The sequence below is a fragment of the Pseudomonas gebzensis genome, assembly GCF_034427815.1.
GTDB lineage: Bacteria > Pseudomonadota > Gammaproteobacteria > Pseudomonadales > Pseudomonadaceae > Aquipseudomonas.
In genome coordinates this window covers 114110-170848 of record NZ_JAXQNS010000005.1, presented here as the reverse complement: position 1 = coordinate 170848, position 56739 = coordinate 114110, and the positions used below count along the sequence as shown (strand labels likewise).

Here is a 56739-nt window from a genome sequence, read left to right as displayed (position 1 = left end):
CCCTGTTGCAAACACGCACGAGCAAGCGCACCGCGCATCGATCGGGTGCTGCACTGGCCCGACTGATCGAAAGCCTGCAGCGCTCGGCGACTTCCCCGGAGACTCCCGCCATGTGGCAAAGCTATCTAAACGGCATCCTGGTCGCCCTCGGCCTGATCATGGCCATTGGTGCGCAAAACGCGTTTGTCCTGGCGCAAAGTCTGCGCCGCGAGCATCACCTGCCGGTGGCAGCGTTGTGCATCGTCTGCGATGTGATCCTGGTCGCCGCCGGGGTATTCGGCCTGGCCACCGTGCTGATGAGCAGCCCGACCCTGTTGGCGGTGGCGCGCTGGGGCGGTGCGGTGTTTCTGCTGTGGTACGGCATCAAGGCACTGCGCAGCGCCTGTTCTTCGCAGAGCCTGGAGCGCCAGCAGGGCCAAGGCGCACGCTCCCGGCGGGCGGTATTGCTCAGCGCGTTGGCGGTGACCTTGCTCAACCCGCACGTGTACCTCGACACGGTGCTGTTGATCGGCTCGCTCGGCGCGCAGCAGAGCATGCCTGGCGCTTATGTGGCGGGCGCGGCCAGTGCCTCGCTGTTGTGGTTTTCGACCTTGGCGCTGGGCGCCGCCTGGCTGGCACCCTGGTTGGCACGGCCGACCACCTGGCGGCTGCTGGATCTGATGGTGGCGGTGATGATGTTCGCGGTGGCGGCGCAACTGATCTTCAATTGACAGCCACTGGTCGTGCCTGGGCCACGGCCCAGGAACCTCTAATCCCTATACTTGTTGCGTGGTTATGCGTCAGGGCCGGTGCTATGATCGGCCGCTTGCGTCGCAAAGGGTAAAGACCCGCCGACGCGATAAGGCCGCCCGTGATCGGCCTTGCGTACACCGCAAACCAGACCCGAATGAGGAGAATCAACCATGGCTTTTGAATTGCCGCCGCTGCCTTACGCCTACGATGCCCTGCAGCCGCACATCTCCAAGGAAACCCTGGAGTTTCACCACGACAAACACCACAACACCTATGTCGTGAACCTGAACGGCCTGATCCCGGGCACCGAATACGAGAACAAGTCCCTCGAAGAGATCGTCAAGACCTCCTCGGGCGGCGTGTTCAACAACGCTGCGCAAATCTGGAACCACTCCTTCTACTGGAACTGCCTGGCGCCAAACGCCGGTGGCGAACCGACCGGCGCCCTGGCTGACGCCATCAACGCAGCCTTCGGCTCCTTCGCTGAGTTCAAGGATGCATTCACCAAGACCAGCGTCGGCACCTTCGGCTCCGGCTGGGGCTGGCTGGTCAAGAAAGCCGACGGTTCCCTGGCCCTGGCCAGCACCATCGGTGCAGGCTGCCCGCTGACCTCCGGCGACACCCCGCTGCTGACCTGCGACGTTTGGGAACACGCCTACTACATCGACTACCGCAACGTGCGTCCGAAGTACGTCGAAGCGTTCTGGAACCTGGTCAACTGGGACTTCGTTGCCCAGCAGTTCGAAGGCAACACCTTCAAGGCCTGATCATTCAGCCCGCCTTGCACGAAGAACCCGGCCAACGCCGGGTTTTTTTTATCCATTCGATGGGGTGCCTGCCTTGCCGAGTGAATAGACAGCGCTACCATGATAGGTCTGAAACGTGCCGGAACAGATTCAAGTCGCACGGAAGCGGAACCGATACAGTACTAGACGATTCGCGTTCGACACGGTCGTAGCGGGTATGGCATCTAGCCAATAGTGCGATACCCAGGTTGCTGGCAGAATGCCGCCAGGCGCATGGACTAAGGAAACCCCATTGAAGCTGGAATTTCGGCATAGCTTGACGATCAAGCTGCTCAGGGTCGTGTTGCTCTCGGCACTGGCCGTCGGCGTTGTCCTCAGCTGTGCGCAGATCGTCTACGACGCCTACAAGACGCGCCAGGCCGTCAGCAACGACGCGCAACGCATCCTCGACATGTTCCGTGACCCTTCCACCCAGGCCGTGTACAGCCTGGACCGGGAAATGGGCATGCAGGTCATGGAAGGGCTGTTCCAGGACGAATCCGTGCGCATGGCCTCCATCGGCCACCCCAATGAAACCCTGCTGGCCGAGAAGAACCGCCCCTTGCAGGACATGTCGATGCGCTGGCTGACCGACCTGATCCTCGGTCAGGAACGCACCTTCAGCACATCGCTGGTGGGCCGTGGTCCCTACAGCGAATACTACGGCGACCTGAACATCACCCTCGACACCGCCGACTACGGCGAGACCTTTCTGATCAATGCGGTGATCATCTTCATTGCCGGCGTGCTGCGCGCCCTGGCCATGGGCCTGGTGCTGTACCTGGTCTATCACTGGCTGCTGACCAAGCCGCTGTCGAAGATCATCGAGCACCTCACGCAGATCAACCCTGACCGCCCCAGCCAGCACCAGATCCCGCCGCTCAAGGGCCATGAAAAGAACGAGCTGGGCATCTGGGTCGACACCGCCAACCAGCTGCTGGCCTCCATCGAGCGCAACACCCACCTGCGCCATGAAGCCGAAAACAGCCTGCAGCGCATGGCCCAGTACGACTTTCTCACCGGCCTGCCCAACCGCCAGCAACTGCAGCAGCAACTGGACAAGATCCTTGTCGACGGCAGCCGTCTGCAACACCGCGTAGCCGTGCTGTGTGTGGGCCTGGACGACTTCAAGAGCATCAACGAGCAGTTCAGCTATCAGGTCGGTGACCAGTTGCTGCTGGCCCTGGCCGATCGGTTGCGCGCCCACAGCGGTCGCCTGGGCGCTTTGGCCCGGCTCGGCGGTGACCAGTTCGCCCTGGTCCAGGCCAACATCGAACAGCCTTACGAGGCCGCCGAGCTGGCCCAGTCGATCCTCGATGACCTGGAACTGCCGTTTGACCTCGATCACCAGCAGATCCGCCTGCGCGCCACCGTGGGCATCACCCTGTTCCCCGAGGATGGCGACAGCACCGAGAAGCTGTTGCAAAAAGCCGAGCAGACCATGACCCTGGCCAAGGCCCGCTCACGCAACCGCTACCAGTTCTACATCGCCAGCGTCGACAGCGAGATGCGCCGGCGCCGCGAGCTGGACAAGGACCTGCGTGACGCCCTGCCCCGCCAGCAACTGTTTCTGGTGTATCAGCCGCAGATCAGCTACGTCGACCACCAGGTGGTCGGGGTCGAGGCGCTGCTGCGCTGGCAGCACCCGGAACTCGGGCTGGTGCCGCCCGACCAGTTCATCCCTCTGGCCGAACAGAACGGCTCGATCATCGGCATCGGCGAATGGGTGCTCGACCAGGCCTGCCGGCAGTTGCGCGAATGGCACGACCAGGGCTTCGCCGAGCTGCGCATGGCGGTCAACCTGTCGACCGTGCAGTTGCACCACAACGAATTGCCGCGCGTGGTCAACAACCTGCTGCAGCGTTATCGCCTGCCGCCGCGCAGCCTGGAACTGGAGGTGACGGAAACCGGCCTGATGGAAGACATCAGCACCGCCGCCCAGCACCTGCTGAGCCTGCGCCGCTCCGGGGCGCTGATTGCCATCGATGATTTCGGCACCGGTTATTCCTCGCTCAGCTATCTCAAGTCGTTGCCGCTGGACAAGATCAAGATCGACAAGAGCTTCGTCCAGGACCTGTTCGACGATGACGACGACGCCACCATCGTTCGCGCCATCATCCAGTTGGGCAAGAGCCTGGGCATGCAGGTGATCGCCGAAGGGGTGGAGACCGCCGAGCAGGAGGCTTACATCATTGCCCAGGGCTGCCACGAGGGTCAGGGCTATCACTACAGCAAGCCCCTGCCCGCGCGCGAGCTCACGGCATTTCTGCGGCAGATGCGCCGTAGCCAGGTGTCGCTGCCTTAGCCGCAGCTGGCCATTACTGGCAATTACATGCCAACCCTTTACAGAGAATGCAAATCTTTCGCATGATGTTGCGTTTTCGCGTGCCCCTGGCACACCTGTCCAACCCACGACGCAGGAAAACCAATAATGATTCGTATGCCTCTGGCCTCCGCCAGTCTGTTGGCCATTGCCATTGCCCTGGCCGGTTGCGGTGAAAGCAAGGACGACAAGGCCGCCGCGCCGCAAGCCCAGGCACCTGCCGCCGCTGCTGCGCCAGCCAGCACCCCCGCCGCTGCGCCAGGCGCCGTCGATGAAGCCGCAGCCCAGGCCGTGGTCAAGCACTACGCCGACATGGTCCACGCCGTGTACAGCGACTCGCTGACCACCGCCAAAACCCTGCAAGGCGCCATCGACGCCTTCCTCGCCACGCCCAACGACGAAACCCTGAAAGCTGCGCGCCAGGCATGGGTTGCATCGCGTGTGCCGTACCTGCAGAGCGAAGCCTTCCGCTTCGGCAACACCATCATCGATGACTGGGAAGGCCAGGTGAACGCATGGCCGCTGGACGAAGGCCTGATCGACTACGTCGACAAAGACTACGAGCACGCCCTGGGCAACCCGGCCGCCAGCGCCAACATCATCGCCAACCCGCAAATCCAGGTCGGCGAAGACAAGATCGATGTCAAGGACATCACCCCTGAAAAACTGGCCAGCCTGAACGAGCTGGGCGGTTCCGAAGCCAACGTCGCCACCGGTTACCACGCCATTGAATTCCTGCTCTGGGGCCAGGACCTCAACGGCACCGGCCCAGGCGCGGGCAACCGTCCGGCATCGGACTACCTGGAAGGCGAAGGCGCCACTGGCGGGCACAACGACCGTCGCCGCGCGTACTTGAAAGCCGTCACCGACCTGCTGGTCAGCGACCTCGACGAAATGGTCGGCAACTGGGCGCCGGGGGTCAAAGACAACTACCGCGCCACGCTCGAAGCCGAGCCGGCCACCGACGGCCTGCGCAAGATGCTGTTCGGCATGGGCAGCCTGTCGTTGGGCGAACTCGCCGGCGAGCGCATGAAGGTGTCCCTGGAAGCCAACTCGCCAGAAGACGAACATGACTGCTTCAGCGACAACACCCACTGGTCGCACTTCTACGATGCCAAAGGCATCCGCAACGTGTACCTGGGCGAGTACACCCGCACCGACGGCAGCAAGATGACCGGCCCGAGCCTGTCCTCGCTGGTGGCCAAGGCAGACGCCGCCACCGACGACACGTTGAAGGCTGACCTGGCAGCCACCGAAGCGAAGATCCAGGTGATCGTCGACCACGCCGAGAAAGGCGAGCACTACGACCAACTGATCGCCGCCGACAACACCGCAGGCAACCAGATCGTGCGCGATGCCATCGCCGCCCTGGTCAAGCAGACCGGTGCCATCGAGCAGGCCGCTGGCAAGCTGGGCATCACCAACCTGAACCCCGATACCGCTGATCACGAATTCTGATTCGTATCCGCTACGGCTTCGGCGAAAGGCGACCTTCGGGTCGCCTTTTTCGTCGGCGCGCCTGGACGCCGTTGCGAGCTACCTAACACCAGTTTCATCCGCCAATTGCAAATTGCTCTTATTCAAATTTCATCACCCTGCTAAGCTTGCCCGCCGGTTTTCAGCTTGAACCCAGGATCGTGATGCCCCTGCTCCGCCTCTCCCCACTGCTGCTCGCTACCGCGTTGGCCGCCTGTGACGACGCCCCGCGTTTCACTCAGGCAGAGCCCGGCGAAGCGCTGTCCGGTGGAAAGACCACGGTGCAGCGCACCGACCGCAGTGCGTTCTCGCTGCCCTCGGCGAACCTGTCCAACGAGCGCAAGCTGGATTTTGCCGTAGGCAACAGCTTCTTCCGCAACCCGTGGGTGATCGCGCCCTCGACCACCACCGCGCGCGATGGCCTGGGGCCGCTTTTCAATACCAATGGCTGCGTCAACTGCCACATCCGTGATGGCCGTGGCCACCCGCCAGAACCCGATGCGAACAACGCAGTTTCCATGCTGGTGCGCTTGTCGATCCCCGATCAGCCGCCGTTCATGCAGGAAATCGAGCGACTGGGCGTAGTGCCTGAGCCGGTCTATGGCACGCAGTTGCAAGACATGGCAATTCCGGGCGTACGCCCTGAGGGCAAGGTGCGGGTGACCTACGGCACGCAGCGCGTCAGCTTTGAGGATGGCCATCAGGTCGAGCTACGCCGCCCCCACTTGCAGATCACCCAGCTCGGCTACGGGCCGATGCACCCCGACACACGCTTTTCTGCGCGCATCGCCCCGCCGATGATCGGCCTGGGCCTGCTCGAAGCGATCCCTGAGGCCGACATTCTGGCCAATGCCGACCCCGATGACCGCAATGGCGATGGCATCCGTGGCAGGCCCAACCAGGTGTGGGACCAGGCGCGACAGAAAACCGTGCTTGGCCGCTTCGGCTGGAAGGCCGGCCAGCCCAACGTCAACCAGCAGAACGTGCACGCCTTTGCCGGTGACATGGGCCTGACCAGCACCCTGCAACCGGTGGACGACTGCACCGCCGCGCAGACCGACTGCCGCACTGCGCCCAACGGCGATGGCGCCGACGGCGAGAAGGAAGTCAGCGACAACATTTTGCGGCTGGTCACTTTTTACGCCCGCAACCTGGCAGTGCCGGCGCGGCGCAACGTGAATGCGCCGCAGGTGCTGGCCGGCAAGAATCTGTTCTTCCAAGCGGGCTGCCAAGGCTGCCATACGCCGCAGTTCACCACCCGTGCCGACGCCGACGAACCTGAGCTGGCCGGTCAGGTGATCCGTCCTTACAGCGACCTGCTGTTGCATGACATGGGCCCGGGCCTGGCCGACAACCGCAGCGAATTCGCCGCCGGTGGCCAGGATTGGCGCACCCCGCCGCTGTGGGGCATCGGCCTGACCAAGACGGTCAGCGGCCACACTCAGTTTCTTCACGACGGGCGCGCCCGCAACCTGCTCGAAGCCGTGCTCTGGCATGGCGGCGAGGCAGACGCTGCGCGCCGTCACGTCCTGAGCTTCAATGCCGAGCAGCGCGAAGCGCTGCTGGCGTTCCTCAACTCACTCTGAAAACGCGCAAGGAGCCGGGCATGTTCCGACCCAAACTGTTGTTCACCAGCCTCGCCGCACTCGCCCTCGGCGCCTGCGCGCCGCAGGACCCGCAAGCCGTCACCTCGGCCGCGATCGCCAAGCAGGTGATCCTGCCGACCTACAGCCGCTGGGTCGAGGCCGACCGCCAGCTCGCCGCCAGTGCCCTGGCCTTCTGCGACGGCAAGGAATCACTCGACAAAGCCCGCGCCGACTTCCTCAGCGCTCAGAAAGCCTGGGCTGAGCTGCAGCCGTTGCTGGTCGGCCCGCTGGCCGAAGGCAACCGTCCGTGGCAGGTGCAGTTCTGGCCCGACAAGAAAAACCTGGTCGGTCGTCAGGTCGAGCAACTGGTCAACGGTGACAAACCCGTCGACGCCCAGAGCCTGGCCAAGGCCAGCGTCGTGGTGCGCGGCCTGTCGGCCTACGAGTACATTCTCTTCGACAGCAAGCCGGACATCGCCACCGCCGAACAGAAGGCGCGCTATTGCCCGCTGCTGGTGGCCATCGGCGAGCACCAGAAGGCCCTGGCTGAAGACATCCTCAAGGGCTGGAACAGCACCGACGGCATGCTCTCGCAGATGACCAAGTTCCCCAACCAGCGCTACGCCGATTCCCACGAGGCCATCGCCGACTTGCTGCGCGCGCAGGTCACCGCCCTGGACACCCTGAAGAAGAAGCTCGGCGCGCCGATGGGCCGCCAGAGCAAGGGTTATGTGCAGCCGATGCAGGCCGAAGCCTGGCGCAGTCACGCTTCGATGAAGAGCCTGGAGGCCAGCCTCAAGGCTGCCCAGGCCGTCTGGCAGGGTGTCGACAACAAGGGCCTGCGCGGCCTGCTCGGCAAAGACCAGGACGCGCTGGCGAAGAAGATCGACGAGGCTTACGCCACGTCCCTGAAATTGCTCGAAGCCAACCAGAAGAACCTGGACGAGCTGCTGGCTGACGACGCCGGCAAACAGACCCTCAACCAGATCTACGACAGCCTCAACGTGGTCCACCGCCTGCACGAAGGCGAGCTGGCCAAGGCGCTGAACATCCAGCTCGGCTTCAATGCCAACGACGGTGACTGATCATGCTGCGACGCCAGGCTCTGAAACTCGGTAGCGCCCTGCTGGGTGCCTTGTCGGTGGGCGGCTGGAGCCTGTCGCGCAACCGCGGCAGTCAACCGCTGCTGCTTTCGGCGCGTGACGATGGCGACGGCAAGCATTACGCCGTGGCCTATCGCCTGGATGGCAGTCAGGTCTTCGCCACGCCGGTCGGGCAGCGTTGCCACGCCATCCTCAATCACCCGACCCAGCCGCTGGCGCTGTTCGTGGCGCGACGGCCGGGTACGGAAAGCTATCTGCTCGACCTGCGCGATGGGCGCCTGCTACAGACCCTCACCGCGCAGCCCAACCGTCACTTCTATGGCCATGCGGTGCTGCACAAGGACGGCGAATGGCTGTATGCCACCGAGAACGACACCACCGACCCGGGTCGTGGCGTGCTCGGCGTCTACCGCTTCGACGGCGACCGGTTGGTGCACACCGGCGAGATCCCGACCCATGGCATCGGCCCGCACGAGCTGGCCTGGATGCCCGACGGCGAAACCCTGGTGGTCGCCAACGGCGGCATCCGCACCGAAGCCGAAAGCCGGGTCGAGATGAACCTCGATGCCATGCAGCCGAGCCTGGTGCTGATGCAGCGCGACGGCACCTTGCTCAGTCAGGAAACCCTCAGCCAGTCGATGAACAGCGTGCGCCACCTGGCCATCGGCCGTGACGGCACCATCGTCGCCTGCCAGCAGTTCATGGGCGGCAGCGAGGAAACCGCCCAGCTGCTCGCCATCAAGCGTCCGGGCCAGCCGTTCGAGGCCTTCCCGGTGCCCGAGCAGCAGTTGCAGAACATGGCCCAGTACACCGCCAGCGTGGCCATCCACGATGAATTGCGCCTGGTGGCGCTGACCGCGCCGCGGGCCAACCGGCTGTTCATCTGGGACCTGGACACCGCCGCCGTGCGTCTCGATGCCCCCATGCCGGACTGCGCGGGTGTGGCCGCGGTGAAAGACGGTTTCGTGGTGACCTCCGGGCAGGGCCGCTGCCGGCTGTACGACTGCCGCAAGCCGACCTTGGTCGGCCAACCGCTGGAACTGCCGTCGGGGTTCTGGGACAACCACCTGCATGTGATGTGAGGGTGCGGCCCTGGGGCGCTGCGGCCGACCCAACGAGTGTGAGGTGTTCTGTCGGCCCTATGAAACATCCACAACCGTGTTTTTGGGTCTTTGTGCCTGGATTCCTTTGATTCATGCAGCGGATGGATGGGCAGTCAGTCAGCTTTTCGCCTTTACGGCGACGTCCTTTTGCGGCGGCTGCCCGCCCGGGGCAAAAGGACGCAAAAACGCTGGCTCCCGCAGCCGGCCCTTCGCTGCGCTACGGGTGCCCTGCGTTCCGGGGCTCTACGGGGCTTCGCGGTCTACGGTTTGCTGCGCAAACCTACACCTCGCGACTTCGGCTGCGCCTCAGCGGCGCTGCGCGCCGGCCCCTTCGAGCCGCTGCACTTCGGCCGGCTGAAGTCGCGATCTTGGGTGCCTGGGCTGGCCAGTCATGAAGAGCCAGAGCTCCGAGCCCGAGCAACGGCAGCGGTACGGCAACGGCAACGGCAACGGCACGACTCTGACTGGACGTTCATGATCAGTCCGCATGCTGCAGATGGATGCGGTAAAGGGGGGACTTCGGTCACGACGGCCGGCTGAGCCGGCCCACTACAGGCAGCCCGATCCCTATGCCAAGACTTGCCTCTGCGCGATCGTCGGTCGCTCCCTCCCTGCGCCGCGAAATCCACCCGCACGACGTGCCCCTGTCGCCACACGCCCCGCCTTGGTTATACTTCTCGGCTTTCCCGAATTAATGCCTAAGGGTCCCGCCGCGCATGGATAAGACCTACCAGCCGCACGCCATCGAAACTTCCTGGTACACCACCTGGGAGTCCGAGAACTACTTCGCCCCGCAAGGTGCAGGTGAGTCCTACACCATCATGATCCCGCCGCCGAACGTGACCGGCAGCCTGCACATGGGTCACGGTTTCAACAACGCGATCATGGACGCGCTGATCCGCTTCCGTCGCATGCAGGGCCGCGACACGCTGTGGCAGCCCGGCACCGACCACGCCGGTATCGCGACCCAGATGCTGGTCGAGCGGCAGATCGAGGCCAAGGGCCAAAGCCGCCATGACCTGGGCCGCGAAGCGTTCCTCGACAAGATCTGGGAATGGAAGGCCGAATCGGGCGGCAACATCAGCCGGCAGATTCGTCGCCTGGGCTCGTCGGTCGACTGGACCCGCGAACGCTTCACCATGGACGACGGCTTGTCCGAGTCGGTCAAGGAAGCGTTCGTGCGCCTGCATGAAGACGGCCTGATCTACCGCGGCAAGCGCCTGGTCAACTGGGACACCAAGCTGCACACCGCCATCTCCGACCTCGAAGTGGAAAACCACGACGAAAAAGGCCACCTGTGGAACCTGCGCTATCCGCTGGCCGACGGTGCCACCACGGCCGATGGCAACGATTATCTGGTGGTCGCCACCACGCGCCCGGAAACCCTGCTGGGCGACGCCGCCGTGGCCGTCAACCCGAACGATGAACGCTACCAAGCGCTGATCGGCAAGTTCGTCAAGCTGCCCCTGGTCGGCCGCCTGATCCCGATCGTCGCCGATGACTACTGCGATCCCGAGTTCGGCACCGGCTGCGTGAAGATCACCCCTGCCCACGACTTCAACGACTATGAAGTCGGCAAGCGCCACGATCTGCCGCTGTTCAACATCTTCGACAAGAATGCCAGCGTGCTCGCCGCCGCCCAGGCCTTCAACCTCGACGGCAGCCTGAACGAGCAGGTCGACACGGCCCTGCCGGCCGCCTACGCCGGTCTCGACCGCTTCGCCGCGCGCAAGCAGATCGTCGCCGACCTCGACGCCCAAGGCCTGCTGGTCAGCGTCGACGACCACGCCCTGAAGGTGCCCAAGGGCGACCGTTCCGGGACCATCATCGAGCCGTGGCTGACCGATCAGTGGTACGTGTCCACCAAGCCATTGGCCGAACCTGCCATTGCCGCCGTGGAAGATGGCCGCATCGAGTTCGTGCCCAAGCAGTACGAAAACATGTACTTCTCCTGGATGCGCGACATCCAGGACTGGTGCATCAGCCGCCAGCTATGGTGGGGCCACCGCATCCCGGCCTGGTACGACGATTCGGGCCGCGTCTACGTAGGGCGCAACGAAGCCGAAGTACGCGCCAAACACAACCTTGGCGCCGATGTGAACCTGCGCCAGGACGACGACGTGCTCGACACCTGGTTCAGCTCGGGGCTGTGGACCTTCTCCACCCTCGGCTGGCCGGAGCAGACCGAATTCCTGAAAAAATTCCACTCCACCGACGTACTGGTCACCGGCTTCGACATCATCTTCTTCTGGGTCGCCCGGATGATCATGCTGACCATGCACCTGGTGAAAAACCAGGACGGCACCCCGCAGATCCCGTTCAAGACCGTGTATGTGCATGGCCTGGTCCGCGATGGCCAGGGCCAGAAGATGTCCAAGTCCAAGGGCAACGTGCTCGACCCCCTGGACATCGTCGACGGCATCACCCTCGACGCGCTGCTGGAAAAACGCACCAGCGGCCTGATGCAGCCCAAGCTTGCCGAGAAGATCGCCAAGCAGACCAAGGCCGAGTTCCCGGAAGGCATCGCCAGCTACGGCACCGACGCCCTGCGCTTCACCTTCTGCTCGCTGGCCTCGACCGGTCGCGACATCAAGTTCGACATGGGCCGCGTCGAGGGCTACCGCAACTTCTGCAACAAGATCTGGAACGCCGCCCGCTACGTGCTGGACAAGGGCGAAGACTGCGGCCAGAACGGCGAGGCCTACGAGCTGTCGCTGGCCGACCGCTGGATCATCTCGCAGTTGCAGCGCACCGAAGCCGAAGTGACCCGTCAGCTCGAACAGTTCCGCTTCGACCTGGCCAGCCAGGCGCTCTACGAGTTCATCTGGAACCAGTATTGCGACTGGTACCTGGAGCTGTCCAAGCCAGTGCTGTGGGACGAAAACGCCTCGCTCGAACGCGCCCGTGGCACCCGCCGCACGCTGGTGCGCGTGCTGGAAGTGGCGCTGCGCCTGGCGCACCCGTTCATGCCCTTCATCACCGAGGAAATCTGGCAGCGCCTCGCCCCGCTGGCCGGCGTCGACGGCAAGACCATCATGCTGCAGCCGTGGCCGGTGGCGGTCGAGGCGCGCATCGACAGCGCCGCCGAAGGCGACATCGAGTGGCTCAAGGAACTGATGGTCGGCCTGCGCAACATCCGCGCCGAGATGAACATCGGCCCAGGCAAACCACTGCCGCTGTTCCTCAAGAACGCCAACGCCGACGACCAGCGCCGCCTGCAGGAAAACGAAGCGCTGCTGAAGAAACTGGCCAAGGTCGAAACCTTCACCGTGCTGGGCGAGGCCGATGAGGCGCCGCTGTCGGCCACCGCGTTGGTGGGTGACCTGCAAGTGCTGGTCCCGATGGCTGGGCTGATCGACAAGGACGCCGAGCTCGCGCGCCTGAACAAGGAAATCCAGCGTCTGCAAGGTGAGGTGCAACGTGTTGGCGGCAAGTTGTCCAATGCCGCCTTCGTCGACAAGGCTCCACCGGCCGTGATCGACAAAGAGCGCGCCAAGCTGGCCGAGGCCGAACAGGCCCTGGCCAACTTCACCGCGCAGCACGCGCGCATCGCTGCGCTGTAACGCTGGCTGACGCCCTAGGCGCTGACGTGCGAGCAGCGCCTATCGCAAGCGGGGCAAGCCTGCTGCCGTGTCTTACGAGGCGCGACAGCGGGCTTGCCCCGCGCTGTTTTCACAGGACCGACCATGACCGAAAAACCCACGCTGCACCCGCGCAACCGCCATCAGGGCCGCTACGACTTTGCGGCGCTGATCAAGGCCCACCCAGACCTCGCCCGCTTCACCCTGACCAACCCCCACGGCAAGCCAAGCATCGACTTCGCCAATCCCGAAGCGGTGCGGGTGTTCAACCGCGCATTGCTCAAGGCCCAGTACGGCATCCAGCACTGGGACATCCCGCCGCAATACCTGTGCCCGCCGATTCCGGGCCGCGCCGACTACCTTCATGTGGCCGCCGACCTGCTGGGTGAAGACGCAGACGGCGACATCCCCCGTGGCCCGCAGGTGCGTGTCCTGGACATCGGCGTGGGCGCCAACTGCATCTACCCGTTGCTGGGCCACAGTGACTACCGCTGGCGCTTCGTCGGCTCGGACATCGACCCCGTGGCCCTGGCCTCGGCCAAGGCCATCGTGCAGGCCAATGGGCTCGGCAAAGCCATCAGCCTGCGCCAGCAGGGCACTGCCTCAGCCATCCTCGGCGGGCTGTTGCAGCCGGACGAGCGCTTCGACCTGACGCTGTGCAACCCGCCCTTCCACAGCTCCCGTGAAGAGGCCACGCGTGGCAGCGCACGCAAGTGGAAAAACCTGGGCAAGCAAGACCCCAAACGCACCTTGCCGGTGCTCAACTTTGGTGGGCAGAACAACGAACTGTGGTGCACAGGCGGCGAGATTCGCTTCGTCACCCAGCTGATCGGCGAGAGCGCTGGGTGCGCGCAGCAGGTGCTGTGGTTCACTACCCTGGTGTCCAAGGCGAGCAACCTGCCGGGCATCGAGGCGGCGCTGAAGAACGCCGGCGTGGCGGCGCAGCGCGTGGTAGAAATGGGCCAGGGGCAAAAGCGCAGCCGCATGGTGGCCTGGAGCTTCCACGGCCTGCCCGCGCGCCAGGCCTGGCAGGCAGCGCATAAAACGCGGGCATGAAAAAGCCGCGCCTGGCGAGCCGGGCGCGGCTTTCACGGCATCGACAATTACTTGTTGATGGCGTCGGTCAGAACCTTGGCAGGTACGAACTTGATGACTTTCTTGGCAGCGATTTCGAGCGGCGCGCCGGTCGAAGGGTTGCGGCCAGTACGGGCAGGACGATCGGAGACTTTCAGTTTGCCGATGCCTGGCAGGGTGATTTCGCCGCCGTTTTCCAGCTGGTCGGCAACGATCTGGCCCAGTTGGTCCAGAGCGTTACGAGCGGTGGTTTTCGGCGCATCGACAGCTTCAGCGATATCGGCAATCAGTTGGTCTTTGGTCAAAGCCATGGTGATGTTCCTTCCCTAATCAAAACAGTAGTTGAGCAGCGTGCCAGGTCGTCATCGGGCCTGCCGAATACAGGCTGGCGGGCCGCAGCAATCGGGTATGTAGATACACGAAAAAGCGATTGGTTCGACACGACACAAGCGGGCTGCCAGCAATGCGCCAGCCAGCAGGGGCGCAAGACCGGGCAAAATTACCACAGGCGGGGAACGAATTCCCCTGCAGACTGCGGCTTTGCCCAGGTTTTTCAGGGGTTTGAGGAAAAATCTGCGGCTTTTTGCGCAAAAAATGACCAGGCGCCATTTCTGCCAGCTTACGGCCACTGCGGCGCACCCCTGCTGGGGTAAACTCTGCACCTTTGTCGCGTGGGCCACGGCCCGCCCAACCACACCGAGATTTCCATGCCAATCCGCCACTGCATCGTTCACCTGATCGACAAGAAGCCCGATGGCACGCCCGCCGTGCTGCATGCCCGAGAAGCCGAGCTGAGCGCTTCGCAGGCCATCGAACATCTGCTGGGCGACCTCAACGACAGCTACAACGCCAAGCAAGGCAAGGCGTGGGGCCTGTTCCACGGCGAGTCCGGCGCCTACCCTTTCAGCGGCTGGCTCAAGCGCTACCTGGACGAGGAACAGAGCTTCACCGCCTTCAGCCGCACGGCCGTCGAGCACCTGCAAAAACTCATGGAAGAGTCCAACCTCTCCACCGGTGGCCACGTGCTGTTTGCCCACTACCAGCAAGGCATGACCGACTACCTGGCCATCGCCCTGCTGCACCACAGCGAAGGTGTGGCGGTGGATGCCGAGCTTGAGGTCACCCCCTCGCGCCACCTCGACCTCAGCCAGTTGCACCTGGCCGCACGCATCAACCTTTCCGAGTGGCAGAACAACCCCAACTCGAAACAGTACATCTCGTTCATCAAGGGCAAGAACGGCAAGAAGGTCTCGGACTACTTCCGCGACTTCATCGGCTGCCAGGAAGGCGTCGACGGCCCGGGCGAAACGCGCACCCTGCTCAAGGCCTTCAGCGACTTCGTGGAAAGCGAAGACATGGCCGAGGAAGTGGCGCGCGAGAAAACCCAGACCCTGGTCGACTACGCCACCACCCAGACCAAACAGGGCGAGCCGGTGACGCTCGATGAGCTGTCGAGCCTGATCGACGAAGATCGGCCGCGAGCGTTCTTCGAGCACATCCGCAACAAGGACTACGGCCTGTCGCCGGAGATTCCTGCCGACAAACGCACCCTTAACCAGTTCCGCCGCTTCACCGGGCGCGCCGAAGGCTTGTCGATCAGCTTCGAGGCGCACCTTTTGGGTTCGAAAGTGGAATACGACGAAGAGGCCGGCACGCTGGTGATCAAGGGCCTGCCGACCCAGCTGATCGACCAGCTCAAACGTCGCAAGGACTGAGCGCAACGCCCTGGTAACGGGTGACCAGGGCTTCCTTGGCCGACTTGCGCAGCTTCTTCACCAGCCGTTCCTGGCGCAGCGCTTCGGGTTTGTCGGGCCACTGCTCGACATACACCAGCGCTTGCGCGGGGCTGGTCTTGAAATAGCGTGCACCCTGCCCCTTCTGATGGCGGATGAAGCGCCGCTGTGGGTCATTGCTGATGCCGCAATACAGCGAGCCGTTGGCCGCGCGCACCAGGTACACGTACCAGGGCTTTGGCGCGGTGGCTGCCGACGTGGCGGTTGGCTCAGCCACGGCCATGCTGGAAGGCCCGCAGCCCGGCGAACGCCTGCCGGCGAACCTTGCGTTGCAGTTGTGGCGTCCAGCCCAGCAGCACACCCGGCGCCCCGAGTGCCTGCCGCGACCAGCGCCAGAAGTCGAAGCTGTCGTCGTGCTGGCAGATCAGCCCGTCGCGAAACAAGAAGCGCGCCTGGCAGTCATTGACCACCGTGCGGCCCGTGGCGCCGAACAGGTAGCTCGCCACCCAGTGCGCGTGCCCGCCGCGGACATCGCAGCCAACCTGATCAAAACGCACCTGCAATTGCTCGGCGCGTGACAACAGCATCCGCCACATGTCCGCAGCGTCCTGACCGCGCAGGGTGCCGAACACCGGATCGCTGAACACGACGTCGTCGCTGTAGCAGGCGACCATGGCCTGGGCATCGCGTCGCTGGAACGCTTGGTAGAAACGCTCGATCAGCGCGTGATGGGCATCGTTCATGGGCAAGTCCTTCCCGGGGTAAGCCCCGCACGATAATCGCTCTGCGGGCGCGACGCCATGCTCATCTGCAGGGCCGTGATGACCCGGGCACAGGCCTCACACCCGTTCGCTCACAGCCTGCACATGCAGCGCCCGCCCGGCCTTGAGGCCGAAGCCGATCGCGCCGACGCCAAGCGCTGCGAAAATCCAGCCCACCGCCGCCCAGCCCTGGGTCAGGTCATGCACCAGGCCCACTGCGAACGGCCCCATGGAGGCCAGCGTGTAACCCACACCCTGGGCCATGCTGGACAGGTTCGAGGCCACGTGGGAATCCTTCGAACGCAGCACGATCAAGGTCAGCGCCAGGGCGAAGGTGCCGCCCTGCCCCAGGCCCAGCAGCACGGCCCAGCCCCACAGCCCGGAGAGCGGTGCGTACAGGCAGCCGAACAGCCCCGCCAGGGTGGTCAGCATCACCACCACGATGGCCAGGCGCTGGTCCTTGCCACGGGTCGCCAGCCACGGCGCGCTGAGTGCGCTGATCAACTGCACGATGACCGAACCCGACAGCACCAGACCCGCTTCGGTCGGGCTCAGCCCGCGACCGATCAGGATCGAGGGCAGCCAGCCGAACACGATGTAGGCGAGCGATGATTGCAGGCCCATGTACAGCGTCACCTGCCAGGCCAGCGGATCACGCCACAGCCCGCGCACCCGATAGGCCACCTTGTGCAGGCCATGGCCCTGGCGTGCCTGCGGCGCCCAGAACAGCATGGCCAGCAGGGCCGGCACGATCCACACCCCCAGGCCAATTGCCCAGCTGTCACCGAAGTAATGACTCACCGGGACGCTGGCACCCGCCGCCAGCGCCGCGCCCAGGCACAGGGCCATGGTGTAGACGCCCATCAGCGTGCCGGCGTGCTTGGGGAAGTCGCGCTTGACGATACCCGGCAGCAGCACACCGATGATGCCGATGCTGGCCCCGGCCAGCAGACTGCCGAGGAACAGCCCTGCCACGCCCAGCACGCTGCGCAGCAGGATACCGATGGCCAGGGTCAGGAGGATGCCGAGAATCACCCGCTCGGCCCCGAAACGCCGGGCCAAGCGCGGCGCCAGCGGGGCGAACAGGCCCAGGCAGAGCACCGGCAAGGTGGTCAGCAGGCCAGCCGATGAGGCACTCAGCCCCAGCTGTACGCTGACTTCGCCAAGCAGCGGCGAGAGGCTCGACAACGCTGGGCGCAGGTTCAGCGCCACCAGCACCAGGCCAAGCAACAGCAGCCAGGCACGCTGGGTCGGCGGTGGCACCAGTTGCACCTGATCGTCGTCTGCTTCGGCATCGATCAGCAGGTCATCGAGCTCGCCGTCGCGGCGAGGGTTGGGGTAGGTCATTGGGTCAGCCATGGTGGTGTCCGATCAGGATTCGATGAGGGCGCGGGTCAAGCGTTTGGCCAGCGCGGGGTCGTGCTGCGCCAGCGCCTCGACGATCTGCCCATGCAGGTCGAAGGTGGCCTGGCAGCCCGGCGCGTGCTGCATGTTCTGCTCGACTGCGGCGCGCACCATGCCGGAGAAGTAGCGGTACAGCTCGCTCAGTGCAGGATTGTGCGCGGCGTCGACCAGGCGCTGGTGGAACACCATGTCGGCTTCCAGGTAGGCCTGCAGGTCACCGTGAAAATGCTCGCCGCTCTGTACCAGCGCCGCGCGTAGCTGAACCAGGTCGGCCTCGGTGCAACGCTGCGCGGCCAGGCCGATGGCCTCGGCTTCGAGGATGTGCCGCGCTTCGCGGGCGTGCTCCAGTGAACAGCGCGACAACGCCAGAACCGCCTGCAACGGATCCTGGACAGTGCGCAGGTAACTGCCATCGCCCTGGCGAATCTCGACCAGCCCACTGAAGGCCAGTACGCGCATGGCTTCGCGCACGGTGTTGCGGCTGATGCCCAGTTCCAGCGCCAGCTCAGGTTCGGTGGGCAGCCGTTGGCCGATGGCCCAGGCGCCCTGCGCGATGCGCTCGCGCAACTGTTCTACCGCTTGGTACACCAAGGAGCGTTTGACGATTAAAGACATTGGGTCAACCAATCATCCGATGAATTTAGGTGGCCGGCAGAATAAGGCACTGCGCCTGACGGCGCAATACTCCGTTACATGGGATTGGGTCGAAAAGAGCTGCCGGGTGAAGCTGGCCGTCCACCCGGCAACACGGTCACGCCAGCGCGTCGAGCAGCGCCTGATTCATCTCGGGTGTGCCAATGGTGATGCGCAGGAACTGAGCAATCCGCGCCTGCTTGAAGTGCCGTACGATCACGCCCTGCTCGCGCAGACGCGCCGCCAGCTCGGAGGCGTCGTGCTGGGGATGGCGGGCGAAGATGAAGTTGGCCGCTGAGGGCAGCACCTCGAAGCCCTTGGCCTGCAACTGCGCGGTGAGCTGCTCGCGGCTGTCGATGACCTTTTGCCGGGTAGCATCGAAGTACGCACGGTCATCGAACGCGGCACTGGCACCGGCGATGGCGGCGCGGTCCAGCGGGTAGGAGTTGAAGCTGTTCTTGATCCGCTCGAGCGCTTCGATCAGGTCTGGATGGCCCACCGCCAAGCCGACACGCAGCCCCGCGAGCGAGCGCGACTTGGACAGGGTCTGGGTCACCAGCAAGTTGTCGAAGCGTGACACCAGGCTGATGGCGCTGTCGCCGCCGAAATCGATATAGGCCTCATCCACCACCACCAGTGAATCCGGGTGGGCGGTGAGCAACTGCTCGATGGCCTCGAGCGGCAGCAGGCAGCCCGTCGGCGCGTTCGGGTTGGGGAAGATGATGCCGCTGTTCGGACGGGCATAGTCGGCGATGCGAATCTGGAACTGCTCATCGAGCGGCACCTGCTCGTACTCAATGCCGTAGAGCCCGCAATAGACCGGATAGAAGCTGTAGCTGATGTCTGGGAACAGCAGCGGCGCATCGTGTTGCAGCAGGCCGTGGAAGATGTGCGCGAGCACCTCGTCCGAGCCGTTGCCGACAAAGACCTGGCCGGTGCTGACGCCGTAGTGGTCAGCCACCGCCTGCTTGAGCCGGTCACTGTTCGGATCGGGATAAAGGCGCAGATTGTCGTTCAGCTCGGCGGCCATGGCGGCCAGCGCCTTGGGCGAGGGGCCGTAGGGGTTCTCGTTGGTGTTGAGCTTGACCAGGCGAGCCAACTTGGGCTGCTCACCCGGCACGTAGGGCACCAGGTCCTTGACGAACGGGCTCCAGAATCGACTCATGTTCAGTTCCCCTGGTCTTGGTCGAGGATGCGGTATTCGGCGCTGCGGGCATGGGCGGTCAGCGATTCGCCGCGGGCCAGCACCGAGGCGGTCTGGCCGAGCTCAGAGGCGCCCTGCTCGGAGCAGAAGATGATCGAGGAACGCTTCTGGAAGTCATACACCCCCAGTGGCGAGGAGAAGCGCGCAGTGCCTGAGGTCGGCAATACGTGGTTCGGCCCGGCACAGTAGTCGCCCAGCGCTTCGCTGGTGTGGCGGCCCATGAAGATCGCGCCGGCGTGGCGGATCTGCGGCAGCCAGGCCTGCGGGTCAGCCACCGACAGCTCAAGGTGCTCTGGGGCAATCCGGTTGGCGACTTCGATGGCCTGCTGCATGTCCCGCACCTGAATCAGCGCGCCACGGCCATTGATGGACTTTTCGATGATCCCGGCACGTTCCATGGTCGGCAGGAGCTTGTTGATGCTGGCCGCAACGCGGTCGAGGAATTCGGCGTCGGGGCTGACCAGAATGGCCTGGGCGTCTTCGTCGTGCTCGGCCTGCGAGAACAGGTCCATGGCGATCCAGTCCGGGTCGGTCTGGCCATCGCAGACCACGAGGATTTCCGACGGGCCGGCGATCATGTCGATGCCCACCTGACCGAAGACGTGACGCTTGGCGGTGGCCACGTAGATGTTGCCCGGGCCGACGACCTTGTCGACTTTCGGCACGCTCTCGGTGCCGTAGGCCAATGCTGCCACGGCCTGAGCGCCACCGATGGTGAACACGCGGTCGACCCCGGCGATGCAGGCTGCCGCCAGCACCAGCTCGTTCACTTCACCCCGAGGCGTCGGCACCACCATGACCACCTCGGTCACGCCCGCCACCTTGGCCGGAATCGCGTTCATCAGTACGGACGACGGGTACGAGGCCTTACCGCCCGGCACGTACAGGCCCGCGCGGTCCAGCGGCGTGACCTTCTGCCCCAGCACGGTGCCATCAGCCTCGGTGTACTGCCAGGAATCCTGCTTCTGCCGCTCGTGGTAGACACGCACGCGCTCCGCGGCTTTCTCAAGGGCCGTGCGCTGGGCCGGGGAAATGCGGGTCAGGGCCAGCTCCAGGCGGGCACGATCGATGATCAGGTCGGCCATGCTGCTGGCCTCGACGCCGTCGAAGCGCTGGGTGTACTCGACCAGCGCTGCGTCGCCGCGCTCACGCACACCCTTGATGATGTCCAGAACGCGCTGATTGACCGCGTCATCGGAGACACTTTCCCAGCTCAGCAGATGGTCCAGATGGCGAGCGAACTCGGCATCGGCAGCGTTGAGACGGGCAATTGCAGTAGACACGGTCATGACGTGGACCTCGAATGGGTGACGGAGAGTCAGGCGCCTGAAACTGCCGTCCCTTCACGCGGGCGCCTGACTGAAAGGGCAATGACGCGCAGGGACGGGCGCGACCTGAAACGTCGCGCGTCGATCAGCTGCGGTGTCGTGTCTCGACCGCCTGGCGCAGGGCGTCGATCAGGTGCTGGATGCGGGCGTGCTGCATTTTCATGGAAGCCTTGTTGACGACAAGACGCGAGCTGATCGTGGCGATCAGCTCCTGCGGCTCCAGGCCGTTGGCGCGCAGCGTGTTGCCGGTGTCGACCACATCGATGATCTTGTCGGCAAGGTTGATCAGCGGGGCCAGTTCCATCGAGCCGTACAGCTTGATGATGTCGACCTGGCGGCCCTGCTCGGCGTAGTAGCGCTTGGCAACGTTGACGAACTTGGTGGCCACGCGCAGGCGGCCCTTGGGCTCGGCGGCGCCCACGGCGCCGGCGGTCATCAGCTTGCACTGGGCGATCTGCAGGTCGAGCGGCTCGTACAGGCCCTGGCCGCCGTACTCCATCAGCACGTCCTTGCCGGCAACGCCCAGGTCGGCGGCCCCATGCTCGACGTACGTCGGCACGTCGGTGGCCCGCACGATGAGCAGGCGCACATCGTCCTGGGTGGTGGGGATGATCAGCTTGCGACTCTTGTCCGGGTTCTCGGTCGGCACGATGCCGGCCTCTGCCAGCAATGGCAGGGTGTCGTCGAGGATACGGCCCTTGGATAGCGCGATGGTCAACATGGGAAACGTCGTTCCTTAAGCGGCTGCTGCCGGCCGGGCCTTGAAGCCCGACCGTCTTCGATTCGGCTGGCGCGTCCCTGCGCCGTCACAGACTAGCCCGGCACGCGACGAATCTTCGCGCCCAGCATCTGCAGTTTTTCCTCGATGCATTCGTAACCACGGTCGATGTGGTAGATGCGGTCGATCAGCGTATCGCCCTCGGCGACCAGCGCCGACAGCACCAGACTGGCCGAGGCGCGCAGGTCGGTGGCCATCACCGGTGCGCCCTTGAGGGTCTTGGTGCCCGTGACGATGGCGGTGTTGCCCTCGACCTGGATCTGCGCGCCCATGCGGTGCATTTCATACACGTGCATGAAGCGGTTCTCGAAGATCGTTTCGATCACCGCGCCCGTGCCTTCGGCAATGGCGTTGAGGGAAATGAACTGGGCCTGCATGTCGGTCGGGAACGCCGGGTATGGCGCCGTACGCAGGTTGACGGCCTTGGGCCGCTTGCCGTGCATGTCCAGAGCGATCCAGTCGTCACCGGTGGTGATCTCGGCGCCGGCTTCCTTGAGCTTTTCCAGCACCGCCTCAAGAATCGTCGGATCGGTGTCCTTGAGCTTGACGCGGCCACCGGTCACGGCAGCGGCGACCAGGTAGGTGCCGGTCTCGATGCGGTCAGGCATGACCCGGTAGTGCGCCGAGTGCAGACGCTCGACGCCATCGATGGTGATGGTATCGGTGCCTGCGCCTTGCACCTTGGCGCCCATGGCGTTGAGGAAGTTGGCCAGGTCGACCACTTCCGGCTCGCGCGCCGCGTTCTGCAACACGCTGCGACCACGGGCCAGTGCGGCGGCCATCATGATGTTCTCGGTGCCGGTCACGCTCACGGTGTCGAAGAAGAACTGCGCGCCGCGCAGGCCGCCTTCGGGCGCTTCGGCCTTGATGTAACCGCCTTCGACCTCGATCTTCGCGCCCATGGCTTCCAGGCCGCGAATGTGCAGGTCTACCGGGCGCGAGCCGATGGCGCAGCCGCCTGGCAGGGCCACTTCAGCCTTGCCGAAGCGGGCAACCATAGGGCCGAGCACCAGGATCGAGGCGCGCATGGTCTTGACCAGCTCGTAGGGGGCGACGAGGGTCTTGATGGTGCGTGGGTCGATTTCGACCGAGAGCTTCTCGTCGATCACAGGCTCGATGCCCATGCGCCCGAACAGCTCGATCATGGTGGTGATGTCGTGCAGGTGTGGCAGGTTGCCGACCGTGACAGGGCCGTCGGCCAGCAAGGTTGCAGCCAGGATCGGCAGGGCAGCGTTCTTCGCCCCGGAGATGCGGATCTCGCCATTGATGCGAGCGCCGCCAGTGATAATCAGTTTGTCCATTGGTGTCTCGCCGCCAAGTTGGCTCAGGTGCGCTCAGCCCAGGCTGCGCTGCTGAAAAATTTCATGGTGACCGCGTGGATGCTGCCGTCAGCGATCCAGGGGTTCAGGTGTGCGTAGATCGCTTGCTGACGCTTGACCGGGCTCTGGCCGGCCAGCTCGTCGCTGATCACGTTCAGCTGGAAATTGCAGCCCTGGCCCTCGACTTCCACCAGGGTTCCGGGCAATTTCTCTTCAAGGAAGCTCTTAACTTCTACAGCCTGCATGCTCAACCTCAATCGGCGCCCAGTGCGCGGGGGTCGGCCATCATACAAAAAAGCCCCTCGCCTGCGAAGCCCAACGAGGGTAACGCTGACCAGGGGCCTTTCCCGCATCGCTCATCAATCGCCGCTGAGCACCTCGCCCAGGTCGTAGACCTCGGCGATTTCACGCAGCTCCTGCGGCAGACCGCGCAGTTCCCAGAACTTGCCCGCAGCCTCGGCATCACGCATGAAGCTCAACAGCAACGCCAGGCCGACGCTGCTGGAATGGGTCACGCCGGAGCAATCGAGCATCATGCGCGACTCACCGCTGGCAGCAATCAACGCCTTGCCTTCGGCACGCAAGGCGGCGCCGCTGGTGTAGTCGAGCACGCCGGTCAAGCGCAGTACGCCCGGCTCGCTCATGCTGACGGCTGCCAGGCTCATTTGACGGCCTTTTCCGGCGAGCTATCAGCGGTCTGCTTGGCCTTGGCCACTTCCCCGGCCCAACCGTCGATGGTCTTGTCCAGGTTGTTGCCGTTGCGCTGCATGGCATCGGCGAACTGGTCACGGAACAGCTTGCCGATATTGATGCCATTGACGATGACGTTGCGCACCTTCCACTCCCCGGCCACCTTGCTCATGGTGTACTGAACCGGATACACCGCACCGTTGTTGCCGGACACCTTCATGCCGACGGTGGCCCGGTCATCGCCTTCGTTGCGTGCCGGATCGAGGATGATGCCCTGATTGTTGTACTCAAGCAGCGCGTTGCCATAGAACTGCATCAGGCTGCGCTTGAAGTTTTCCTGAAAGCGCTGCATCTGCGCGGGGCTGGCCTGGCGCGAATACTTGACGGTCATGATGCTGCGGGAAACACCGTCGGCATCCACAACAGGGCCGAGGATGCTGTTCAACGAGTCATAAAACGCCTGAGGGTCGGACTTGTAGCGAGCCTTGTTGACTTTCAGGTCCGAGAGCAGGGCGTCAGTGGTGCTTTTGATCACCTCATGGGCCGACTGCCCAGGGGCGGCCGACGCCAGCATCGGCAGACAGGCCAGCATGACCAGCAGGCCACGTCGCAGGATTGAAATCATGGAAACTCCTTAGTTCGCCGAGGGGGCTTCTTTCGCGTCTTTACCAACCGAATTGAGCAGGAACTTGCCAATCAGATCTTCCAACACCAGAGACGACTGGGTGTCGTGGATGGTTCCGCCATCTTTGAGCACCTGATCTTCGCCACCGACGCTGATGCCGATGTATTTCTCGCCGAGCAGGCCGGCGGTCAGGATCGAGGCCGTGGAGTCGGTCGGCAGGTTGTCGACGCTTTGCTGCAGCTGCAGGGTGACGCGACCGGTGAAGCTGTCGCGGTCCAGGTCAATGGCAGTGACCTTGCCAATGGTGACGCCGGCCATGGTGACCTTGGCCCGGACAGTCAAGCCGGCAATGTTGTCGAAGTAGGCGTAAACCTTGTAGGTGTCGCTCGCGGGGCTCGCGGACAGGCCGCTGACGCGCAGGGCGAGGAGCAACAGCGCCAGAATCCCGGCCAGCAGGAACAGGCCGACACCGATTTCCAGGGTGCGGTTTTGCATCAGAAGTCTCCAAACATCAGGGCGGTCAGGATGAAGTCCAGACCCAGAACTGCCAGCGAGGCATACACTACGGTCTTGGTCGTGGCACGGCTGATCCCCTCGGACGTGGGCTCACAGTCATACCCTTGGAACACGGCGATCCAGGTGACGACAAAGGCGAACACCAGGCTCTTGATCACGCCATTGAGCACATCGTCGGTGAACGACACGCTGTTCTGCATGTTGGCCCAGAACGAACCCTCATAAACGCCCAGCCAGTCGACGGCGACCCACGAGCCACCCCAGATCCCGACCACACTGAAGATCAGCGCCAGCAATGGCAGGGAAATGAAACCGGCCCACAGACGCGGCGCGACAATGTACTTGAGCGGGTCGACGCCAATCATTTCCAGGCTCGACAACTGCTCGGTGGATTTCATGTTGCCGATCTCGGCAGTCAGCGCCGAACCCGCACGACCGGCGAACAGCAGCGCGGTGACCACCGGGCCAAGCTCGCGCAGCAGGGTCAGGGCGATCATCTGGCCCACGGCCTGCTCGGAACCGTACTTGGTGAGGATGCTGTAGCCCTGAAGCGACAGGACCATACCGATGAACACGCCCGACACCGCGATGATCGCCAGCGACATCACGCCAACCGAGTACAGCTGCTTGACCAGCAGCTGGAAGCCACCGAGCCCGCCGCGTCCGACCAGGGCATTGCCGAGAAACAGGCACGAGCGTCCCAACACAGCGACGATATCAATGGCCGCACGCCCGAACAGGCGAATGCGTTCAAGTTTGGAAGTGGTGCGCATCAACGCGTCCCCAGCAGATCGGCGCGGTAATCGGGCGCAGGAAAATGAAAAGGTACCGGGCCGTCAGGATCGCCCTTCATGAATTGGCGAATGCGCGGGTTGTCCGAGCCCATCAGCTCGTCGGGCGTGCCCTGGCCAAGCACCTGGCCATCACCGACCACATAGATGTAGTCGGCGATACTGGCGGTTTCTGCCAGATCGTGGGACACCACGATACTGGTAATGCCCAGCGCATCGTTGAGCAGGCGAATCAGGCGCACCAACACGCCCATGGCGATCGGATCCTGGCCCACGAAGGGCTCGTCGTACATGAGGATCTGCGGGTCCAGCGCAATGGCACGGGCCAGCGCCACACGACGCTTCATGCCACCAGAAAGTTCGTCAGGGCGCAGATTGATGGCACCGCGCAGGCCAACGGCCTGCAACTTCATCAGCACGATGTCGCGGATCATCTCTTCAGGCAGCTCGGTGTGCACCCGCAGCGGGAAGGCCACGTTTTCGAAGACGTCCAGATCAGTGAACAGCGCCCCGCTCTGGAACAGCACGCCCATCTGCTTGCGCGCATCGAACAGGTCGGCACGTGACAGGCTCGGCAGGTTCTGCCCGGCCACCCACACCTCGCCCGCAGACGGTCGCAGCTGCGCGCCCATCAGGCGCAACAAAGTGGTCTTGCCGCACCCCGAAGGCCCCATGATGCCGGTTACCTTGCCCTTGGGGATGCGAATGTCGACATTGCTGAAAATACTGCGCGAACCGCGCTGGAAGGACAGGCCCTTCAACTCGACCGCGTAGGCGCTATCCCCACTCATCTAGACTCCTTGCGATACAACCCAGTGTCATGGACGCGCGTCTTCATCAGGAAGACACACGCGTCACGGGAGGGTCAGTCAGCCGCGGACTATACCACCGCGCGCAAGCCCGTCCCAAGGCCATCACGTGAGTCATTCAGGCCATCGACAGCGAGAGAAAGTTTCAGTCTGACGATCAAAGGTGAGGGTTTTGTGCATTGCAGCTATAATCGCCGCCTTTCCGGCAAAGCCATGCGTTCGACCATGAACCAATCCAGTGAGCTGATTCAATCTGCACAGCGTACCTTGCGCCTCGAGCTTGAGGCTGTGCAGGGCCTGCAGGCCCGCATCGACGACCACTTCGTGCGTGCCTGCGAAATCATTCTGGCCAGCAAAGGCCGCGTCATCGTGCTGGGCATGGGCAAGTCAGGGCATATCGGCAGCAAGATTGCCGCCACCCTGGCCAGCACCGGCACACCGGCGTTCTTCGTGCATCCGGCCGAAGCCAGCCATGGCGACATGGGCATGATTACCCGCGAGGACGTCATCCTCGCGCTGTCGAACTCGGGCACAACGGCCGAAATCCTGACCCTGTTGCCGCTGATCAAGCGCCTGGGCACGCCGTTGGTGAGCCTCACCGGCAACCCGCAGTCCACCCTTGCGCAGGCGGCAGAGGCGAATCTGGACGCATGGGTCGAGCATGAGGCGTGCCCGCTCAACCTGGCGCCCACCTCCTCCACCACCGCAGCGCTGGTGCTGGGCGACGCCCTGGCCATCGCCCTGCTCGAAGCCCGCGGCTTTACCGCCCAGGATTTCGCCTTCTCCCACCCCGGTGGCGCACTGGGCCGGCGCCTGCTGTTGATGGTCAAGGACGTGATGCACACCGACGGCCAACTGCCCGTGGTGCCACGCGGCACGTTGCTCAAGGACGCCTTGTTCGAGATGTCGCGCAAGGGCCTGGGCCTGACCGTGGTCATCGAGCCCGACGGCACCCTGGCCGGCGTGTTCACCGATGGCGACCTGCGCCGCGCCCTGGATCGCAACATCGATGTGCACAGCGCACTGATCGATGAAGTGATGACGGTACACGGCAAGACGGTACGGCCGAACATGCTCGCCGCCGAAGCCCTCAAGATCATGGAAGACCACAAGATCAGCGCATTGGTGGTGGTAGACGAGCACGATCGTCCTGCCGGCGCGCTGAATATGCATAACCTGCTGCGCGCTGGAGTCATGTGATGAATCAGGATCTGCTGCAACGCGGCAAGGCCGTCAAACTGGCCGTGTTCGATGTCGATGGTGTGCTGACCGACGGCCGCCTGTACTTCCTGCCTGACGGCGGGGAATTCAAGACCTTCAATACACTCGACGGGCAAGGCATCAAGATGCTCAAGGCCAGCGGCGTGATCACCGCTATCATCACCGGGCGCTCAAGCCCGGTGGTCGAGCGACGCGCACACAACCTGGGCATCGACCACCTGTTTCAGGGGCGTGAAGACAAGCTCGTGGTGCTCGACGGGCTGCTACACGAACTGAACCTGCGCTATGAACAGGTTGCCTACCTGGGAGACGACCTGCCCGACCTGCCGGTCATTCGCCGGGTCGGCCTGGGCATGGCGGTGGCCAATGCCGCACCGTTCGTTCGCCAGCATGCCGATGGTGTCACCCTGGCACGCGGGGGCGAAGGCGCCGCACGGGAGTTCTGCGAATTGATCATGCAGGCCCAGGACACCTTGGACACTGCCCTCGCCCACTATTTATAGAGCCGCACATGTTTAGCAAAAAAGCCAAGAACATCGTTCTGCTCAGCGTGATCGCCGCCTTGCTGGTCGCGGTAGGCTACTGGAACGTCAGCCCGGAGCGCTTTCTCGAGGGCGCGCCTGTGACGCAGGTCGATGAGAACGCCATCGACTACTATGCGATCAACGCCCACAGCGTGCAGTTTCTCCCTGACGGCCAGCGCCAGTACGAAATGACCGCTGACAAGATCGAACACATCAAAGCCAGCGAAATGACGCTGGTCACCCAGCCAGACCTGCAGATGTACCGTGGCACCGCATTTCCGTGGCATGTGCAAAGCGAGCGCGCCGAGGTCAACCCCGACGGCACCGAGGTCGAGCTGATCGACTCGGTGAGAATCGCCCGCACCGATGAAAAGAACCGCAACACGCTGATTACTTCCAGCCGCATGACAGTGTTCCCGCAGAAGCAATATGCGCAGACCGAGCAAGCCGTTAGAATCGACGGCGCCGGTGGGACCACTACGGGCAAAGGCATGAAAGCGTATTTGAAAGACGGCAGGATGGACCTGCTGTCCAACGTAAGAGGACAGTATGAGGCTCGTTAAAACCCTTCCCTTTTTGCTCAGCTTGGGCGTAGCACTGGGTAGCGCGAGCGCTTGGGCCCTGCCAAACGACCGTGACCAGCCAATCCGCATTCAGGCCGACAACGCTCACCTGGACGACAAACAAGGCGTGGCGACCTACACCGGCGATGTCGTCATCACGCAAGGCTCGATGATGATCAAGGGCAACACCGTGACCATGACCCGCGCGGCGTCCGGTGACATCGACGTCGTCACTTCGGTGGGCAACCTGGCGTATTTCGAGCAGCAACAGAGCGCCGCCAAGCCCGACAAGATGAAGGGCTGGGCCGTGACCATCCAGTACCAGGCGCAGAAAGACCTGATCGTGCTCACTGACCGTGCCAAGGTCGAGAACGAAGGCAACACCACCGAAGGCGAGAAGATCGTCTACAACACCAAGTCGCAGGTCGCCACGGCAGGTCGCGGCGGCAAGGTGACCGCGCCGCGTCAGCGCATCGACATGGTGATCCAGCCGAAGAAGAAGGCCGAGTAGATGGCAACCCTAAAAGCTCAGCACCTGGCCAAAAGCTACAAGAGCCGGCAGGTCGTGCGTGATGTCAGCCTGTCGATCGACAGCGGACAGATCGTCGGCCTGCTGGGCCCGAACGGCGCCGGCAAAACCACCTGCTTCTACATGATTGTCGGCCTGGTCCAGGCCGACCAGGGCCGTGTGCTGATCGACGATCTGGACGTCAGCCACCAGCCCATGCACGGCCGCGCCCAGGCGGGTATCGGCTACTTGCCTCAGGAAGCCTCGATCTTTCGCAAGCTGTCGGTGGCCGACAACATCATGGCCATCCTCGAGACCCGCAAGGAGCTCGACAGCGAAGGCCGGCGCCAGGCACTGGAAAGCCTGCTGCAGGAATTCCACATCAGCCACATCCGCGACAACCTGGGCATGAGCCTGTCGGGCGGGGAGCGCCGCCGGGTCGAAATCGCCCGCGCGCTGGCGACCGCGCCGAAGTTCATCCTGCTCGATGAACCCTTCGCGGGTGTCGACCCGATCTCGGTCGGCGACATCAAGCAGATCATCCATCACCTCAAGGCCAAGGGGATCGGCGTACTCATCACCGACCACAACGTGCGTGAGACGCTCGACATCTGCGAAACGGCCTACATCGTCAACGACGGCCAGTTGATTGCCGAAGGCGACTCGGCCACCATCCTGGCCAACGACCTGGTGAAAGAGGTCTACCTGGGGCACGAGTTCCGACTCTGACCCCGGCGGCGGTGCCACGAGTGATGCCTCGATGGCGAGGCAGCGCTTTATTTGCTGCACCGCCCTAGGCAAACGCTCCAGTTTCAGGCATATAACTTGCTTAAAATTGGCGCCGAGGCGCCCTCGTGTAGTGGATGGCGCGTGTGCGCCGGCGAACAAGGTAATCAGCCCCAGCCATGAAACCATCGCTCGTCCTAAAAATGGGCCAGCAACTGACGATGACCCCGCAGTTGCAACAGGCCATTCGTCTGCTCCAGCTCTCCACCCTGGACCTCCAGCAGGAAATCCAGGAGGCCCTGGAATCCAACCCGATGCTCGAGCGCCAGGAAGAAGGCGAGGACTTCGACAACAACGATCCGATGGCCGACAACGCCGAGAACACGCCGGCCGCCGAGCCCCAGGACACCTCCTTCCAGGAAACTGCCGCCACGGTCGAGAACCTCGAAGAGGGTGACTGGGGCGAGCGCATTCCCAATGAATTGCCCGTCGACACCGCCTGGGAAGATATCTACCAGACCAGCGCCAGCAGCCTGCCCAGCAACGATGACGACGAGTGGGACTTCACCACCCGCACGTCCGCCGGGGAAAGCCTGCAGAGCCATCTGCTCTGGCAGCTGAACCTGGTGCCGATGTCGGACGTCGATCGCATGATCGCGGTGACCCTCATCGACAGCATCAACCCCCAGGGCTACCTGGAGGATTCCCTCGAAGAGATCTGCGCAGGCTTCGATCCCGAGCTCGACATCGAGTTGGACGAAGTGCACGCCGTACTGCACCGCATTCAGCAGTTCGAGCCGGCCGGGGTTGGCGCGGCAAGCCTGGGTGAGTGCTTGCTGCTGCAGTTGCGCCAGTTGCCTGCCAGTACTCCGTGGATGGCTGAGGCGCAGCGCCTGGTCAGCGACTTCATCGACCTGCTCGGCGGGCGTGACTACAGCCAGTTGATGCGGCGCATGAAGCTCAAGGAAGATGAGCTGCGCCAGGTGATCGAACTGGTCCAGACGCTCAACCCGCGGCCGGGCTCACAGATCGAATCCAGCGAACCGGAATATGTGGTTCCGGACGTCATCGTGCGCAAGGACAACGAACGCTGGCTGGTGGAGCTGAACCAGGAAGCCGTACCGCGCCTGCGCGTCAACGCCCAGTACGCAGGCTTCGTGCGCCGCGCCGATACCAGCGCCGACAACACGTTCATGCGCAATCAGTTGCAAGAAGCGCGCTGGTTCATCAAGAGCCTGCAGAGCCGCAACGAGACCCTGATGAAGGTCGCCACCCAGATCGTCGAACACCAGCGCGGTTTCCTCGACTTGGGTGACGAGGCCATGAAGCCCTTGGTGCTTCACGACATCGCCGAAGCAGTCGGCATGCACGAGTCGACCATTTCGCGGGTGACCACACAGAAATACATGCATACCCCGCGCGGTATCTACGAGCTCAAGTACTTCTTTTCCAGCCACGTCAGCACGGCCGAAGGGGGGGAATGCTCGTCCACGGCAATCCGCGCCATCATCAAGAAACTGGTGGCGGCGGAAAATCAGAAAAAGCCATTGAGTGACAGCAAGATCGCTGGTTTACTGGAGGCACAAGGCATCCAGGTAGCACGTCGTACGGTCGCCAAGTATCGCGAGTCGTTGGGCATTGCTCCCTCCAGCGAACGCAAGCGGCTCATGTAGCCCCTGGGTGTGCCACAGCGTTTCAGTGGCAGGTGCAAAACCTGCTTCTTTATGCACGGCAATAAGGAGAAGCTGTATGCAAGTCAACATCAGTGGACACCATGTAGAAGTCACCCCACCCCTGCGCGCTTATGTGGACGATAAACTCAAACGTCTGGAAGGTCATTTCGACAAGATCACCAACGTGCAGGTCATCATGAAAGTCGAGAAGCTGCAGCAGAAAGTCGAAGCGACCCTGCAGATTCCTGGTGGTGAAGTGGTTGCCAACGCAGAACACGAAGACATGTATGCAGCGATCGACGCCTTGGCCGACAAGCTTGATCGCCAACTGAAAAAACACAAGGAAAAACAGCAAAGCCTGCTGCAAGGCGCAGCGGCCCGCTGACCCCCCTCATCCATGATCCGACTCGAAACCATTCTGACCCCCGGCCGCTCGCTTGTGAGCGTGCCGGGCGGCAGCAAGAAGCGCGCCCTTGAAAAAGTCGCTACCCTCATCGCCGATCAGGTGCCAGAACTGGAGATGCAAGACATCTTCGAAAAGCTGGTCGCCCGTGAGAAATTAGGCTCAACCGGTTTCGGTAACGGTATTGCCATCCCCCATTGCCGACTGCCCGGCTGCACCGCGCCGGTCAGCGCCTTGCTGCACCTCGATTCACCGATCGATTACGACGCCATCGACGGCGCGCCCGTAGACCTGTTGTTCGTGTTGCTGGTCCCGGAAGCGGCTACCGACGCCCACCTCGAACTCCTGCGCCAGATCGCCAGCATGCTCGACCGCAAGGACGTGCGCGAACGCCTGCGCAAGGCGGCCGACAGCAAGGCCCTGTACCAGGTTGTCCTGGACGTTCAGAACGAGTCCTGACCATGCGCCTGATAATCGTCAGCGGTCGCTCCGGCTCCGGCAAGAGCACCGCCCTGGATGTGCTTGAAGACCACGGTTACTACTGCATCGACAACCTGCCCGCCGGCCTGCTGCCGCAGCTGGCAGAGAATGTGCTGCTCAATACCGAATTGCAGCAGCCCAGGGTTGCGGTCTCCATCGATGCGCGCAACTTGCCCGGCCATCTGCCTCGCTTCCCCGAGCTGCTGGAGGATGCGCGGTCCAAGCATATCCAGTGCGATGTGCTGTACCTGGACGCAGACGAAGACATCCTGCTCAAGCGTTTCTCGGAAACCCGTCGTCGCCATCCGTTGACCAATGCCAATCGCTCGCTGGCCGAAGCGATTCGCGTCGAGAGCGAACTGCTCAACCCGATCATCGACCTGGCTGACCTGAAGATCGACACCAGCAACCTCAACCTGTACCAGCTGCGCGACACCCTCAAGCTGCGCCTGCTCAACCAGCCAGAGCCCGGCACCGCATTTCTGGTCGAGTCGTTCGGCTTCAAGCGCGGGATGCCAGTTGATGCCGACTTGGTGTTTGACGTGCGTTGCCTGCCCAACCCTTACTGGAAATGCGAACTGCGCGAGCATTCCGGGCTCGAGCAGCCGGTCATTGACTACTTGGCAGCGCAGCCGGATGTCGAGGAAATGTTCCAGGACATCTCCAGCTACCTGCTCAAATGGCTGCCCCGCTTTGCCGCGAGCAACCGTGCGTATGTCACCATCGCGATCGGTTGTACCGGCGGCCACCACCGTTCGGTGTACATCACCGAGCGCCTGGGCGTGCTGCTGCAGCAATCCCTGAAAAACGTCCAGGTTCGCCACCGCGACCTCTAGCCCACAGGATCCACCCGCCAATGCCCGCCCGTGAAATCACCATCGTCAACAAGCTGGGCCTGCACGCCCGCGCAGCTGCCAAGTTCGTGGGTGTGGCCGGGCGTTTTCCCTGTCAGGTCAAGGTTGGCCGTGCCCCCGACAAACTGGTGGACGGCAAGAGCATCATGGCGGTGATGATGCTGGCTGCTGGCAAAGGCACCCAGGTGCACCTGTTTACCGAAGGCGAGCACGACGATGTCGCGCTGGCAGCGCTGGTCGAACTGATCGAGAACAAATTCGACGAAGGCGAGTAAACGCCCGCCCCTGCCCTCAATGTCCTGACAGTCAGGACATTGCCGTGTCCATCACCATCATCAGACAGAAGCCAATGCACAGGCCCAGGCTGGCCAGCCGGTGGTGCCCGTTGCTGCGCGACTCCGGAATGATCTCCTGTGTGACCACCAGCAGCATCGCCCCCGCCGCACAGGCAAGGCCCAATGGCAGCAGCAACTCGGCAACGTTCACCAGCCAGGCACAGATCACCGCCGCGACCGGCTCGACCAGCCCTGATGCCGCGCCAATCAGGAATGCCCTGAACCGCGACATGCCAGCACCGGCCAGCACCAGCGCAATCACCAATCCCTCGGGGACGTCCTGCAAGGCGATGCCCATGGCCAGGCTATCGGCATCTGGCATGCCGCCCCCTGCCGACACCCCGATGGCCATGCCCTCGGGAATGTTGTGAGCGATGATGGCAATGACGAACAACCAGATACGTGCGGCAATCACTGGCTCCGTGCCGCTGCCAACCAAGGCTTCGGGCGAGGCACCCGAGACTTTCAGGTCGACCAGAAACAGGCACAGCGCCCCACTGAGCAGGCCCAGGCTGATCAGCCCTCCAGCACCCCAAGGGGTGTAGCCGATCGACTGCGCAGCAGCCAATCCCGGAATGACCAGGGAAAACGCAGTGGCCGCCAGCATGACCCCGGCGCCGAAACCCAGCAGGGTATCGGCCACCGCCACCGGCATGTTGCGGATAACCAGCACCGGCACCGCGCCCAGCGCCGTCCCCAGCGCGCACAACGCTCCCCCTTGCAACGCCCGCATCATGCGTGGCTCAAGATCGAGCCACGCAATGCCCCGCGTCACTAACAGCGCGGTGCCGACCAGCACCAGCAAGGTACCCAGCGCCTGCCTGAACAGGCGCACGCTGCTGACTGACATCACCTGTGAGCGCATCGGCGATCAACTCACGAAGTGGCTTCGAGGAAGCGACGTTCGACTTCAGCCCAGTCGATCACGTTGTAGAAGGCGCCGATGTATTCGGGCCGGCGGTTCTGGTACTTCAGGTAGTAGGCGTGCTCCCAGACGTCGAGGCCTAGAATCGGCGTGTTGCCATGCATCAGCGGGCTGTCCTGGTTACCGCTGCTTTCCACCACCAGCTGTTTCTGCGGCGTCACGCTCAGCCAGGCCCAGCCGCTGCCGAAGCGGGTCAGCGCAGCCTTGGTGAACGCTTCCTTGAAGGCCTCGAAACCGCCCAGCTGCGCATCGATGGCCTGGCTCGACTGGCCCTGCGGCTGGCCGCCGCCCTTGGGCGACATGACGGTCCAGAACAGGCTGTGATTAGCATGGCCACCGCCATGGTTGGTCACCGCGCCGCGCAGGTTCTCGGGCAGTTGCTTGACCGCCGCGACCAGTTTTTCGACGGGCCACTCAGCCCACTCGGTATTTTCCACTGCGGCGTTGAGGCCATTGACGTAGGTCTGGTGGTGCTTGGTGTGGTGGATTTCCATGGTCTGCGCGTCGATGTGCGGCTCGAGCGCGTCATAGGCGTAGGGCATTGCAGGCAAGGTGTAAGGCATGTCAGTGCATTCCGTAGGCAGAAGGGGTGGAGATCACGTCCACTTGCGCTGCCAGCTCGCTGGCCGAGGCGGCATGGCGGCCGAGCAGTCGTTCGGTACGTGGGTATTGGCCATATTCGGCGATGAAATTCAGCAGTTCGGTGTAGGTCTTGGCGCTATGGCGCAAGGCGGCATCGCGCAGTGCCTGCGGCAAGCGGGCCTCCTGGCTGGCCTGCAACAGGCGCTGGTGGGCCGAACATAGATAATCGGCGCTTTCGTGAGGCTGATTCAGTTGCAGGTGCAGGTCAGCGAGGTTGTGGTGGGCGATGACGAACACCGCCACCGCTTCATCGACGTCATGCCAGCGCTCGAACAACACCTGGGCCAATGCCAGGGCTTGCAGGTAAAGCTCCCGTGCATCGACCAGATCGCCCTGCTCGAACAGACCGTTGGCGTGTTGCGTGGTGCGTTTCCAGTGCTGCATGACTCAACTCCTCGGCAGGTGGCGGCTCAGAGGCCGCCGGCAGTCAGCTTTTCCGGATCGAGCAGGGCCAGGAGCTGCTCACGGGACAAGTCCGTGTGCTCCAGCGCCACGTCGATGATCGGCCGCCCTTGCTTGTAGGCAGTCTTGGCGATCTCGGCGGCCTTGAGGTAGCCAATGATCGGGTTCAGCGCAGTCACCAGGATCGGGTTGCGCGACAGCGCTTCCTTGAGCTTGGTGTCATTGACCTTGAAGGTGCTGATGGCCTTGTCGGCGAGCAGGCGACTGACATTGGCCAGCAGTTCGATACTTTCCAGCAGGTTGCGGGCGATCACCGGCAGCATCACGTTCAGCTCGAAGTTGCCCGACTGGCCGGCCACCGCGATGGTGGCGTCGTTGCCGATGACCTGCGCAGCCACCATTGCCGTGGCTTCTGGAATCACCGGATTGACCTTGCCCGGCATGATCGAGGAACCCGGCTGCAGCGCTTCCAGTTCGATCTCGCCCAGGCCAGCCAAGGGGCCTGAGTTCATCCAGCGCAAATCGTTGGCGATTTTCATCAGCGCCACAGCGGTGGTCTTGAGCTGACCTGACAAGGCCACGGCGGTGTCTTGCGAGCCGATCAGCGCGAACAGATTGCCGCCTGGTGTGAATTCGATCTTGCACAGGGCACTCAGCTCCTGGGCAAACCCTGCGGCGAACTGCGGATGCGCGTTGATCCCGGTGCCGACTGCGGTGCCGCCCTGGGCCAGGCACTGTACCGCCGGCAGGGTGGCGTCGATGTGCGCCTGGGCAGCGTTGACCTGCGCCGACCAGCCGCCAAGCACTTGGCTCAGGCGCACCGGCATGGCATCCATCAGGTGCGTGCGGCCGGTCTTGATGTGGTGATGCACCTGCGCGGCCTTGCTGTCGAGGGTCTGCTGCAGGTGGGTCAATGCGGGCAGCAGTTGCTCGCGCACCGCCAGCGCGGCGCTGACGTGGATCGTGGTAGGGATGATGTCGTTGCTGCTCTGCCCGCAATTGACGTGGTCATTGGCATTGACCGCTTCGCCCAGCACGCGGCTGGCCAGCGTCGCGATGACTTCGTTGGCGTTCATGTTGGAGCTGGTGCCGGAGCCGGTCTGGTACACATCGACCGGGAAATGCTCGATGAAGTCATCGGCCAGCAGTTGCTCCACGGCCTTGACGATGGCCTCGCCCTGCTGCGCGCTGATCTGTTGGAGCTTGACGTTGGCCTTGGCCGCCGCGGCCTTGGCCAGCAGCAGTGCACGAATGAACTGCACGGGCATGCGCTGGCCGCTGACCGGGAAGTTGTCGACCGCGCGTTGCGTCTGGGCGCCGTACAGGGCCTGAACCGGCACCTGCAGTTCACCCATGCTGTCACGCTCGATACGGGTATCACTCATCATCAAATCCTTGCATCAGTTCTTCGTGGGTAATCGACGGCAGCAACGCGCAACTGGCCAGTTGCAGGGCATAGGGCTGCCAGCGCTGGTTGCCCTCCTGGCGGTCGAGGTTGCGCAGGTCGAGCAGCGGGCGCCAGGCCTGGTCGAGGCACTGGCAGCGCCAATGCCACGGCAACATACGGTCGCAGGCAGTATCGAGAAGTAGACGGAAAGCGGTAAGGGCGACGGTCCAGGGTGCGGTTTCGGTACAGCACACCAGGTAGCGGCCTTCGGCGAGATAGTGCTCGATCAGGCGTGGCTCATCGGGTTCGATGGCGCAGCGAATGCGCCGGCTCAGCCAGCGCCAGTTTTCCAGGTAGGGCAATTCGTGGAGGACGGTTTTCATGAACAGCATCGACCGTAACTTGGGTAATGATATTCATTATTAATTGATAAATAGAATCACTTCAAGTGCTGGGACCTAAACAAAAAACCCGGCGCGATGGCCGGGTCGTTTTCAGACAAGTCGCGCTCAGGCGTGTGGATGAACGCGGTCAGTTGCCCGCCACGGTCATCCGTTCGATCAGCACCGAGCCCGTGTGGATATTGCTACGGGTTTCAAGATCGCTGCCAATGGCCACGATTTTCTGGAACATGTCTTTCATGTTCCCGGCGATTGTCACCTCCTGCACCGCGAATTGAATCTCGCCGTTTTCCACCCAATAGCCTGCAGCGCCGCGCGAGTAATCGCCGGTGACCATGTTCAGGCCATGGCCCATCAGCTCGGTCACGAGCAACCCACGATCCATCTGACGAATCAGCGCCGCCTGGTCCTGATCGCCATGGGTCACGAACAGATTGTGCACGCCGCCGGAGTTGGCGGTGCTCGGCAGGCCCAGTTTGCGCCCGGAATAGGTACCGAGGATGTACGAGACCAACTCGCCGTTTTCCACGAATGGCTTGGCGTAAGTGGCCAGACCGTCACCATCGAAGCCTGCGCTGCCCATGGCGCGTGGAATGTGCGGACGCTCATCGAGGGTCAGCCAGCTGGGGAACAGGCGCTGCCCCAGGCAGCCTTCGAGGAAGGACGACTTGCGGTACAAGTTACCGCCCGAGATCGCCCCCAGGAAGCTGCCGAACAGCCCACCGGCCAGCTCGGCGGAGAACAGCACCGGCACTTCGCACGTTGGCACCGGGCGCGCGCCCAGACGGCTGGCAGCCCGTTGCGCGGCGCGCTGGCCGATGCTGCGTGGATCGGCCAGCAACTGTCCCTGGCGGTTGACGTCGTACCAGTAGTCGCGCTGCATCTGCCCGCCCCCCTCGGCGATCATCACGCAGCTCAGGCTGTGCCGGGTCGAGGCGTAGCCGCCGATGAAACCATGGCTGTTGCCATACACACGCACGCCTTGGTGGGTGTTCAGCGAGGTGCCATCGGCATTGACGATGCGCGAATCGGCGTCAAAGGCGGCCGCTTCACAGATCAGCGCCTGCTCGATGGCCTGCTCCGGGCTGATGTCCCAGTGGTGATAGAGGTCCAGCTCTGGCACCTCATGCGCCATCAGCGCCGCGTCGGCCAGCCCGGAACAGTCGTCCTCGGACGTGTGCTTGGCGATGGCCAATGCGGCCGCCACCGTTTCCCGAATCGCCTCCGGACCGCTGGCCGAGGTGCTCGCCGAGCCCTTGCGCTGGCCCAGGTACAAGGTGATACCAAACCCCTGATCGCGGTTGAACTCGACCGTTTCCACCTCGCGCTGACGCACCGTGGTGGACAGCCCCTGCTCCAGCGATACCGCCACTTCGCAGGCGCTGGCGCCCTGGCGCCGCGCTTGGGCGACGATCGCTTCGACCTGCTCCTGCAACAGCGGCAGGTCCTTCGGGCCTACGCTCTGGACTGCACTCATGGTTCTCTCCCATCAAATTCTGCGTTCGGCATGGGCCATGCTACGACCGGGCCGGACAAGCGGCCCCCGACTGGTTATCATGGCGGCGATTTCCTGCGGACTGCCACCATGGTTGATTCATACGACGACGCCTTCGACGGCGAAAAAAGCAAAACCCAGATCAAGCGCGAGCTGCTTGCGCTGGTCGAACTGGGCGAACGCCTGACTACCCTCAAGGCCGATACCCTCGCCCGCCTGCCGCTGACCGATGCGCTGCGCAAGGCACTGGCTGACGCCAGCAAACACACCTCGCACATTGCGCGCAAACGGCACATGTCGTTCGTCGGCAAATTGATGCGCGACCAGGACCTGGAAGCGATCAACGCGGTGTTCGAGCAGGTCGACACCTCAAGCCGCCAGTACAACGAGCGCTTCCACAGCCTCGAGCGTTGGCGCGACCGGCTGGTCGACGGCACTGACGAAGACCTCGAGCGCTTCGTCAACGAGTACCCCGACACCGACCGCCAGCAACTGCGTTCGCTGATCCGCCACGCCCAGCACGAGAAGGCGCGCAACAAGCCGCCGGCTGCCGCGCGCAAGGTGTTCAAATACATCCGCGACCTCGACGAGCTGCAGCGCGGCCTGCGCTGAAGCCCTGCCCATCGCCCATCGCGGGGCATGCCGTGTTCACGCGCAGCCCCTCGATGGCAGGCTTCACGCCCCGGTTCCGCCCACGGTGATCGCATCGAGCTTCAAAGTCGGCTGGCCGACGCCGACCGGCACGGACTGACCGTCCTTGCCGCAGGTGCCCACGCCGCTGTCCAGCGCCAGGTCATTGCCCACCATCGACACCCCACGCATGGCTTCCGGGCCGTTGCCGATCAGCGTTGCACCCTTGACCGGGGCGGTGATCTTGCCGTCTTCGATCAGGTAGGCCTCGCTGGTGGAGAACACGAACTTGCCGCTGGTGATGTCGACCTGGCCACCGCCGAGGTTGGCGCAGTACAGGCCGCGCTTGACCGAGCGAATGATCTCTTCGGGGTCGCTTTCACCGGCACGCATGTAGGTGTTGGTCATGCGCGGCATCGGCAGGTGCGCGTAAGACTCACGCCGCCCGTTACCCGTGACCGCCATGCCCATCAGCCGCGCGTTGAGCTTGTCCTGCATGTAGCCCTTGAGCACGCCGTTTTCGATCAGCGTCGTGCATTCGGTGGGCGTGCCCTCGTCATCGACGCTGAGCGAGCCACGGCGACCTTCCAGGGTGCCGTCATCGACGATCGTGCAGAGCGTGGAGGCCACCTGCTCACCCAGACGCCCACTGAACGCCGAACTGCCCTTGCGATTGAAGTCGCCTTCCAGGCCATGGCCTACGGCTTCGTGCAGCAGCACCCCGGACCAACCCGAGCCCAGGACCACGGGCAACGTGCCAGCAGGCGCAGGCACCGCTTCGAGGTTGACCAGCGCCTGGCGCAAGGCCTCGCGGGCATACCCCATGACCCGCTCTTCGGTGAAGAAGCGGTAATCGGTACGCCCGCCGCCGCCTTGCCCGCCCCGTTCGCGGCGACCGTTGCTTTCCACGATCACACTGACGTTGAAGCGCACCAGCGGCCGCACATCGGCGGCCAGGCTGCCGTCGGTGGCGGCGATCAGAATGCGCTCCCAGACCCCGGCCAGGCTGACGCTGACCTGCTGAATGCGCGGGTCGAGTGCGCGCGTGGCCACATCGACGCGCTTGAGCAGCTCGACTTTCTCGGCACGGCTGAGCACATCGAGCGGGTTGTCACCGGCGTACAGCGCGGGCACGTCCTGAGTGCGGAACGCCTGCACGCGACCGTTCTGGCCCGCGCGGGAAATCGACCGAGCGGCTGTGGCAGCCGAAGTCAGCGCTTCGAGATTGATGGCGTTGCTATAGGCAAAGCCGGTTTTTTCGCCAGACTGAGCGCGTACGCCCACGCCTTGGTCGAGGTTGAAGCTGCCTTCCTTGACGATGCCGTCTTCCAGTGCCCAGGTTTCCGACACCTGACCCTGGAAATACAGGTCGGCCGCATCGATACCCGGGCCCGCCAGCCCGCCCAACACGCTCTGCAGGCTGTCTAGGGTCAAGCCGCCCGGGGCCAGCAAGTGCTCACTGACGGTGGATAACATCTGGCTCATAGTCACTCCAACAAGGTGTGCGCAGGCCGCACGGCGTCCTGCGAGAAAAAGCGCCGGTGGGTGAACACCGGCATGCGCGTCCGGATGGACGCTTGTTCTTCGGCATCGCGAGTGGCCAGCAAGACGGCCTCACCGCGCGCCTGTTCGGCCACGATGCGCCCCCAAGGGTCGACAATCGCGGCATGGCCATGGGTTTCACGCGGCCCCGGGTGCATCCCGCCTTGGGCCGCTGCCAGTACATAGCATTGCGTTTCGATGGCGCGCGCGCGAATCAGCACTTCCCAGTGCGCCGCACCGGTCACGGCGGTGAAGGCCGACGGCGCGCTGATCAGCTCGGCACCGGCCGCGCGCAACGCACTGTACAACTCGGGGAAACGCAGGTCGTAACAGACCGTCAGGCCCAAACGGCCCACCGGGGTATCGGCCACCACCACCTGGCTCCCTGCCACGTAGTCGTCCGACTCGCGATACTGGCCGCGGTGGTCACTGACCTGCACATCGAACAGGTGCAGCTTGTCGTAGCGCGCAACTACCTCACCGGCATCATCGACCAGCAGCGAACATGCGCACGCTTTGCTCTGCGGCTGGTCGACAGGCGGCAACGGCAATGTGCCAGCCACTATCCATAACTTGAGGTCGCGGGCGGTGCGTTTCAACCAGGGCAGGATCGGGCCTTCGCCCATGGCCTCCCGCAGACCGATCTGCGCCGCGTCGCGCCGGCCCATGGCGGCAAAGTTTTCCGGCAGCACCGCCAGGCGTGCGCCGCCCAACGCAGCCTGCTCCAGCAAACGGCCGGCCTGGTGCAGGTTGGCCAGCAGGTCATCCTGGCTCACCATCTGAATCACGGCCACGCTCATGGGCACGCTCCTGTCACTTTCTTTCAAACGGTTTCACAAAGGTGATCTTAGGCTCTTTGTACGGCCCCTCGACGCGGTAATTCACGCTGGCGAAGCGCGAGACCCGGTCACCGAGCAGCCGATCGACGATGAACAGCGCCCCCCCGATGGCCGGTGCGCCGACGATCAGTGCCGCCAGTGGCAGGTTGTTGGTCACCGGCAAGGACACATTGACGTTGGCCGCCACGCGCTCGCGGACCATGTCCAAGGTGCCGTCGATCTCGATATCGCTCGACGGGCCGGTCATGAGAATGGGCTCGCGGGTCACGTAGATACCGCGGCTGACCGCCAGCAGGCCCTTGACCCGGTCGTAGGCCAGGCCCTTGCCGAACAGGTCGGAAAAGTCCAGGCGCAGGCGGCGGCCCAAGGCGTTGAAGTTCAGCAAGCCGAATACCCGCAACGCTTGCGCACCGCCCTCCACTTCCTTGAACTGACCGTCACGCATCGAAGCGTCCAGGCTGCCAGACACCCGATCCAGACCCACCCAGGCCGGCGAGCCTGGCCAGCGTGCATCGATGTCCACATGGAAGTCTCGGCTGGTCACCGACGGCGCAAAACCCCAAGCCTGGAGAATATCGGCCAGGTTCTTGCCAGACACACGGCCTCTGTACGAACTGTTGGTCGCGCCGGGAGCGCCTTCCCAGGCTGCACTGCCGTTGGCTTGCAGGCCTTTCATGTCGACGTCGATGTCGTTGACGGCAAGGCCCTTGGCATTGGGCCGCAGCTTGAGCGCAACGCGGCCATACAAGTCGTCACCGCGGTACAGCTTGTCGATGGTGAGGTCCAGGGCAGGCGTTTTGCGCGGGTCGTTCTTCGCCAGTGGGTCTGCACCCTTGGCGTCGTCGGCCTGGCCGGGATCTGCCGGTGGCAGGCGCAGGGTTTGCAGGCGCACCACCAGCGGCGCGGCCTTGGCATCGGGCAGGCGGGCATCGCCAATCACCTCGCGGCTGTCCAGGCGCAGGTCCCAGGCACCGCCACTGCGCGTCAGCCGTACCACGGCCTGGTTCAGGGTCATGCCAGAGGCCTTGATCTGGCCAATGCTCAGGTCGGCGCTCTGCAGCACCTGGCGGGCACCGCCGCCAGGGTCGTCGCCGGCAAACTGCCCGGCCTGTTGCTGCCAGGCATCGACATCCAGCGATTCGAGCCGACCGCGCAAGCGCAGGCCCTGGCCAGCCGGCGGCGTGGCCTGGCCACTGCCGAGCAGCAGCTCCCCGCGCCCTTGGGTCAAGCGCTCGGCCGGCGCCACGTAAGCCAGTTGCGCGAGGTCGGCGTAGCGGGCGTCCATGCGTCGCTCGGCGCCGTCCAGCGACAGGCTGAAGCGGCTGTTGCGCACGGTAGACGCGGCCTTGCCGAAAGGCACCGGCAAATCGATCTGCAAGCCTTTGAGCGAGGAATTGACGATCAGGTCGTTGCCTCGGCTGCCCAGGTTCACCTGCAACTGGTAAGGCAGTTCACCTGCCAGCGGCAACGCCTGCTTGAACTGCAGCCAGTGGGTCAGCGTGTTCAGCGCCACCTGGCCGGTGGCATCGATGCGCGTCTGCATCTGCCCGCCCTGGCCGAGCGCCGAAATCTGCGCGGTAACCGGCCGATCAAAAGCCCGGAAGCGGATGTCACGGCCGCTGAGCCCTTTGGCCAGGTCGAAGGTGAAATCACCCGTGAGCTGGCTGAGCTGCAACTGTGGCGAGGCGATTTTCAAGCTGGCCTCGCGTGTGGCGAAGTCCACCAGGACCTTAGGCGTCTGGCCCTTGGCCAGCGGAATGTCCAGGGTCACCTTGCCGGTCAGCGGCCCCTGGCCTTCCCATCCAGCGAACACGCTTTGAGCGCCGATGGGCGCCTCTTTGAGAATCTTAACGCCATCGGCCAGCTTGCCATCGACCTTGCCTTCCACCAGCAGGTGGCTGTGCTGGCCTGGCGCAGCATGGGGGATATTGACCTTGACCTGGCTCAGTTGGGTATCGAGCATGCGCCCGCGCTCGGCCACGACGCGCACGCCGGCATCGTCGATGTAGACCTTGCCGTCGACGTCCTTGAGCGCGGGCCAGCCGGGCTGGAAGTCCAGGACCGCATTGCGCACGTCGAAGAACAGGCTGATGTTGCGGGCATGGGCCGGCGCGTCGTGATGCAGCGAGCCCTGGTACTGGAAATAACCTTCGTCGACGTCACCCTTGACGATGGCACTGCGCAGCCAGTGGTCCACCTCGTCGCTCAACACCGCAGGCAGGTACTTGGCGGTATAGCGGCCGTCGCCGTCGGTAAGCCCTACGCGCAGGTCCATGTAGTCTTCGTGACCCGGCTCCAGGAACAGACGGATCAGGAAGTCGCCGGCGATGTTGCCCTCCTCGCCCTTGACCTTCAGGTACGGGGCGACCAGGGTGAAGCCTTGCTTGTTCAGAGCCCAGGTCAGACGCGCGTTGGCCTGCTGGTAGTGCCAGGGTTTGTCGAAGATCGGGTACAGGTGAAGCATGAACGCCTCACTGTCCAGGCGCAGTTCGCCGTGGCCCAGGTCACCGCTGATGCTGCCGCTGACGTTACCGGCCGCCGGCGCGCCGTGATAAGCGTCGAAGCCGATCTTGTCGAGGTTGGCCGCGAACTGCAGGCGCTGATCGCCCTCGGCGTGCGGACGCAGGTCCAGGCGCAGGTTGCGCAGCGCTCCCGTCACCTGGAGCGCGTCAACCGCCTTCATGGCTTGTTCGGGCAAGGGCGCAAGGGCGTCGATGACAGCAGTCAGCGGGGTCAGGTCGACACGATCAGCCTGCACCTGCCAGGTCTCTTGCTGCGCGGTATCGCCTTGGCTCTGCTGCAGTTTGAGACGCGATTGCCAGGCTGTATCGCCGATCTGCGCCGCCAGCGAGTCGACCTGCACCTGCAGGCCTTGGTCAGTGCGCTGCAGCCAGGCGGCGACGCTGACGTCCTTCAGGCTGATGGGTTTGCGCCCTTGGTAGGCGCCTTGCAGGTGTGGGGCGCCGAGCCGAACCACCGCTTCCTGGAGCTTTTCTTCGCCCCACCGCAGCCACATCTCGCCGCCTGCGGTCAGCGTCTGCGCCTTCCAGTCGGCCAGCAGGCGCGGCGGCAGCCAAGCCGCCCAATCGGCCTGTGGCAGGTGCAGGTAGCCTTGTAACGCGCCCTGACGCCAGCGCTCGGCCTGCGCCTGGCTATGCACCACGGCCGACAGGCGTTGCCCGTCAGGCAAGGTGGCCTGCAGTTCCAGCCTCTGGCGCCGGCTGCCTGCCTTGAGGCCAAGCTCCACGTAGGTCAGGGTCAAGGGTTCGCGTTGCCAAGGGTGCAGCGTCACCTGGCTGTCGAACAGATCGACGCGCCCGAGCTGGCGCAGTTGCTTGAGCATCTGTTCGGGGTCGAGGGGCGCATCATCGCGCTTGGGCACGTCTTGCAGCGTCCACTTGCCGTTCTGGTCTTCGCGAACGATCAGCTGCACGCCACTTATCTGCAGGTTGGCCAGGCGCACTTCGCGCGCCTTGAGGCTGGCCCACAGGTCCGGCACCACCTTGATGTCGTCCACACGCAGCGCCGCCTTGCCTTCGCCCACCTGCACGTCGCGCAGGGTGATGATCGGTGACAGCCGTGCCCACTGCCCTTGCAGCGCGCCAATGTGAACCGGCACCCCGGCCGCCTCGGCAACCTTGGCCTCCAGGTCACTGCGGTATTCGGCAACCAGCGGCACCAGCACGCGGCCGAGGCTTGCATACAGCGCCACCAGCACCGCCAGCAGTGCACAGACGCCCAGGCCCCAACGGGTCAAGGCGCCTGGAACGTGCGTCATACGCCCCATGGCCATGGCCCTCCAGATGATCGTTCGATGATGGCCGTGGGCAGCGCGCCGGTGACTGGGCGTGCGGCATCAACCGCGCTCAGAGCAGCACCACGTCGTACTGCTCCTGCGAATACATGGACTCGACCTGGAAGCGGATGGTTCGACCGATGAACGCCTCAAGCTCCGCGACGTTGCCAGACTCTTCGTCCAGCAGGCGATCGACCACTTTCTGGTTGGCCAGCACCCGGTAGCCTTCGGCCTGGTAGGCGCGCGCGACCCGCAGGATTTCCCGGAAGATTTCGTAGCAGATGGTTTCCGGAGTCTTCATGCGACCGCGCCCCTGGCAGGCAGCGCACGGCTCGCACAGCACCTGTTCGAGGCTTTCGCGGGTGCGCTTGCGGGTCATCTGCACCAGACCCAGCTCGGTGATGCCGATGATGTTGGTCTTGGCGTGATCGCGTTCGAGCTGCTTCTCCAGGGTGCGCAGCACCTGGCGCTGGTGCTCTTCGTCTTCCATGTCGATGAAGTCGATGATGATGATGCCGCCCAGGTTGCGCAGGCGCAGCTGGCGAGCGATGGCAGTGGCGGCCTCCAGATTGGTCTTGAAGATGGTTTCCTCAAGGTTGCGGTGGCCGACGAAGGCGCCGGTGTTGACGTCGATCGTGGTCATCGCTTCGGCCGGGTCGACGATCAGGTAACCGCCGGACTTGAGCGGCACCTTGCGCTCGAGTGCGCGCTGGATTTCATCCTCGACGCCGTACAGATCGAAAATCGGGCGTTCACCGGGGTAATGCTCCAGGCGGCTGGCGAGCTCGGGCATGAGTTCGCCGACGAACTGGGTGGTTTTCTGGAAGGTTTCCCGCGAATCGATGCGCACCTTCTCGATCTTGGCGTTGACCAAGTCACGCAGGGTTCGCAGGGCCAGACCCAGGTCTTCATAGATGACCGTCGGCGCGCCGCAGGTTTTCATCTGGCTGCTGATCTGCTCCCAGAGCCGGCGCAGGTAGCGGATGTCTTGCAGGATGTCTTCGGCCCGCGCGCCTTCGGCAGCGGTACGCAGAATGAAGCCGCCGGCATCCTTCATCTCTTCCTGGGCCATGCAGCCGTTGACCACCTGCTTGAGGCGCTCGCGCTCGGCTTCGTCTTCGATCTTCAACGAGATGCCCACGTGACTGCTGCGCGGCATGTACACCAGGTAGCGCGACGGGATCGACAGCTGCGTGGTGAGCCGGGCGCCCTTGGTGCCGATCGGGTCCTTGGTGACCTGCACCACCAGGCCCTGGCCTTCGTGCACCAGGGCGCTGATGGTTTCCACCGCCGCGCCTTCGCGCAACGAGATTTCCGAGGCATGGATGAACGCCGCACGCTCAAGGCCGATGTCGACGAACGCCGCCTGCATGCCGGGCAGCACGCGCACCACCTTGCCCTTGTAGATGTTGCCAACGATGCCGCGGCGCTGGGTGCGCTCGACATGCACCTCTTGCAATACCCCGTTTTCGACCACTGCCACGCGTGATTCCATCGGCGTGATGTTGATCAGAATCTCTTCACTCATGGCAGTTTCTCGTCAGACGTATCAGGTAATGATGGGTCGTCCAGCAGCCTTTGGCGACCCTCTGCAATCGACGCCGATGCCTATTGCCAGCAGTCGATGCCAAACGTGCCAAGCAACTCGGCGGTCTCGAACAAGGGTAACCCCACCACTGCGGAATAGCTGCCGCTGATATGCCTGACGAAGACCGCGCCCAGGCCCTGGATGGCGTAGCCGCCGGCTTTGTCTGCCGGCTCGCCGCTGGCCCAGTAGCGTTGTGCCTCGGCACTGGAAATTTCACGGAAGCCGACCGCCGTGCTGACGCACAGGCTGCGGGTAGTCATGCCATCGGTAAGGGCCACGGCGGTCAGCACCTGATGGCTGCGCCCGGAGAGGCCGAGGAGCATGGCCTGAGCCTGGTCGGCATCGCCGGGTTTGCCCAGCACCTGCCCGTCGAGCACCACCACCGTGTCGGCGCCGAGCACCACGCCTGGGGCCTGCAACGAGGCGAATCCGGCCCGTGCCTTGGCCTGGGCCAGGCGTTCGACGTAGCGCTGGGCGGTTTCGCCTGGCAGCAGGGCTTCATCGATCGGAGCGTTGAGCACGGAAAACGGCACGCCCACCTGGGCCAGCAATTCACGGCGTCGCGGGGAGCCTGAGGCCAGGTAGAACGGGGGCATTGGGGGTTGTCTCCGTGACAGTGTTCAGAAACCGCTAGTTGATGCGCAATCTGCGGCGCAGATCGCGCAATGCGAAACTCAGCCACGGCCACAGCACGGCACTGATGAACGCTGACCAGACCAGCGCAAGGGTCGGCAGGCGGTTGCCGGTGAGGGCGCTGAGCCACAGCTGCACCAGCTGTGCGATGCCGAAGATCACCAGGATCACCAGGCTCTGCTGCCACATGGGGAAATTGCGCATGCGCTGCTGCAAGGTCAGCACCAGGAAGGTAATGAGGGTGAGCACCAGAGCGTTTTGCCCGAGCAAGGTGCCGTACAGCACGTCTTCGGCAAGGCCCAGGACGAACGCAGTGGTCATGCCGACCCGATGCGGCAGGGCCAGCGCCCAGAACGACACCAGCATCGCCAGCCACATGGGCCGGAAGACTTCGAGAAACTGCGGCATCGGCGAGACGCTGAGCAGCAGGCCAAGGGCGAACGTCAGCCAGATCACCCAGCCGTAGTTGCTACGCAGACGCACCATCATTGCCTCCGAGGTTGTGCCGCCGACGCCGGCGACGGCGCCGGGGCTGCGGTGCCAGTGGCAGGCGTGCCAGAGGACGGCGCGGCGTTCTGAGGCGTGCCGGGCTGAGCCGTGGGGTTCTGGGTCGGGGTCGACTGGCCGGCGGGGGCTGCCGGGTTAGCGCCACCCTGGCCGGTGGCCGGCGCCGGCGTGGCGCCTGCCGCGCCCTTGCGGTCCGCCTCTTCCTGGGCCAGCGCCGCGTCAGTGGCGCGCTGTTCCGGGGTACGGCTGTCGCTGAACACCAGCAGCATGTAACGGCTGCGGTTCAACGAGGCGGTGGGGATGGCGCGCACAATGGCGAAGGGTTGGCCGGAGTCGTGGATGACTTCGTTGACCGTGGCCACCGGATAACCCGCTGGGAAGCGCTCGCCCATGCCGGAGCTGACCAACAGGTCGCCTTCCTTGACATCGGCCGTGTCGGCCACATGGCGCAACTCCAGGCGTTCCGGGTTGCCGGTGCCGCTGGCGATGGCGCGCAGGCCGTTACGGTTGATCTGCACCGGAATGCTGTGTGTGGAATCGGTCAGCAGCAGGACCCGCGCGGTATAGGGCATCAGCTCGACCACTTGGCCCATCAGGCCGCGGGCATCGAGTACCGGCTGGCCGAGGAACACGCCGTCGCGCTCGCCCTTGTTGATCAGGATGCGGTGGGTAAAGGGATTGGGATCGACGCCGATCAGCTCGGCCACTTCGACCTTTTCATTGACCAACGCAGAAGAATTGAGCAGCTCGCGCAAGCGCACGTTCTGTTCGGTCAGCGCCGCCAGCTTCTGCAAGCGCCCCTGCAGCAGCAGGGCTTCGGTCTTGAGCTTTTCGTTTTCCGCAATCAGCTCGGTACGGCTGCCGAACTGCCCGGCCACGCCTTGCCAGATACGTTGCGGCAAGTCGGTGATCCAGTAGGATTCCATCAACACCAGGCCCATCTGGCTGCGTACCGGTTTGAGCACGGCAAAACGCGCGTCGACCACCATCAGCGCGACCGACAGCACGACCAATACCAACAGGCGGATGCCCAGCGAAGGGCCTTTGGAGAAAAGCGGTTTAATGGGCCGTTCCTCGTGGACGACTCAGGAGGTCATTGGACATGGGACAACGAACCAGCCTGGTTGCAGGTTGACGGAAACGACGCACCGACCGACGCCGGCCGACGCATACAGGTAGCACCGTGGGTGCTACCTGTAAAGCGCGGGGGAAGGTTGCGGGAACACGGCAACTGCGTGGATCACTCGCTGGACAGCAGGTCCATGGCGTGTTTGTCCATCATTTCCAGCGCGCGACCACCACCGCGGGCGACGCAGGTGAGCGGGTCTTCGGCGACGATCACCGGCAGCCCGGTTTCCTGGGCCAGCAGCTTGTCCAGATCGCGCAGCAGTGCGCCACCGCCGGTCAGCACCAGGCCGCGTTCGGCGATGTCAGAGGCCAGCTCTGGTGGCGATTGCTCCAGCGCGCTCTTGACTGCCTGAACGATGGTGGCCAACGATTCCTGCAGCGCTTCGAGCACTTCATTGGAGTTGAGGGTGAAGGCACGCGGAACGCCTTCGGCCAGGTTGCGGCCACGGACATCCACTTCGCGGGTTTCGCCACCTGGGTAGGCGGTGCCGATTTCCTGCTTGATGCGCTCGGCGGTGGACTCACCGATGAGGCTGCCGTAGTTGCGGCGAACATAAGTGACGATGGCTTCGTCGAAGCGGTCGCCACCGACGCGCACGGACTCGGCATACACCACGCCATTGAGCGAGATGAGGGCAATTTCGGTGGTGCCACCGCCGATGTCGACGACCATCGAGCCACGGGCTTCTTCCACCGGCAGACCGGCGCCGATGGCCGCGGCCATGGGCTCTTCGATCAGGAACACTTCACGTGCGCCCGCACCCAGGGCCGACTCGCGAATGGCGCGGCGCTCAACCTGGGTGGATTTGCACGGAACACAGATCAGCACACGCGGGCTGGGCTGCAGGAAGCTGTTTTCATGAACCTTGTTGATGAAGTACTGCAGCATTTTTTCACAAACGCTGAAATCGGCAATCACGCCATCCTTCATCGGACGGATGGCAGCGATGTTGCCAGGGGTACGGCCCAACATGCGCTTGGCTTCGGTACCGACTGCCACGACGCTTTTCTGGTTGCCGTGGGTACGGATGGCAACAACCGAGGGTTCATTCAGTACGATACCGCGCTCACGCACGTAGATTAGAGTGTTGGCCGTCCCCAGGTCGATCGACAGATCGCTGGAAAACATGCCACGCAGTTTCTTGAACATGGGAAAGTGACCCTGGGAAAGCGTGGGTAAAAAAGTGCGGCAAACTCTAACAATGGCGGGGATTTTGGGCAAGGAGCCAATATGTTAAATTGGCAGTTTTTCCGAGCACGCCAGCAGAAGATCGCGGCCCTTTGACCGCCAAACCGCCGGCATGTTCCTCATCGGGTAATTGTTCCCTTTTGTTTCCTAGTCCTGGAGATCCCCATGGCGCTTCAACGCTGCGACGTGGAAAAGATCGCTCATCTGGCCCGTTTGGGCCTCGATGAAGCCGAACTGCCACGCATTACCGATGCCTTGAACAGCATCCTCGGGCTCGTCGACCAGATGCAATCGGTCGACACCGACGGCATCGAGCCCCTTGCCCACCCCCTGGAAGCCAGCCAGCGCCTGCGGCCCGATCAGGTCACCGAGCAGAATCAGCGCGAGCGCTACCAGGCCATTGCCCCAGCGACCGAAAACGGTCTGTACCTGGTTCCGAAAGTCATCGAGTAAGGGATAGAGCCTGCCATGCATCAATTGACCCTGGCCGAGATCGCCCGCGGACTCGCCGACAAGTCGTTTTCCTCTGAAGAGCTGACCGGCGCGCTGCTCAAGCGCATCCACGCCCTCGACCCTCAGCTCAACAGCTTCATCACCGTCACCGACGAGCTCGCCCTGCACCAGGCCCGCGCTGCCGACGCCCGTCGCGCTGCTGGCGAAGCCGGCCCGCTGCTGGGGGCGCCGATCGCCCACAAGGACCTGTTCTGCACCAACGGCGTGCGCACCAGTTGCGCCTCGAAGATGCTCGACAATTTCACTGCGCCCTACGACGCCACCGTGGTCGCCAAGCTGGCTGAGGCCGGCATGGTGACCCTGGGCAAGACCAACATGGACGAATTCGCCATGGGCTCGGCCAACGAGTCGAGCCACTACGGCGCCGTGAAGAACCCCTGGAACCTGGAACACGTTCCGGGCGGCTCCTCGGGTGGTTCTGCCGCTGCCGTGGCGGCGCGCCTGGCACCGGTCGCCACCGGCACCGACACCGGCGGTTCGATCCGCCAGCCTGCCGCGCTGACCAGCCTCACCGGCCTCAAACCTACCTATGGCCGCGTGTCGCGCTGGGGCATGATCGCCTACGCTTCCAGCCTTGATCAGGGCGGCCCGATGGCGCGCACCGCCGAAGACTGCGCACTGTTGCTGCAAGGCATGGCCGGCTTCGACGCCAACGACTCCACCTCCATCGATGAGCCGGTGCCTGACTACAGCGCCAGCCTCAACGGCTCGTTGCAGGGCCTGCGCATCGGCCTGCCGAAGGAGTACTTCGGCGCCGGCCTAGACCCACGCATTGCCGAACAGGTCCAGGCGACCGTCGCCGAGCTGGAAAAACTCGGCGCGGTGATCAAGGAAATCAGCCTGCCGAACGTGCAGCACGCCATCGCCGCGTACTACGTCATCGCCCCGGCAGAGGCCTCCTCGAACCTGTCGCGCTTCGATGGCGTGCGCTACGGCTATCGCTGCGAAGACCCGAAAGACCTCACCGACCTGTACAAGCGTTCGCGCGGGGAAGGCTTTGGCCTTGAGGTGCAGCGGCGCATCATGGTCGGCGCCTACGCCCTGTCGGCGGGCTATTACGACGCTTATTACCTGAAAGCGCAGAAGATTCGCCGACTGATCAAGAACGATTTCATGGCGGCCTTTGAGGGCGTCGACCTGATTCTCGGTCCGACCACGCCGAACCTGGCCTGGAAACTCGGCGCCAAGGGTAACGACCCGATCGCCGCCTACCTCGAAGACGTCTACACCATCACGGCCAACCTGGCCGGCCTGCCGGGGCTGTCGATGCCTGCGGGCTTCGTCGAAGGCTTGCCGGTCGGTGTGCAACTGCTGGCGCCGTACTTCCAGGAAGGCCGCCTGCTGAACGTGGCGCACCGCTACCAGCAGGTCACCGACTGGCACACCCGCGCCCCTACCGGCTTCTGAGGAATTCATACATGCAATGGGAAGTTGTGATCGGGCTGGAGATTCATACCCAGCTCGCGACCCAGTCGAAGATTTTCTCCGGCAGCGCTACCACCTTTGGTTCCGAGCCCAATACCCAGGCCAGCCTGGTAGACCTGGGCATGCCCGGCGTGCTGCCGGTGCTGAACCAGGAGGCGGTCCGCATGGCCTGCATGTTCGGCCTGGCGATCGACGCCGAGATCGGGCCGCGCAACGTGTTCGCGCGCAAGAACTACTTCTACCCCGACCTGCCCAAGGGCTACCAGATCAGCCAGATGGACCTGCCGATCGTCGGCAAGGGCCACCTGGACATCGCCCTGGAGGATGGCACCATCAAGCGCGTGGGCGTGACCCGCGCGCACCTTGAAGAAGACGCCGGCAAGAGCCTGCACGAAGACTTCAACGGCGCCAGCGGCATCGACCTGAACCGCGCCGGCACACCGCTGCTGGAAATCGTCTCCGAGCCGGACATGCGCAGCGCCAAGGAAGCGGTGGCCTACGTCAAGGCCATCCACGCACTGGTACGCTACCTCGGCATCTGCGACGGCAACATGGCCGAAGGCTCGCTGCGTTGCGACTGCAACGTGTCGATCCGCCCCAAAGGCCAGGTCGAGTTCGGCACTCGCTGCGAGATCAAGAACGTCAACTCGTTCCGCTTCATCGAGCGCGCCATCAACAGTGAAGTGCAACGCCAGATCGAGCTGATCGAAGACGGCGGCAGGGTCATCCAGGAAACCCGCCTGTATGACCCGAACAAAGACGAAACCCGCTCCATGCGCAGCAAGGAAGAGGCCAACGACTACCGTTACTTCCCCGACCCTGACCTGCTGCCGGTGGTCATCGAACCCGCACTGCTCGACAGCATTCGTGCCGCCCTGCCCGAATTGCCCACGCAGAAGGTCGAGCGTTTCCAGGCGCAGTACGGCCTGTCGGCCTACGACGCCAACGTGCTGGCGGCGAGCCGCGAACAGGCCGATTACTTCGAGCAAGTGGCCAAGGTCGGCGGCGACGCCAAGCTGGCGGCGAACTGGGTGATGGTCGAGTTGGGCAGCCTGCTCAACAAGCTGGGCCTGGACATCGACCAGTCGCCAGTCAGCGCCGACCAGCTCGGCGGTATGTTGCTGCGCATCCGCGACAACACCATCAGCGGCAAGATCGCCAAGACCGTGTTCGAAGCCATGGCCGCTGGTGAAGGCGATGCCGATGCCATCATCGACAGCAAGGGCCTCAAGCAGGTCACCGACAGCGGCGCCATCGAGCGCATGCTCGACGACATGCTGGCCGCCAACGCCGAGCAGGTCGAGCAATACCGCGCCGCCGATGAAGCCAAGCGCGGCAAGATGTTCGGCTTCTTCGTCGGCCAGGCCATGAAAGCGTCCAAAGGCAAGGCCAACCCCGCACAGGTGAACCAGTTGCTCAAGGCCAAGCTCGAAGGCTGACCGTTTTCGCCCCCGTCGCCCTCGTTTGCAGGTCATCCCACCGCTGCTGGCCACGCACCGCCTCGCGCGGTGCCGCCGCCGGCAGGCGTGGGGCGATCTGCCGACGACCGCCAAGGAGCCCGCATGCCGATCAAACGTCTGTTAGGCACCCTTGCCTTTACTTCCCTGCTGGCCGGCTGCGCCAGCCATAGCGTCGACCCGCGTGGCTATGACGACACCGGCATGGCCTCGTACTACGGCGCACGCCATCACGGCAAGCGCACTGCCAGCGGCGAACCCTTCAACCAATACGGCCTCACCGCCGCCCACCGCCAACTGCCGTTCGGCAGCCGGGTGCGGGTGACCAACCTGGCCAACCACCGCAGTGTCGTGGTGCGCATCAATGACCGTGGCCCGCACCGGCGTGGACGCCTGATCGACCTGTCGCGCGCTGCGGCGGAAAAAATCGGCATGCTGCGTAGCGGAACCGCACGCGTGCGGGTACAAGGGTTGAGCCGCTGACCTCACTGGAGCCCTGACCATTTCCCTCCTTGCCACCCTGCCCCCCTTCAGCCTGCTGCAACTGTGCGCCGGGCTGGTGCTGATGGTGCTCGGCGCCGAACTGCTGGTGCGCGCAGCGTTGCGCCTGGCGACCCGGCTGCACGTGCGCCCCTTGATCATCGGCCTGAGCCTGGTGGCGTTCGGCAGCACCGCGCCGCAGCTCACCGTCAGCCTGCAAGCCGCCTACCAAGGCGCGCCCGATGTCGCCATCGGCAGCGTGATCGGCAGCAACATCTTCAATATCCTGGTGATCCTCGGGCTGACCGCGCTGATCATTCCGCTGCGGGTCTCGCGCCAACTGGTGCGGCTCGACCTGCCGTTGATGATCGGCGCCAGTGCGCTGGTGTACCTGCTCGCCGCCAACGGCTACCTCGGGCGCAGCGAAGGCTCCCTGCTGCTGCTGGGCCTGATCGGTTACCTGCTGGTGCTCTGGCGCCAGTCCCGCCATTACGCGCGCAGCTACACGGCGCCGCAGGTCCGGCACCTGCACCGCGCCCGCTTCTGGACCATCACGTCCCTGCAAGTGCTGTTCGGCCTGCTGTTGCTGAGCCTGGCGGGGTACCTGGTGCTGGAAGCGGCCATCGAAGTGGCGACTGACCTGGGGCTGTCGGAACGGGTGATCGGCCTGACCGTGGTGGCCGTGTGCACGTCGCTACCGGAGCTGGCGGCCGCGCTGGTGGCGGCAGTGCGCGGCGAGCGCGAAGTGGCGGTGGGCACCGTGATCGGCAGCAACCTGTTCAATCTGCTGGGGGTGCTGGGGCTGACCGCTCTGGTGACTCCGCAGCCGCTGTCGATCTCGCCCAACGCGCTGGCCTTCGACCTGCCGGTGATGCTCGGCGTCGCAGCGCTGAGCCTGCCGGTGTTCTACTCCGGCTACCGCATCACCCGTGCCGAAGGCCTGGTACTGCTGGGCCTGTACCTGGTGTACGGCCTGCACGTGGTGACCTTCACCACCGGCATGCCGCTGGCCGGCCGGCTGGAACACCTGATGTTCTTCTACGTGCTGCCGGTGCTGGGCGCGGTGCTGCTGTTCACCACCGTACGTGCCTGGCGCCGGCAGCACTGAGCGCGGCCACCCTGTGCTGCAAACGGTGCGTCAGGCCTTGGCCTGGCGCATTTTTTTCAGCTTGAAGGCGACCCACAACACCGCGATCCACGCCGGGATCAGCATCACCGAGATACGGATCGGCGGCGTCAGGTACATCACCACCACGATCAGGGCAATGAACGCCAGGCACAGGTAGTTGGTGAGCGGATGCCCCCAACTGCGGTAGAACGGCGTCTGCCCCTGAGCCAGCCTGGCCTTGCGAAATTTCAGATGGGTGATACTGATGCTCGCCCAGTTGATCACCAGCGCCGACACCGCCAGGGCCATCAGCAGGCCGAAGGCTTCGCCCGGCATCAGGTAGTTGATGATCACGCACAGGCCGGTGGCCAGCGCCGACACCCCCAGTGCCGCCAGCGGCACGCCACGACGGTTGAGCCGGGTCAGCGCACGCGGCGCATCGCCCTGGCTGGCCAGGCCGAACAACATGCGGCTGTTGGCGTAGACGCAGCTGTTGTAGACCGACAGCGCGGCGGTCAGCACCACCACATTGAGGACCGTGGCCACGACATCGCTGTCGAGCTCGTGGAAGATCATCACGAACGGGCTGCCGCCCTGCACCACCTTCTGCCATGGGTACAACGCCAACAGCACCGCCAGTGCGCCGATGTAGAAGATCAGGATGCGATAGACCACCTGGTTGGTGGCCTTGGGGATGCTCACCCGTGGGTTGTCCGCCTCGGCCGCCGTGATGCCCACCAGCTCCAGCCCGCCGAAGGAAAACATGATCACCGCCAGCGCCATCACCAGCCCGGTGATGCCGTGAGGGAAGAACCCGCCGTGCTGCCAGAGGTTGGCGACACTGGCGTCTGGCCCGCCGTTGCCGGTACCGAGCAGCCATACGCCGAAGCCGATCATGCTGACGATCGCCACCACCTTGACCAGCGAGAACCAGAACTCCATTTCGCCGTAGACTTTCACCTGGGTCAGGTTGATGGCATTGATCAGCACGAAGAAAATCGCCGCCGTGGC

56 protein-coding genes (1 of these 56 running past the window's edge) are annotated in these 56739 nt (G+C 63.9%); 26 read left to right on the top strand and 30 right to left on the bottom strand.

Annotation, left to right across the window (positions count from 1 at the left end; genetic code table 11):
* The first annotated feature begins 110 nt into the window (after window positions 1-110).
* The 9 genes from SJI00_RS11670 (at window position 111) to rlmF (ending at window position 13745) form a co-directional block, all read left to right on the top strand.
* Window positions 111-710 (top strand): LysE/ArgO family amino acid transporter, encoded by a 600-nt coding sequence (locus SJI00_RS11670; RefSeq protein ID WP_322461864.1) that lies wholly within the window; start codon window positions 111-113, stop codon window positions 708-710.
* A gap of 192 nt (window positions 711-902) precedes the next feature.
* Entirely contained in the window at window positions 903-1499 is a 597-nt protein-coding gene (locus SJI00_RS11665) for a superoxide dismutase (protein WP_322461863.1), read from the top strand.
* Window positions 1500-1770: 271 nt separating this feature from the next.
* Window positions 1771-3822 carry a putative bifunctional diguanylate cyclase/phosphodiesterase gene (locus SJI00_RS11660; protein WP_322461862.1) on the top strand — a complete coding sequence of 684 codons (2052 nt, stop codon included), beginning with the start codon at window positions 1771-1773 and terminating at the stop codon, window positions 3820-3822.
* Between the two features lie 126 nt (window positions 3823-3948).
* Window positions 3949-5298: an imelysin family protein gene (locus tag SJI00_RS11655; protein ID WP_322461861.1), complete on the top strand. Its 1350-nt coding sequence runs from the start codon at window positions 3949-3951 to the stop codon at window positions 5296-5298.
* A 182-nt stretch (window positions 5299-5480) separates the two neighbouring features.
* On the top strand, window positions 5481-6902 hold the full coding sequence (locus SJI00_RS11650) for a di-heme oxidoreductase family protein (RefSeq protein WP_322461860.1): 1422 nt from the start codon (window positions 5481-5483) through the stop codon (window positions 6900-6902).
* 20 nt (window positions 6903-6922) lie between these two features.
* Window positions 6923-7987 (top strand): imelysin family protein, encoded by a 1065-nt coding sequence (locus SJI00_RS11645; protein WP_322461859.1) that lies wholly within the window; start codon window positions 6923-6925, stop codon window positions 7985-7987.
* Between the two features lie 2 nt (window positions 7988-7989).
* Complete coding sequence (locus SJI00_RS11640; RefSeq protein ID WP_322461858.1) at window positions 7990-9087, top strand: DUF1513 domain-containing protein; 1098 nt, start codon at window positions 7990-7992, stop codon at window positions 9085-9087.
* Window positions 9088-9824: 737 nt separating this feature from the next.
* Window positions 9825-12671 (top strand): valine--tRNA ligase, encoded by a 2847-nt coding sequence (locus SJI00_RS11635; RefSeq protein WP_322461857.1) that lies wholly within the window; start codon window positions 9825-9827, stop codon window positions 12669-12671.
* Window positions 12672-12794: 123 nt separating this feature from the next.
* Window positions 12795-13745: a 23S rRNA (adenine(1618)-N(6))-methyltransferase RlmF gene (gene rlmF, locus SJI00_RS11630; RefSeq protein ID WP_322461856.1), complete on the top strand. Its 951-nt coding sequence runs from the start codon at window positions 12795-12797 to the stop codon at window positions 13743-13745.
* A 47-nt stretch (window positions 13746-13792) separates the two neighbouring features.
* Here the strand turns inward: rlmF and SJI00_RS11625 are convergent, their stop codons facing one another.
* The gene (locus SJI00_RS11625) at window positions 13793-14074 is read right to left on the bottom strand and encodes an HU family DNA-binding protein (protein ID WP_322461855.1); all 282 of its coding nucleotides are present in this window, start codon (window positions 14072-14074) and stop codon (window positions 13793-13795) included.
* 396 nt (window positions 14075-14470) lie between these two features.
* Between SJI00_RS11625 and yejK the strand changes: the two genes are divergently transcribed.
* Window positions 14471-15478, top strand: coding sequence for a nucleoid-associated protein YejK (yejK, locus tag SJI00_RS11620; RefSeq protein WP_322461854.1), 1008 nt, complete (start codon window positions 14471-14473; stop codon window positions 15476-15478).
* Here yejK and SJI00_RS11615 read toward each other — a convergent pair.
* The 14 genes from SJI00_RS11615 to SJI00_RS11550 form a co-directional block, all read right to left on the bottom strand.
* Entirely contained in the window at window positions 15459-15773 is a 315-nt protein-coding gene (locus SJI00_RS11615; protein ID WP_322461853.1) for a GIY-YIG nuclease family protein, read from the bottom strand. The two genes, yejK and SJI00_RS11615, sit on opposite strands and share 20 nt — an antisense overlap.
* On the bottom strand, window positions 15766-16239 hold the full coding sequence (locus SJI00_RS11610; RefSeq protein WP_322461852.1) for a nuclear transport factor 2 family protein: 474 nt from the start codon (window positions 16237-16239) through the stop codon (window positions 15766-15768). Before SJI00_RS11610 ends, SJI00_RS11615 begins: the two co-directional genes overlap by 8 nt.
* A 96-nt stretch (window positions 16240-16335) precedes the next feature.
* Window positions 16336-17616, bottom strand: a complete 1281-nt coding sequence (locus tag SJI00_RS11605) for a CynX/NimT family MFS transporter (protein ID WP_322461851.1) — start codon at window positions 17614-17616, stop codon at window positions 16336-16338.
* A gap of 12 nt (window positions 17617-17628) precedes the next feature.
* Window positions 17629-18276, bottom strand: coding sequence for a FadR/GntR family transcriptional regulator (locus SJI00_RS11600; protein WP_322461850.1), 648 nt, complete (start codon window positions 18274-18276; stop codon window positions 17629-17631).
* 136 nt (window positions 18277-18412) lie between these two features.
* Window positions 18413-19459 carry a histidinol-phosphate transaminase gene (hisC, locus tag SJI00_RS11595; RefSeq protein ID WP_322461849.1) on the bottom strand — a complete coding sequence of 349 codons (1047 nt, stop codon included), beginning with the start codon at window positions 19457-19459 and terminating at the stop codon, window positions 18413-18415.
* Window positions 19460-19461: 2 nt separating this feature from the next.
* Complete coding sequence (hisD, locus tag SJI00_RS11590; protein ID WP_322461848.1) at window positions 19462-20787, bottom strand: histidinol dehydrogenase; 1326 nt, start codon at window positions 20785-20787, stop codon at window positions 19462-19464.
* Window positions 20788-20911: 124 nt separating this feature from the next.
* Entirely contained in the window at window positions 20912-21547 is a 636-nt protein-coding gene (gene hisG / locus SJI00_RS11585; RefSeq protein ID WP_322461847.1) for an ATP phosphoribosyltransferase, read from the bottom strand.
* Between the two features lie 92 nt (window positions 21548-21639).
* Window positions 21640-22905 (bottom strand): UDP-N-acetylglucosamine 1-carboxyvinyltransferase, encoded by a 1266-nt coding sequence (gene murA / locus SJI00_RS11580; RefSeq protein ID WP_322461846.1) that lies wholly within the window; start codon window positions 22903-22905, stop codon window positions 21640-21642.
* 23 nt (window positions 22906-22928) lie between these two features.
* Window positions 22929-23168, bottom strand: a complete 240-nt coding sequence (locus tag SJI00_RS11575; RefSeq protein ID WP_322461845.1) for a BolA family protein — start codon at window positions 23166-23168, stop codon at window positions 22929-22931.
* 114 nt (window positions 23169-23282) lie between these two features.
* Window positions 23283-23588 (bottom strand): STAS domain-containing protein, encoded by a 306-nt coding sequence (locus tag SJI00_RS11570; protein ID WP_322461844.1) that lies wholly within the window; start codon window positions 23586-23588, stop codon window positions 23283-23285.
* Window positions 23585-24238 carry an MlaC/ttg2D family ABC transporter substrate-binding protein gene (locus tag SJI00_RS11565; RefSeq protein WP_322461843.1) on the bottom strand — a complete coding sequence of 218 codons (654 nt, stop codon included), beginning with the start codon at window positions 24236-24238 and terminating at the stop codon, window positions 23585-23587. The genes SJI00_RS11570 and SJI00_RS11565 overlap by 4 nt, the downstream gene beginning before the upstream one ends.
* Before the next feature lie 9 nt (window positions 24239-24247).
* Entirely contained in the window at window positions 24248-24733 is a 486-nt protein-coding gene (gene mlaD, locus SJI00_RS11560) for an outer membrane lipid asymmetry maintenance protein MlaD (RefSeq protein ID WP_322461842.1), read from the bottom strand.
* On the bottom strand, window positions 24733-25527 hold the full coding sequence (mlaE, locus tag SJI00_RS11555; RefSeq protein ID WP_322461841.1) for a lipid asymmetry maintenance ABC transporter permease subunit MlaE: 795 nt from the start codon (window positions 25525-25527) through the stop codon (window positions 24733-24735). Before mlaE ends, mlaD begins: the two co-directional genes overlap by 1 nt.
* Window positions 25527-26336, bottom strand: a complete 810-nt coding sequence (locus SJI00_RS11550; RefSeq protein ID WP_322461840.1) for an ATP-binding cassette domain-containing protein — start codon at window positions 26334-26336, stop codon at window positions 25527-25529. The genes mlaE and SJI00_RS11550 overlap by 1 nt, the downstream gene beginning before the upstream one ends.
* Window positions 26337-26579: 243 nt before the next feature.
* Here SJI00_RS11550 and SJI00_RS11545 point away from each other — a divergent pair, with 243 nt between their 5' ends.
* From SJI00_RS11545 to SJI00_RS11500, 10 genes are all read left to right on the top strand, one after another.
* Window positions 26580-27554 (top strand): KpsF/GutQ family sugar-phosphate isomerase, encoded by a 975-nt coding sequence (locus SJI00_RS11545; RefSeq protein WP_322461839.1) that lies wholly within the window; start codon window positions 26580-26582, stop codon window positions 27552-27554.
* Window positions 27554-28078, top strand: coding sequence for a KdsC family phosphatase (locus SJI00_RS11540; protein ID WP_322461838.1), 525 nt, complete (start codon window positions 27554-27556; stop codon window positions 28076-28078). Before SJI00_RS11545 ends, SJI00_RS11540 begins: the two co-directional genes overlap by 1 nt.
* Window positions 28079-28086: 8 nt before the next feature.
* A complete protein-coding gene (gene lptC, locus SJI00_RS11535; protein ID WP_322461837.1) occupies window positions 28087-28662 on the top strand; it encodes an LPS export ABC transporter periplasmic protein LptC in 576 nt (191 codons plus the stop codon).
* Complete coding sequence (gene lptA, locus SJI00_RS11530; RefSeq protein WP_322461836.1) at window positions 28649-29173, top strand: lipopolysaccharide transport periplasmic protein LptA; 525 nt, start codon at window positions 28649-28651, stop codon at window positions 29171-29173. Before lptC ends, lptA begins: the two co-directional genes overlap by 14 nt.
* Window positions 29174-29899: an LPS export ABC transporter ATP-binding protein gene (lptB, locus tag SJI00_RS11525; RefSeq protein ID WP_322461835.1), complete on the top strand. Its 726-nt coding sequence runs from the start codon at window positions 29174-29176 to the stop codon at window positions 29897-29899.
* A gap of 176 nt (window positions 29900-30075) precedes the next feature.
* Window positions 30076-31569: an RNA polymerase factor sigma-54 gene (locus SJI00_RS11520; protein ID WP_322461834.1), complete on the top strand. Its 1494-nt coding sequence runs from the start codon at window positions 30076-30078 to the stop codon at window positions 31567-31569.
* 76 nt (window positions 31570-31645) lie between these two features.
* On the top strand, window positions 31646-31954 hold the full coding sequence (gene hpf / locus SJI00_RS11515) for a ribosome hibernation-promoting factor, HPF/YfiA family (protein WP_322461833.1): 309 nt from the start codon (window positions 31646-31648) through the stop codon (window positions 31952-31954).
* A 12-nt stretch (window positions 31955-31966) separates the two neighbouring features.
* Complete coding sequence (ptsN, locus tag SJI00_RS11510) at window positions 31967-32431, top strand: PTS IIA-like nitrogen regulatory protein PtsN (RefSeq protein ID WP_322461832.1); 465 nt, start codon at window positions 31967-31969, stop codon at window positions 32429-32431.
* Window positions 32432-32433: 2 nt separating this feature from the next.
* Window positions 32434-33288 (top strand): RNase adapter RapZ, encoded by an 855-nt coding sequence (gene rapZ / locus SJI00_RS11505; RefSeq protein WP_322461831.1) that lies wholly within the window; start codon window positions 32434-32436, stop codon window positions 33286-33288.
* Between the two features lie 20 nt (window positions 33289-33308).
* Entirely contained in the window at window positions 33309-33581 is a 273-nt protein-coding gene (locus SJI00_RS11500; protein ID WP_322461830.1) for an HPr family phosphocarrier protein, read from the top strand.
* A gap of 31 nt (window positions 33582-33612) precedes the next feature.
* On the opposite strand, the gene SJI00_RS11495 is transcribed toward SJI00_RS11500, so the two are convergent.
* The 6 genes from SJI00_RS11495 to pmbA form a co-directional block, all read right to left on the bottom strand.
* Window positions 33613-34506: a ZIP family metal transporter gene (locus tag SJI00_RS11495; RefSeq protein ID WP_322461829.1), complete on the bottom strand. Its 894-nt coding sequence runs from the start codon at window positions 34504-34506 to the stop codon at window positions 33613-33615.
* A gap of 11 nt (window positions 34507-34517) precedes the next feature.
* Window positions 34518-35129 carry a superoxide dismutase gene (locus SJI00_RS11490; RefSeq protein WP_322461828.1) on the bottom strand — a complete coding sequence of 204 codons (612 nt, stop codon included), beginning with the start codon at window positions 35127-35129 and terminating at the stop codon, window positions 34518-34520.
* Between the two features lies 1 nt (window position 35130).
* On the bottom strand, window positions 35131-35592 hold the full coding sequence (locus SJI00_RS11485) for a DUF2753 family protein (protein WP_322461827.1): 462 nt from the start codon (window positions 35590-35592) through the stop codon (window positions 35131-35133).
* Window positions 35593-35618: 26 nt separating this feature from the next.
* A complete protein-coding gene (locus tag SJI00_RS11480; protein ID WP_322461826.1) occupies window positions 35619-36995 on the bottom strand; it encodes a class II fumarate hydratase in 1377 nt (458 codons plus the stop codon).
* Window positions 36988-37389, bottom strand: coding sequence for a FagA protein (locus SJI00_RS11475; protein WP_322461825.1), 402 nt, complete (start codon window positions 37387-37389; stop codon window positions 36988-36990). Before SJI00_RS11475 ends, SJI00_RS11480 begins: the two co-directional genes overlap by 8 nt.
* A 139-nt stretch (window positions 37390-37528) precedes the next feature.
* Window positions 37529-38875: a metalloprotease PmbA gene (pmbA, locus tag SJI00_RS11470; protein ID WP_322461824.1), complete on the bottom strand. Its 1347-nt coding sequence runs from the start codon at window positions 38873-38875 to the stop codon at window positions 37529-37531.
* A gap of 108 nt (window positions 38876-38983) precedes the next feature.
* On the opposite strand from pmbA, the gene yjgA reads away from it, so the two are divergent.
* The gene (gene yjgA / locus SJI00_RS11465) at window positions 38984-39505 is read left to right on the top strand and encodes a ribosome biogenesis factor YjgA (RefSeq protein WP_312937194.1); all 522 of its coding nucleotides are present in this window, start codon (window positions 38984-38986) and stop codon (window positions 39503-39505) included.
* Between the two features lie 63 nt (window positions 39506-39568).
* Here the strand turns inward: yjgA and tldD are convergent, their stop codons facing one another.
* The 8 genes from tldD to mreB all read right to left on the bottom strand — a co-directional run bounded on the left by tldD (window position 39569) and on the right by mreB (window position 50706).
* Entirely contained in the window at window positions 39569-41008 is a 1440-nt protein-coding gene (gene tldD / locus SJI00_RS11460; RefSeq protein WP_322461823.1) for a metalloprotease TldD, read from the bottom strand.
* Window positions 41009-41010: 2 nt separating this feature from the next.
* Entirely contained in the window at window positions 41011-41865 is an 855-nt protein-coding gene (locus SJI00_RS11455) for a carbon-nitrogen hydrolase family protein (RefSeq protein ID WP_322461822.1), read from the bottom strand.
* 13 nt (window positions 41866-41878) lie between these two features.
* Window positions 41879-45697 carry a YhdP family protein gene (locus tag SJI00_RS11450; protein WP_322461821.1) on the bottom strand — a complete coding sequence of 1273 codons (3819 nt, stop codon included), beginning with the start codon at window positions 45695-45697 and terminating at the stop codon, window positions 41879-41881.
* Between the two features lie 73 nt (window positions 45698-45770).
* Window positions 45771-47228: a ribonuclease G gene (gene rng, locus SJI00_RS11445; protein ID WP_322461820.1), complete on the bottom strand. Its 1458-nt coding sequence runs from the start codon at window positions 47226-47228 to the stop codon at window positions 45771-45773.
* A gap of 80 nt (window positions 47229-47308) precedes the next feature.
* Window positions 47309-47884, bottom strand: a complete 576-nt coding sequence (locus tag SJI00_RS11440) for a Maf family protein (protein WP_322461819.1) — start codon at window positions 47882-47884, stop codon at window positions 47309-47311.
* A 34-nt stretch (window positions 47885-47918) separates the two neighbouring features.
* A complete protein-coding gene (gene mreD, locus SJI00_RS11435; protein ID WP_322461818.1) occupies window positions 47919-48407 on the bottom strand; it encodes a rod shape-determining protein MreD in 489 nt (162 codons plus the stop codon).
* Window positions 48407-49462: a rod shape-determining protein MreC gene (gene mreC / locus SJI00_RS11430; RefSeq protein WP_416221027.1), complete on the bottom strand. Its 1056-nt coding sequence runs from the start codon at window positions 49460-49462 to the stop codon at window positions 48407-48409. The genes mreD and mreC overlap by 1 nt, the downstream gene beginning before the upstream one ends.
* 206 nt (window positions 49463-49668) lie before the next feature.
* Window positions 49669-50706: a rod shape-determining protein MreB gene (gene mreB / locus SJI00_RS11425; RefSeq protein ID WP_296263119.1), complete on the bottom strand. Its 1038-nt coding sequence runs from the start codon at window positions 50704-50706 to the stop codon at window positions 49669-49671.
* 204 nt (window positions 50707-50910) lie between these two features.
* On the opposite strand from mreB, the gene gatC reads away from it, so the two are divergent.
* The 5 genes from gatC to SJI00_RS11400 all read left to right on the top strand — a co-directional run bounded on the left by gatC (window position 50911) and on the right by SJI00_RS11400 (window position 55728).
* On the top strand, window positions 50911-51198 hold the full coding sequence (gatC, locus tag SJI00_RS11420) for an Asp-tRNA(Asn)/Glu-tRNA(Gln) amidotransferase subunit GatC (RefSeq protein ID WP_312936847.1): 288 nt from the start codon (window positions 50911-50913) through the stop codon (window positions 51196-51198).
* A 15-nt stretch (window positions 51199-51213) separates the two neighbouring features.
* Entirely contained in the window at window positions 51214-52665 is a 1452-nt protein-coding gene (gene gatA / locus SJI00_RS11415; RefSeq protein ID WP_322461817.1) for an Asp-tRNA(Asn)/Glu-tRNA(Gln) amidotransferase subunit GatA, read from the top strand.
* Window positions 52666-52676: 11 nt separating this feature from the next.
* A complete protein-coding gene (gene gatB, locus SJI00_RS11410) occupies window positions 52677-54122 on the top strand; it encodes an Asp-tRNA(Asn)/Glu-tRNA(Gln) amidotransferase subunit GatB (RefSeq protein WP_322461816.1) in 1446 nt (481 codons plus the stop codon).
* 123 nt (window positions 54123-54245) lie between these two features.
* Complete coding sequence (locus SJI00_RS11405) at window positions 54246-54623, top strand: septal ring lytic transglycosylase RlpA family protein (protein WP_322461815.1); 378 nt, start codon at window positions 54246-54248, stop codon at window positions 54621-54623.
* An 82-nt stretch (window positions 54624-54705) separates the two neighbouring features.
* On the top strand, window positions 54706-55728 hold the full coding sequence (locus SJI00_RS11400; protein WP_416221026.1) for a calcium/sodium antiporter: 1023 nt from the start codon (window positions 54706-54708) through the stop codon (window positions 55726-55728).
* A gap of 30 nt (window positions 55729-55758) precedes the next feature.
* Here the strand turns inward: SJI00_RS11400 and SJI00_RS11395 are convergent, their stop codons facing one another.
* Window positions 55759-56739 carry the 3' portion of an amino acid permease gene (locus SJI00_RS11395; protein WP_322461814.1) on the bottom strand. 381 nt of this gene lie beyond the right edge of the window, so the window shows 981 of its 1362 coding nt (coding positions 382-1362); its start codon lies off the right edge, out of view; it ends in the stop codon at window positions 55759-55761.

Coding starts and splice junctions, on each gene's coding strand:
- SJI00_RS11480 (WP_322461826.1), bottom strand. CDS start 36,995: ATGAGTGATACCCGTATCGAGCGTGACAGCATGGGTGAACTGCAGGTG.
- mreB (WP_296263119.1), bottom strand. CDS start 50,706: ATGTTCAAGAAACTGCGTGGCATGTTTTCCAGCGATCTGTCGATCGAC.
- SJI00_RS11545 (WP_322461839.1), top strand. CDS start 26,580: ATGAACCAATCCAGTGAGCTGATTCAATCTGCACAGCGTACCTTGCGC.
- hpf (WP_322461833.1), top strand. CDS start 31,646: ATGCAAGTCAACATCAGTGGACACCATGTAGAAGTCACCCCACCCCTG.
- SJI00_RS11610 (WP_322461852.1), bottom strand. CDS start 16,239: ATGAACGATGCCCATCACGCGCTGATCGAGCGTTTCTACCAAGCGTTC.
- SJI00_RS11500 (WP_322461830.1), top strand. CDS start 33,309: ATGCCCGCCCGTGAAATCACCATCGTCAACAAGCTGGGCCTGCACGCC.
- SJI00_RS11485 (WP_322461827.1), bottom strand. CDS start 35,592: ATGCAGCACTGGAAACGCACCACGCAACACGCCAACGGTCTGTTCGAG.
- SJI00_RS11665 (WP_322461863.1), top strand. CDS start 903: ATGGCTTTTGAATTGCCGCCGCTGCCTTACGCCTACGATGCCCTGCAG.
- hisC (WP_322461849.1), bottom strand. CDS start 19,459: ATGAGTCGATTCTGGAGCCCGTTCGTCAAGGACCTGGTGCCCTACGTG.
- SJI00_RS11645 (WP_322461859.1), top strand. CDS start 6,923: ATGTTCCGACCCAAACTGTTGTTCACCAGCCTCGCCGCACTCGCCCTC.
- lptA (WP_322461836.1), top strand. CDS start 28,649: ATGAGGCTCGTTAAAACCCTTCCCTTTTTGCTCAGCTTGGGCGTAGCA.
- SJI00_RS11450 (WP_322461821.1), bottom strand. CDS start 45,697: ATGGCCATGGGGCGTATGACGCACGTTCCAGGCGCCTTGACCCGTTGG.
- SJI00_RS11400 (WP_416221026.1), top strand. CDS start 54,706: ATGGTGCTCGGCGCCGAACTGCTGGTGCGCGCAGCGTTGCGCCTGGCG.
- murA (WP_322461846.1), bottom strand. CDS start 22,905: ATGGACAAACTGATTATCACTGGCGGCGCTCGCATCAATGGCGAGATC.
- SJI00_RS11540 (WP_322461838.1), top strand. CDS start 27,554: ATGAATCAGGATCTGCTGCAACGCGGCAAGGCCGTCAAACTGGCCGTG.
- gatA (WP_322461817.1), top strand. CDS start 51,214: ATGCATCAATTGACCCTGGCCGAGATCGCCCGCGGACTCGCCGACAAG.
- SJI00_RS11570 (WP_322461844.1), bottom strand. CDS start 23,588: ATGAGCCTGGCAGCCGTCAGCATGAGCGAGCCGGGCGTACTGCGCTTG.
- rlmF (WP_322461856.1), top strand. CDS start 12,795: ATGACCGAAAAACCCACGCTGCACCCGCGCAACCGCCATCAGGGCCGC.
- SJI00_RS11625 (WP_322461855.1), bottom strand. CDS start 14,074: ATGGCTTTGACCAAAGACCAACTGATTGCCGATATCGCTGAAGCTGTC.
- gatB (WP_322461816.1), top strand. CDS start 52,677: ATGCAATGGGAAGTTGTGATCGGGCTGGAGATTCATACCCAGCTCGCG.
- SJI00_RS11575 (WP_322461845.1), bottom strand. CDS start 23,168: ATGCAGGCTGTAGAAGTTAAGAGCTTCCTTGAAGAGAAATTGCCCGGA.
- SJI00_RS11635 (WP_322461857.1), top strand. CDS start 9,825: ATGGATAAGACCTACCAGCCGCACGCCATCGAAACTTCCTGGTACACC.
- mlaD (WP_322461842.1), bottom strand. CDS start 24,733: ATGCAAAACCGCACCCTGGAAATCGGTGTCGGCCTGTTCCTGCTGGCC.
- SJI00_RS11600 (WP_322461850.1), bottom strand. CDS start 18,276: ATGTCTTTAATCGTCAAACGCTCCTTGGTGTACCAAGCGGTAGAACAG.
- SJI00_RS11550 (WP_322461840.1), bottom strand. CDS start 26,336: ATGAGTGGGGATAGCGCCTACGCGGTCGAGTTGAAGGGCCTGTCCTTC.
- pmbA (WP_322461824.1), bottom strand. CDS start 38,875: ATGAGTGCAGTCCAGAGCGTAGGCCCGAAGGACCTGCCGCTGTTGCAG.
- SJI00_RS11650 (WP_322461860.1), top strand. CDS start 5,481: ATGCCCCTGCTCCGCCTCTCCCCACTGCTGCTCGCTACCGCGTTGGCC.
- SJI00_RS11440 (WP_322461819.1), bottom strand. CDS start 47,884: ATGCCCCCGTTCTACCTGGCCTCAGGCTCCCCGCGACGCCGTGAATTG.
- SJI00_RS11670 (WP_322461864.1), top strand. CDS start 111: ATGTGGCAAAGCTATCTAAACGGCATCCTGGTCGCCCTCGGCCTGATC.
- rapZ (WP_322461831.1), top strand. CDS start 32,434: ATGCGCCTGATAATCGTCAGCGGTCGCTCCGGCTCCGGCAAGAGCACC.
- gatC (WP_312936847.1), top strand. CDS start 50,911: ATGGCGCTTCAACGCTGCGACGTGGAAAAGATCGCTCATCTGGCCCGT.
- SJI00_RS11655 (WP_322461861.1), top strand. CDS start 3,949: ATGATTCGTATGCCTCTGGCCTCCGCCAGTCTGTTGGCCATTGCCATT.
- SJI00_RS11405 (WP_322461815.1), top strand. CDS start 54,246: ATGCCGATCAAACGTCTGTTAGGCACCCTTGCCTTTACTTCCCTGCTG.
- lptC (WP_322461837.1), top strand. CDS start 28,087: ATGTTTAGCAAAAAAGCCAAGAACATCGTTCTGCTCAGCGTGATCGCC.
- hisG (WP_322461847.1), bottom strand. CDS start 21,547: ATGTTGACCATCGCGCTATCCAAGGGCCGTATCCTCGACGACACCCTG.
- rng (WP_322461820.1), bottom strand. CDS start 47,228: ATGAGTGAAGAGATTCTGATCAACATCACGCCGATGGAATCACGCGTG.
- SJI00_RS11475 (WP_322461825.1), bottom strand. CDS start 37,389: ATGCTGTTCATGAAAACCGTCCTCCACGAATTGCCCTACCTGGAAAAC.
- mlaE (WP_322461841.1), bottom strand. CDS start 25,527: ATGCGCACCACTTCCAAACTTGAACGCATTCGCCTGTTCGGGCGTGCG.
- SJI00_RS11640 (WP_322461858.1), top strand. CDS start 7,990: ATGCTGCGACGCCAGGCTCTGAAACTCGGTAGCGCCCTGCTGGGTGCC.
- tldD (WP_322461823.1), bottom strand. CDS start 41,008: ATGAGCCAGATGTTATCCACCGTCAGTGAGCACTTGCTGGCCCCGGGC.
- SJI00_RS11455 (WP_322461822.1), bottom strand. CDS start 41,865: ATGAGCGTGGCCGTGATTCAGATGGTGAGCCAGGATGACCTGCTGGCC.
- ptsN (WP_322461832.1), top strand. CDS start 31,967: ATGATCCGACTCGAAACCATTCTGACCCCCGGCCGCTCGCTTGTGAGC.
- SJI00_RS11565 (WP_322461843.1), bottom strand. CDS start 24,238: ATGATTTCAATCCTGCGACGTGGCCTGCTGGTCATGCTGGCCTGTCTG.
- yjgA (WP_312937194.1), top strand. CDS start 38,984: ATGGTTGATTCATACGACGACGCCTTCGACGGCGAAAAAAGCAAAACC.
- hisD (WP_322461848.1), bottom strand. CDS start 20,787: ATGACCGTGTCTACTGCAATTGCCCGTCTCAACGCTGCCGATGCCGAG.
- mreD (WP_322461818.1), bottom strand. CDS start 48,407: ATGGTGCGTCTGCGTAGCAACTACGGCTGGGTGATCTGGCTGACGTTC.
- SJI00_RS11490 (WP_322461828.1), bottom strand. CDS start 35,129: ATGCCTTACACCTTGCCTGCAATGCCCTACGCCTATGACGCGCTCGAG.
- SJI00_RS11495 (WP_322461829.1), bottom strand. CDS start 34,506: ATGCGCTCACAGGTGATGTCAGTCAGCAGCGTGCGCCTGTTCAGGCAG.
- lptB (WP_322461835.1), top strand. CDS start 29,174: ATGGCAACCCTAAAAGCTCAGCACCTGGCCAAAAGCTACAAGAGCCGG.
- SJI00_RS11605 (WP_322461851.1), bottom strand. CDS start 17,616: ATGGCTGACCCAATGACCTACCCCAACCCTCGCCGCGACGGCGAGCTC.
- SJI00_RS11520 (WP_322461834.1), top strand. CDS start 30,076: ATGAAACCATCGCTCGTCCTAAAAATGGGCCAGCAACTGACGATGACC.
- yejK (WP_322461854.1), top strand. CDS start 14,471: ATGCCAATCCGCCACTGCATCGTTCACCTGATCGACAAGAAGCCCGAT.